This window comes from Escherichia sp. MR (assembly GCF_005280595.1).
Classification (GTDB): Bacteria; Pseudomonadota; Gammaproteobacteria; order Enterobacterales; family Enterobacteriaceae; genus Escherichia; species Escherichia ruysiae.
Genome location: NZ_SZVK01000029.1, coordinates 1 through 51,612 on the forward strand (window position 1 = coordinate 1; position 51,612 = coordinate 51,612).

The following is a 51,612-nucleotide window of genomic DNA, read 5'->3' on the forward strand; positions in this document are numbered from 1 at the left end:
AGCTGATAGAAACAGAAGCCACTGGAGCACCTCAAAAACACCATCATACACTAAATCAGTAAGTTGGCAGCATCACCGGTGAGATTGTGCCTTTTTACCAACCGGTAGTTAATGGTCGGGAAGGGACGTTACGCGGCGTAGAAGTTCTTGCCCGATGGAAACATCCTCATGGAGGATATATTTCACCTGTAGCATTTATTCCACTTGCTGAAAAATCAGGATTGATAGTTCCGCTCACCCAAAGTTTGATGAGTCAGGTCGCCACACAAATGAACGCGATCGCCAGTAAACTGCCGGAAGGATTTCATGTTGGGATCAATTTTAGCGCCTCGCATATTATTTCGCCGACATTTGTTGAAGAATGTCTGAAATATCGCGACAGCTTCACTCGCCATGATTTGAATCTCGTTCTTGAAGTTACTGAGCGTGAAGCGTTACATGTTGATGAAAATTTGGTTCAGCGATTGAACATTCTGCATGAAAATGGTTTTGTTATCGCGCTGGATGATTTTGGTACGGGCTACTCAGGGCTTTCTTATCTCCATGATCTGCACATCGATTATATTAAGATTGATCACAGTTTCGTCGGTCGGGTCAATGCAGATCCTGATTCCACCAGAATTCTGGACTGTGTGCTGGATCTGGCGCGCAAACTTTCTATCAGTATTGTCGCCGAAGGCGTCGAGACGAAGGAGCAGCTCGACTATTTGAACCAGAATAATATTACGTTCCAGCAAGGGTACTATTTCTATAAACCGGTGACGTATATTGAACTCGTCAAAATTATTCTCTCAAAACCGAAGGTGAAAGTGGTTGTTGAGTGAATATTGCACTAATTGATATAGCATGATGATATTTGGCTGAAAATTGATCAGCAAGGCGATGAAATGGTGCAATTGTAGACAGGTAATTAGCTCGTTGCTTCTTGTTACTATTGTTCATTATTTTGTTTGCTATAATTGTCTGAAGATTTTGTCAGGATCACCGTAAGTAGCATGAACAAAAGTAATAGCCTGGATTATTTCACTTTGTATATCATCTTTTCCATTGCGTTTATGCTGATCTCCATCCTGATTATCCTGATCGCCAAACCCAGCATCTGGCTAGGAGAAGTGCTTGTTACCATAAATTTAATCAATGCACTGGTTTGGCTGGTAATCAATTTGCTTAACCGGTTAAGAGAGAAGCTGGTAAGCCAAAGGGATCAGCATTAACCCTTCTTTTAAATACGTTTTGACAATTTGGGCTGACAGGATATTTGATCAGAAATGCTTATAAATCCAATCAGTAGATGATTAATCTTTGAAACTGGAAAAACTGGTCAGGTTTAGTTTTGGGAAAATTACTCTGCGGTGAGGCGGGGGGATACGGATATGATTGCAGTAAAATAGTTTTTGATACAGTGAAAACTGACGGAATAAACCAAAGCCAAATACTAACACTTCATTTTTGTTTATAAGCACATCCATCCGCTAAAAATATACCGCGTCGAATAAATCGACGCGGTACTACATTAACTATTATTTTTTGCCGATGGCACGCATGGTGTCATCAATTGCGGTAATTAACAGCATTTGCGGATCTTTAGCACAAACCTGATTCAGTTTTTCTACCACTTTGGCACTCAGTTCTGGAGATTGCTCAATTTTTAAATCACGGCTAGTAACGCTGGCATTACCCATTACAGCGACGATATCTGCAACCTGTGCGCTGTCAGTTTTTGCCATTTCGTTGGCTTCTGCGCAAGTAATGTAGGTTTCTGCCGGCAGGCCGTTCTTAATATTATAATCCTGCGCCCAGGTCATTGGTGCGAAAACAAACAGTCCAGCCAGTAAAGCAAATTTTTTCATCATCATACCTTATTTCATTTTACCCAGAATGGCACCACCTGTACCACCAATCACAGCACCTTTAATCGCGCCTTCCAGACCATTGCCGGTCAGGACGCCAGTGACTGCGCCAACGGCCGCACCTACTTTTGCGCCTTTACGGGCATTTTTACCATCGCGACCTTTTTCAGTGACTGCGCCAACACCTGCACCTACAGCAGCGCCTTTCAGTACGCCATTTACACCATTGCCAGTCAGTAAGCCTACGCCTGCGCCTAACAATGCGCCTTTAGTGGTGCGATTCATATCCGCCATGGCTGGCGTGGAGCAGAGTAATATTGAGATGAGCCCGAAGGCGAGTGTTTTTTTCTTCAACTTAGATGTCCGGTATTAAGTAAGTTGCACACACAATAATTTCGTCTTCAATTAAGAGCAGCTTAACTAAAGAACGCTCGATATTATTCAGATCATTCAAAATGAGCGCGGTTTGTATAATAAGAGTTATGTTTTTCGCTTGAATGGGAATAATCTTAAATAAGAATTAACTCATTGATTTTGAATATTTTATTCAAGAAATGTCATCAAGTGTTAACATTGCATTGCAAAGGTAAGGCAATCTGAAATATCAATGTTATTGTGTAATTTATATGTGAACAATATTTATCAGAAAACGTAATGTCAGTGATTTTATTCTGGTGGCGATAATGTGAATTAGTTGCGACTTAATTTGACACTGGAGCTTGAAGGGGGAGTGTTACCGTTTATACAAAACAGGAGGTAATTCCCATTTCCTGTACTAACAACGCAGCAACCAAATGAGCGAACTCAACGGAGGGAAGGGGGCTGTGCCTGGACGCCGATGACAACATTACTTAATAGCGAACCGGGGAAGAGAAAAATTTAACCAGGGTGTAATCTGACAGATACCTGTATAAATAACCGGTAACTGTCAGATCGGACCTGAGCTAATACAGCTTATTTCAGCTCTTCTGCTTCCGGCAGGGTCACGTTCAACTCAAGAATGGAAATATCACCATCTTTTTGCTCAAGCTGTACGGTCACCATCTCGGGATCGATTTGTACGTATTTACAAATGACCTCAAGAATATCTTTACGCAACTGGGGCAGATAGTGTGGTTCTGCATCGCTGCGACGGCGTTCAGCAACAATAATTTGCAACCGTTCTTTTGCAATGTTGGCCGTGTTTTTCTTCCGTGAGAGAAAGAAATCGAGTAATGCCATAACTTATCCTCCGAACAAGCGTTTGAGGAAGCCTTTCTTCTCTTCTTCAATGAAGCGGAAAGGACGTTCTTCTCCCAACAGACGTTCTACGGTATCAGCGTAGGCTTTACCCGCATCGGCGTTGATATCGAGAATAACCGGTTCCCCCTGGTTAGAGGCGCGCAATACTGATTGATCCTCTGGGATCACGCCGACGAGCTTGATGCGCAGGATCTCCAGCACGTCTTCCATGCTCAACATGTCTCCTTTATGCACGCGACCAGGGTTATAGCGCGTTAACAGCAGGTGCTCTTTTATGGGTTCTTCGCCGTTTTCTGCGCGACGTGATTTCGACGCCAGAATACCTAAAATACGGTCAGAGTCACGCACTGAGGAGACTTCCGGGTTGGTGGTAATAATGGCCTCATCAGCGAAATAAAGAGCCATTAATGCACCGGTTTCAATACCCGCCGGTGAGTCACAAACGATAAACTCAAAGTCCATCGCTTTCAGGTCATCAAGAACTTTGGCCACCCCTTCGCGGGTGAGGGCATCTTTATCGCGAGTTTGCGAAGCTGGGAGAATATAGAGGTTATCAGTACGCTTATCCTTAATTAACGCCTGATTTAGCGTTGCATCGCCCTGAATGACGTTGACGAAATCGTAAACGACCCGGCGCTCGCAACCCATAATCAGGTCGAGATTACGCAAGCCGATATCAAAATCGATCACGACAGTTTTCTTTCCCTTCTGGGCCAAACCAGTGGCGATGGCCGCGCTGGAGGTTGTCTTTCCAACGCCCCCTTTCCCCGAAGTAACAACAATAATGCGTGCCATAAAAATTCCTTGTTAAAAAGGGATCAATTTAACGATTGAACGGTCAAAGCGTTTTCGACTAATTGCAGTCGTGCTGCTTTGCCATAAAATTCTGCTGGGATTTTATCACTCAGCCAGTATTCACCGGCGATAGAGACCAGTTCTGCCATCAGACTCGTACAAAATATTTGTGCTTCCCGGTCACCACTTGCCCCGGCTAGCGCACGACCGCGCATCATGCCATAGACATGAATGTTACCATCTGCGATCAATTCTGCCCCTGCACTAACATGGCTTGTAACAATCAGATCACATTGTGGCGCATAAATGCGCTGACCGGAACGTACAGGGGTATCTATTAAGCGCGTTTTTGTGTCCGGTGTTGTATTTTTCGCAGGAACCTGGGGAGTCGGTGCTGGACGTGGCGCTTTTTCCTTTCCTTCAGTCAGGATTGGCAACCCCATCTTTTCGATTTCAGCTTTCAGCTTCGCATTTTTGCAGCCACTGACACCAATGATCCGCAAGCCTGTTGCTGAGATAGCTTTGTGCATTGCTGGCCAGTTGACCTGTTCTTCGAGGCCACTGACATTGAGTACGATGGGAGCATGATTTAAAAATGCCGGAGCCTGAGCGATTTTGTCTTCCAGCGCCTGATGAATAACCTTAGGTTCTGCCTCATGCAGATGAACCACAGATAAGGTGAAGCTGCTACCTTTAAGCTCGATTGGCGTGTTTGACATCCTGGCCTTACTCAATTAGCTAATTACCATCATCATCAGCGTGCGATGATATTACGAAGACTATAAGGCATGTTATAGTCTGGATTATATTGAGGCAAGTCACCCCCCCATTTATTCAGAGTAAAATTATGTTTTGTGTGATCTATCGAAGTAGTAAACGTGACCAGACCTATTTATATGTTGAAAAAAAAGACGACTTTTCACGTGTTCCAGAGGAGCTGATGAAAGGTTTTGGTCAACCGCAACTTGCGATGATTCTTCCATTGGACGGGAGAAAAAAACTGGTAAATGCCGATATTGAGAAAGTTAAACAGGCCTTAGCTGAGCATGGCTATTATCTTCAATTGCCACCTCCTCCTGAGGATTTGCTGAAGCAACATCTTTCTGTGATGGCGAAAAATACAGACAGCACTAAAAAATAACCAATATCCGGCGGTGGCATCATATTTGTCGGAGCGGGTTTTAAGATCCACGATGAAGTGAGAGGAACGTTATGTATCAACATCACAACTGGCAAGGTGCACTGCTGGATTATCCGGTGAGTAAAGTAGTTTGTGTTGGCAGTAATTATGCCAGACATATTAAAGAGATGGGGAGTGAAGTACCTGAAGAGCCCGTGTTGTTCATTAAACCTGAAACGGCACTGTGCGATCTGCGCCAGCCATTGGCTATTCCCTCAGATTTCGGCGCGGTTCATCATGAAGTAGAACTGGCTGTGTTGATTGGCGCGACGCTACGTCAGGCTACGGAAGAGCATGTGCGCAAAGCCATTGCAGGTTACGGCGTGGCGCTCGATCTGACATTACGTGATATTCAGGCAAAAATGAAGAAAGCCGGGCAGCCATGGGAAAAGGCCAAAGCGTTTGATAACTCTTGTCCTCTTTCCGGGTTTATTCCTGCCGCAGAGTTCACTGGCGATCCGCAAAATACATCGCTGGGTCTGAGCGTTAACGGCGAACAACGCCAACAAGGTACGACTGCGGACATGATCCATAAAATCGTTCCGCTGATTGCTTATATGAGCAAGTTTTTTACCCTCAAGGCCGGTGACGTTGTGTTAACAGGCACGCCTGATGGTGTCGGCCCGCTATACAGTGGCGATGAACTGACTGTTACTTTCGATGGTCATTCTTTGACAACTCGCGTTTTGTAATACTTTTTTGCCGCCTGAATGAGGCGGCAAAACTTGCATCGCTGTACCAGACTGGTTATAAGGTGCGTTTTAACGTAATGGCGGAACACCTGATGAGCGATATACCTTTCTGGCAAAGTAAAACCCTTGATGAAATGAGCGATGCAGAATGGGAGTCGTTGTGTGATGGTTGTGGTCAGTGCTGCCTGCATAAACTGATGGATGAAGACACCGACGAAATCTACTTCACTAACGTCGCTTGCCGTCAGCTTAATATTAAAACCTGTCAATGTCGGAATTACGAACGCCGCTTCGAGTTTGAACCTGACTGCATCAAATTAACCCGCGAAAACCTGCCAACATTCGAATGGCTACCGATGACCTGTGCATATCGATTGCTGGCGGAAGGGAAGGCATTGCCAGAGTGGCATCCGCTGATGACTGGTTCGAAAGCGGCAATGCACGGTGAGCGAATCTCTGTACGTCATATTGCGGTGAAAGAATCAGAAGTGATCGACTGGCAGGATCATATACTCAATAAACCGGACTGGGCGCAGTGAGCATTTGAAACAGAAGGGATTACTTTCTCGTTTTGAACGGGGCACTGTTGGTGCATCAGAACTGAAATTTACATTCAGAATTGCCAGGGGATTGTCATTATTATCTGCCCCCAATGCGAACAGAAAAATGCCCCTCTGTGCAGTAATGAAGATTGGATTTACTCCTGCACTTAATGCCCTGCGAGCAAATGTGCTGCAATTCATACGCTGTACGAACTTATACTGATACTCCTATTTCTCGGTGCTACATTCCTGTATTTATTGCCAGTTTCCAGAGACTGCTTATCTGCTCACTCACGTTTTTTCGAGAGAACGATAATATTTTTCGTGGGGAAATAACTGCAAAGGAGAATTCTTAATATCGTCGTTTAATTTGTCGAATGCGGACATGGATTTTATGCAGACCATATAAACATTCTCTGGTCGCTTGTTCTTAACAGAATGTTTTTTGCTGATACTCGCAATGTGGTGACCTGGTCGATGAAACTGGCACTGTATAGTGCCAGTCGCAACTTAGTTGGCTTGCTTTTTCATCATACTGATAATAAACAACAGCGCCGCACACAGCACCACCGACGGGCCTGCTGGCGTATCGTAAAACGCGGAAAAGGTTAAACCACCAGTTACGGCAATCATCCCCACCAAAACAGCGACACCAGCCATCTGCTCCGGCGTGCGGGCAAAACGACGTGCAGTAGCCGCAGGAATAATCAGCAGCGAGGTAATAATCAACGCGCCGACAAATTTCATTGCCACGCCAATCGTCAATGCCGTCACCAGCATCAACAATAATTTTACGCGCTGTAATTTCACGCCATCGACAAACGCCAGATCCGGGCTAATCGTCATCGACAGTAAATTGCGCCATTGCCAGAACAGAATTGCCACCACGATGACCACGCCAATCGCAATGGAGATAAGATCTTCCGGCGTCACTGCCAGCAAATCACCAAACAGGTATGCCATCAAGTCAACGCGAATGTTAGACATCAGGCTGACGACGACCAGACCCAGCGACAAAGCACTGTGCGCCATAATTCCCAATAATGTATCGATCGCCAGTTGTGGGCGCTTTTCCAGCCATACCAGACCGCCCGCCAGCAGCAGCGTAACCGCAATCACTGCATAGAAAGGATTCACATCCAGTAGCAGGCCAAACGCGACGCCAAGTAAAGATGCATGTGCCAGCGTGTCGCCGAAATAAGACATACGGCGCCAGACAACAAACGAACCCAGCGGACCTGCGGCACAGGCCAGCATGATCCCAGCTAACCAACCAGGAAATAATAATTCAATCATGAGCGATCATTTCCCCGACGCAGAATAATCCGCCCCTGTAAATCATGGCGGTGATTATGATGATGGCGATAGATACCCAGTTGCTCAGCACCGCGAGGTCCAAACATCGAAATAAATTCTGGATGCAGGGAAACGACTTCCGGTGTGCCGGAACAACAGATGTGGTGATTGAGGCAAAGTACTTCATCGGTTTTTGCCATCACCAGATGCAGATCGTGAGAAACCATTAATACGCCACAATCCAGTTCGCGGCGCAGTTGATCAATCAGGTCGTACAACGCAACCTGACCATTTACATCCACGCCTTGAGTGGGTTCATCCAGCACTAATAATTGTGGTTGATTTAACAACGCGCGCGCCAGCAGTACACGCTGCGTTTCGCCGCCAGAGAGCTTTTGCATTGGCGCGTCAATCAGATGCCCGGCCTGAACGCGTTTCAGTGCGGGCAGAATATCTTCTTTATATGTACCGGGGCGTAAGCGTAAAAAACGGTTTACGGTCAGTGGCAACGTGGTGTCGAGATAGAGCTTTTGCGGCACGTAGCCGATACGCAGTTTTCCGTGGCGCTTGATAACACCTTCATCTGGTGTTACCAGCCCGAGCACAACCCGCACCAGCGTCGACTTACCTGCGCCGTTCGGCCCAAGTAAGGTCAAAATTTTTCCAGGTTTAAGTTCCAGCGACACATCAGAGAGGACGCGGCGTTGGCCAAAAGAAACCGAGACATTTTCCAGGGAAACCAGACTTGTCATGTTAATTTTAGTCTTGCAGTAGTCATGAAATGTTATAATATCACACTTCTTGTATTCATTACGATGATTGGTCGCATTATGTTACATAAAAAAACGCTTCTTTTCGCAGCATTATCCGCCGCTCTCTGGGGTGGTGCAACACAGGCGGCAGATGCCGCCGTTGTTGCTTCGCTTAAACCTGTTGGATTCATCGCTTCCGCCATTGCTGATGGGGTAACAGAGACTGAAGTATTACTGCCTGATGGTGCTTCAGAACACGATTATTCACTGCGTCCATCGGATGTAAAACGCTTACAGAACGCGGACTTAGTCGTCTGGGTTGGCCCGGAGATAGAAGCGTTTATGCAAAAGCCGGTGAGCAAATTACCTGAGGCGAAACAGGTAACGATTGCGCAGCTTGAGAATGTAAAACCGATGCTGATGAAAAGTATTCACGGCGATGATGATGATCATAACCACGCGGAAAAAAGTGACGAAGATCACCATCACGGCGATTTCAACATGCATCTTTGGCTCTCCCCAGAGATAGCGCGGGCTACAGCGGTTGCAATCCATGGAAAATTAGTGGAACTTATGCCGCAAAGTCGAGCCAAACTTGACGCCAACCTGAAGGATTTTGAGGCACAATTAGTTGCAACCGATAAACAGGTTGGTAATGAGCTCGCGCCGCTCAAGGGAAAAGGTTATTTCGTTTTTCATGATGCTTACGGCTACTTCGAAAAACAATTCGGACTGACACCGCTTGGTCATTTTACCGTTAACCCAGAGATTCAACCGGGCGCGCAGCGTTTACATGAAATAAGAACACAGTTGGTTGAGCAAAAAGCAACCTGCGTTTTTGCTGAACCACAGTTCAGGCCAGCGGTCGTTGAAAGCGTCGCACGAGGGACATCCGTTCGTATGGGAACGTTGGATCCCCTTGGGACGAATATCAAACTGGGTAAAACAAGCTATTCAGAATTTCTGAATCAATTAGCCAACCAGTACGCGAGCTGCCTGAAAGGAGATTAATGAGGAAGTGATTACGTGCAACAGATAGCCCGCTCTGTCGCCCTGGCGTTTAATAATTTACCGCGACCACACCGCGTTATGTTGGGGTCGCTCACCGTTCTTACTCTGGCCGTCGCTGTCTGGCGGCCCTATGTTTACCACCGCGACGCCACGCCAATTGTTAAAACCATTGAGCTGGAACAAAACGAAATCCGTTCACTCTTACCTGAAGCCAGTGAACCGATTGATCAAGCCGCACAAGAAGATGAAGCCATTCCGCAAGATGAACTGGACGACAAGATCGCCGGAGAAGCGGGTGTGCATGAATATGTTGTTTCCACAGGCGATACGCTAAGTAGCATCCTCAATCAATATGGTATTGATATGGGTGATATCACCCAACTGGCTGCTGCGGATAAAGATCTGCGTAACCTGAAAATTGGTCAACAACTCACCTGGACATTAACCGCAGAGGGCAATTTACAACGTCTGACCTGGGAGGTTTCTCGTCGGGAAACGCGTACCTATGACCGCACTGCAGCAAACGGTTTTAAAATGACCAGCGAAATGCAGCAAGGGGAGTGGGTTAATAATCTACTGAAAGGCACTGTAGGGTCGAGCTTTGTTGCCAGCGCCAGAAGTGCTGGTTTAACCAGTGCTGAAGTGAGCGCAGTGATTAAAGCGTTACAGTGGCAGATGGACTTTCGGAAGGTTAAAAAAGGCGATGAATTTGCGGTATTAATGTCACGTGAAATGCTTGATGGCAAACGTGAGCAAAGCCAGTTACTGGGCGTACGTTTGCGTTCTGAAGGTAAAGATTACTACGCTATCCGTGCCGAAGATGGCAAGTTCTATGATCGTAACGGTACTGGTCTGGCGAAAGGATTCTTGCGATTCCCGACGGCGAAGCAGTTCCGTATCTCGTCTAACTTTAACCCGCGTCGTCTGAACCCGGTCACAGGTCGCGTTGCGCCGCACAGAGGGGTTGATTTCGCGATGCCACAGGGTACGCCGGTACTTTCGGTGGGTGACGGTGAAGTGGTTGTAGCCAAACGCAGTGGCGCCGCAGGTTATTATGTTGCGATCCGTCATGGCCGCACCTATACCACGCGTTATATGCACCTGCGCAAGATTCTGGTGAAACCGGGGCAGAAGGTAAAACGAGGCGATCGTATCGCGCTTTCCGGTAACACCGGGCGTTCAACCGGGCCGCATTTGCACTATGAAGTATGGATCAACCAGCAGGCCGTAAACCCGCTGACGGCGAAACTGCCGCGTACCGAAGGGCTGACTGGCTCCGATCGCAGTGAGTTCCTGGCGCAGGCCAAAGAGATTGTGCCGCAGCTACAGTTTGATTAATTAACACCCATTCGCAGCCGGTACGCAGTCAGTACCGGCTTTTTTATTTGGTGCGGGGCAAGTTGCGCCGCTACACTATCAGCAGATTGATATTTGCCTTATCCGAAACTGGAAAAGCATGGAAACGAAAAAAAATAATAGTGAATACATTCCTGAGTTTGATAAATCCTTTCGCCATCCGCGTTACTGGGGAGCCTGGTTGGGTGTGGCGGCGATGGCCGGCATTGCCTTAACGCCTCCGAAATTCCGCGATCCCATTCTGGCGCGGCTGGGACGTTTTGCCGGACGATTGGGTAAAAGCTCACGTCGTCGTGCGTTAATCAATCTGTCTCTTTGCTTTCCAGAACGTAGCGAAGCTGAACGCGAAGCGATTGTGGATGAGATGTTTGCCACAGCGCCGCAGGCGATGGCGATGATGGCAGAACTGGCGATACGCGGGCCGGAAAAAATTCAGCCGCGCGTAGACTGGCAGGGACTGGAAATCATCGAAGAGATGCGGCGTAACGACGAGAAAGTGATCTTTCTGGTGCCGCACGGCTGGGCGGTAGATATCCCCGCTATGCTGATGGCCTCGCAAGGGCAGAAAATGGCGGCGATGTTCCATAATCAGGGCAACCCGGTTTTTGATTATGTCTGGAACACCGTGCGTCGTCGTTTTGGTGGTCGTCTACATGCGAGGAATGACGGCATAAAACCGTTCATCCAGTCGGTTCGTCAGGGGTACTGGGGCTATTATTTGCCCGATCAGGATCATGGCCCGGAGCACAGTGAATTTGTTGATTTCTTTGCAACTTATAAAGCGACGCTGCCCGCGATTGGTCGTCTGATGAAAGTGTGTCGTGCGCGTGTCGTACCGTTGTTTCCGATTTATGATGGTAAGACGCACCGCCTGACAATTCAGGTTCGTCCGCCGATGGATGACTTGTCAGAGGCAGATGACCATACCATTGCGCGGCGGATGAATGAAGAAGTCGAGATTTTTGTTGGTCCGCGACCAGAGCAATACACCTGGATTTTAAAATTGCTCAAGACTCGCAAACCGGGCGAAATTCAGCCTTATAAACGCAAAGATCTTTATCCCATCAAATAGAAAAAGCCTCTCACAAAGAGAGGCTTTCGTCTGATGATAAATTCAAGTTTGCTTCAGAAGATTTGAAATCTGTCGAATTATCATTGAATTGCAGGCCGGATAAGGCGTTTTCACCGCATCCGGCAACGTACTTACTCTACGGTTAAAATACGCGTGGTGTTGGTAGAACCCACGGTACTCATCACATCGCCCTGGGTGACAATTACCAGGTCACCAGACATCAGGTAGCCTTTATCGCGCAGCAGATTTACCGCTTCGTTGGCTGCAACCACGCCATCATTCGCGCTGTCAAAATAGACCGGCGTTACACCACGATAAAGCGCAGTCAGGTTCAGGGTACGCTCATGGCGAGACATTGCGAAAATCGGCAGTCCGGAGCTGATACGGGAAGTCATCAGCGCGGTACGACCTGACTCGGTCATGGTGATGATAGCGGTAACACCTTTCAGGTGGTTAGCCGCATACATCGCGGACATGGCGATAGCTTCTTCCACATTGTCGAACTGAACGTCCAGACGATGTTTAGACACGTTGATGCTTGGGATTTTTTCCGCACCCAGGCAAACACGCGCCATGGCTGCAACGGTTTCTGACGGATACTGACCCGCAGCGGTTTCTGCAGACAACATTACTGCGTCAGTACCATCCAGCACGGCGTTTGCCACGTCCATAACTTCTGCACGAGTCGGCATTGGGTTGGTAATCATTGACTCCATCATCTGGGTCGCAGTGATTACCGCACGGTTCAGCTGACGCGCGCGACGAATCAATGCTTTCTGAATGCCGACCAGTTCAGGATCGCCAATTTCTACGCCGAGGTCACCACGTGCAACCATCACCACGTCAGAGGCGAGAATAATGTCGTCCATCGCATCCTGGCTGCAAACGGCTTCTGCGCGTTCAACCTTGGCGACAATTTTCGCATCACAACCAGCGTCGCGCGCCAGACGGCGTGCATAGTTCAGGTCTTCGCCGCAGCGTGGGAAGGAGACCGCTAGGTAATCCACGCCAATCAGCGCCGCAGTCTGGATATCTGCTTTATCTTTCTCGGTCAGGGCTTCAGCCGACAGGCCGCCGCCGAGTTTGTTGATCCCTTTATTGTTGGAGAGCGGGCCGCCGACGGTCACTTCGGTGAACACTTTCATGCCCTGAACTTCCAGCACTTTTAACTGAACGCGACCGTCGTCCAGCAGCAAGATGTCGCCAGGCACGACGTCAGCAGGCAATCCTTTATAGTCGATGCCGACTTTTTCTTTATCGCCTTCACCTTTCCCTAGGTTGGCGTCCAGCAGGAATTTATCCCCAATATTGAGGAATACCTTACCTTCTTTAAAGGTAGATACACGAATCTTTGGCCCCTGAAGGTCACCCAGAATAGCCACATGACGCCCCAGTTTTGCGGCAATTTCACGAACTTTATCCGCGCGCATTTTGTGATCTTCAGGCGAGCCATGAGAAAAGTTCATACGTACAACGTTCGCGCCGGCAGCGATAACTTTTTCAAGGTTATTATCGCGATCAGTAGCAGGGCCTAACGTGGTAACGATTTTGGTTCTGCGAAGCCTTCTGGACATGTAATACTCCGTTGACTGAAACAGCAAGGTGTTGCTTGAACATGAAATCCGAATGAAATAAAGCCATTGTGGCGATAAATTAATCTCATTCGGATGTCGTATAAGATTAGAACAATGGCAATCGTTTTAACGATCGTCACTTAAATTAAGTAACTGCTTATCAAAACGCGATTCCTTAAGAGCTTCCTTGACCCGCTTCAAGTTATCTCTGAATTTTGCGCCGCGTCGCAAAGTAAATCCTGTTGCCAGCACATCTATCACGGTCAACTGGGCAAGTCGAGAGACCATGGGCATATAAATGTCAGTATCTTCCGGTACGTCGAGGGTAATTGCCAGCGTCGCTTCTTGGGCGAGTGGTGTACCAGCAGAGGTGAGGGCAATCACCATTGCGTCGTTTTCCCGCGCCAGTTGCGCCAGTTCAACCAGATTTTTGGTTCTGCCGGTATGGGAAATCAACACAACGACGTCTCCATCGCTACAGTTCATACAACTCATTCGCTGCAGTACGATATCGTCCGAGTAGATCACCGGAACATTGAAGCGAAAAAACTTATTCATTGCATCGTGGGCAACAGCGGCAGAAGAACCTAACCCGAAAAAGGCAATTTTTTTCGCCTGGGTGAGGAGATCAACAGCGCGATTGACGGCGGACTTATCCAGCGAGTGGCGGACGTGATCGAGAGTAGCCATTGCCGACTCAAATATTTTCCCTGTGTATGATTCAACGCTGTCATCTTCACTGACGTTGCGATTAACATAGGGTGTGCCATTAGCCAGACTTTGCGCCAGATGCAGTTTAAAATCAGGAAAACCGCGTGTGTCCATGCTGCGACAGAAACGATTGACCGTCGGTTCGCTAACATTGGCTTCCAGTGCCAGAGCAGCAATACTCGAATGGATCGCGTTGTCGGGCGAGACAAGAATGACCTCGGCAACTTTGCGTTCTGATTTGCTCAGATGTTCCAGTTTAGACTGGATTTTTTCCAGCATATTCATGATGTAAAGAGACTCACGGGTAATGACGATTTCCGCACGGAAAGAAATCGAAATGCAGTTTTGTCAGATATTACGCCTGTGCGCTGTGTTAATGACAAAAGCAGATAAAAAAGTTGTTATTTTTTTTCATAACATGATCAGTGTCAGATTTTTACCCAAAGGAAAACGATGGTTTTTTTATCAGTTTTGCCGCACTTTACGCGCTTTTGCCGTAATCGCACGGGTGGATAAGCGTTTACAGTTTTCGCAAGCTCGTAAAAGCAGTACAGTGCACCGTAAGAAAATTACAAGTATACCCAGGCTTAAGTACCGGGTTAGTTAACTTAAGGAGAATGACATGGCGGTAACGCAAACAGCCCAGGCCTGTGACCTGGTCATTTTCGGCGCGAAAGGCGACCTTGCGCGTCGTAAATTGCTGCCTTCCCTGTATCAACTGGAAAAAGCCGGTCAGCTCAACCCGGACACCCGGATTATCGGCGTAGGGCGTGCTGACTGGGATAAAGCGGCATATACCAAAGTTGTCCGCGAGGCGCTCGAAACTTTCATGAAAGAAACCATTGATGAAGGTTTATGGGACACCCTGAGTGCACGTCTGGATTTTTGTAATCTCGATGTCAATGACACTGCTGCATTCAGCCGTCTCGGCGCGATGCTGGATCAAAAAAATCGTATCACCATTAACTACTTTGCCATGCCGCCCAGCACTTTTGGCGCAATTTGCAAAGGGCTTGGCGAGGCAAAACTGAATGCTAAACCGGCACGCGTAGTCATGGAGAAACCGCTGGGGACGTCGCTGGCGACCTCGCAGGAAATCAACGATCAGGTTGGCGAATACTTCGAGGAGTGCCAGGTTTACCGTATCGACCACTATCTTGGTAAAGAAACGGTGCTGAACCTGTTGGCGCTGCGTTTTGCTAACTCCCTGTTTGTAAACAACTGGGACAATCGCACCATTGATCATGTTGAGATTACGGTGGCAGAAGAAGTGGGGATCGAAGGGCGCTGGGGCTATTTTGATAAAGCCGGTCAGATGCGCGACATGATCCAGAACCACCTGCTACAAATTCTCTGCATGATTGCGATGTCTCCGCCGTCTGACCTGAGCGCAGACAGCATCCGTGATGAAAAAGTCAAAGTACTGAAGTCTCTGCGCCGCATTGATCGCTCTAACGTGCGTGAAAAGACGGTGCGAGGACAGTACACCGCAGGTTTTGCGCAGGGCAAAAAAGTGCCGGGTTATCTGGAAGAAGAGGGCGCGAACAAAAGCAGTAACACGGAAACCTTCGTGGCGATCCGCGTCGACATCGATAACTGGCGCTGGGCTGGCGTACCGTTCTACCTGCGTACCGGTAAACGTCTGCCGACTAAATGCTCTGAAGTGGTGGTCTATTTCAAAACGCCAGAACTGAATCTGTTTAAAGAGTCGTGGCAGGATCTGCCGCAGAATAAACTGACTATCCGTCTGCAACCTGATGAAGGCGTGGATATCCAGGTACTGAATAAAGTTCCTGGCCTTGACCACAAACATAACCTGCAAATCACTAAGCTGGATCTGAGCTATTCAGAAACCTTTAATCAGACGCATCTGGCGGATGCCTATGAACGTCTGCTGCTGGAAACCATGCGTGGTATTCAGGCATTGTTTGTACGTCGCGATGAAGTGGAAGAAGCCTGGAAATGGGTAGACTCCATTACTGAGGCGTGGGCGATGGACAATGATGCGCCGAAACCGTATCAGGCCGGAACCTGGGGACCTGTTGCCTCGGTGGCGATGATTACTCGTGACGGTCGTTCCTGGAATGAGTTTGAGTAATATCTCGACTTATCCTTACGGGTTATTTTACCGGTAACATGATCTTGCACAGATTGTAGAGTAATTTTTACACTTTTGAGCCTCGTGTGGATTCACCCACGAGGCTTTTTTTATTACACTGACTGAAACGTTTCTGCCCTATGAGCTCCGGTTACAGGCGTTTCAGTCATAATTTTCCTGAATGAAACGCGTTGTGAATCATCCTGCTCTGACAACTCAATTTCAGGAGCCTTTATGAATCCACAATTGTTACGCGTAACAAATCGAATCATTGAACGTTCGCGCGAGACTCGCTCTGCATACCTCGCCCGGATCGAACAAGCGAAAACTTCGACCGTTCATCGTTCGCAGTTGGCATGTGGTAACCTGGCACACGGTTTCGCTGCCTGCCAGCCAGAAGACAAAGCCTCTCTGAAAAGCATGTTGCGTAACAATATCGCTATCATCACCTCCTACAACGACATGCTCTCTGCCCACCAGCCTTATGAACACTACCCAGAGATTATTCGTAAAGCACTGCATGAAGCCAACGCGGTCGGTCAGGTTGCAGGTGGTGTTCCGGCTATGTGCGATGGTGTAACCCAGGGGCAGGACGGCATGGAACTGTCGCTGCTAAGCCGCGAAGTGATTGCAATGTCTGCGGCGGTGGGGCTGTCCCATAATATGTTTGATGGCGCGCTGTTCCTCGGCGTGTGCGACAAGATTGTCCCTGGGCTTACGATGGCGGCTTTGTCGTTCGGTCATCTGCCTGCGGTATTTGTGCCATCAGGTCCAATGGCAAGCGGGTTGCCAAATAAAGAAAAAGTGCGTATTCGCCAGCTTTATGCCGAAGGCAAAGTGGATCGTATGGCTCTGCTGGAGTCAGAAGCTGCATCTTATCATGCGCCGGGTACATGTACTTTCTACGGTACTGCCAACACCAACCAGATGGTGGTGGAGTTTATGGGGATGCAGTTGCCGGGCTCTTCTTTTGTTCATCCGGACTCCCCGTTACGTGATGCATTAACTGCAGCCGCAGCGCGCCAGGTTACACGCATGACCGGCAACGGTAATGAATGGATGCCGATCGGTAAGATGATCGACGAAAAAGTGGTGGTGAACGGCATCGTGGCACTGCTGGCGACCGGCGGCTCCACTAACCACACAATGCACCTGGTGGCGATGGCGCGTGCGGCGGGTATTCAGATTAACTGGGATGATTTCTCTGATCTTTCTGATGTCGTACCGCTGATGGCGCGTCTCTACCCGAACGGTCCGGCCGATATTAACCATTTCCAGGCAGCGGGTGGCGTACCAGTGCTGGTGCGTGAACTGCTCAAGGCGGGCCTGCTGCATGAAGATGTCAACACGGTAGCGGGTTTTGGCCTTTCGCGTTATACCCTCGAACCGTGGCTGAATAACGGTGAGCTGGACTGGCGCGAGGGCGCAGAAAAATCGCTCGACAGCAATGTGATTGCTTCCTTCGAGCAGCCTTTCTCTCATCATGGCGGGACAAAAGTGTTAAGCGGTAACCTGGGCCGTGCGGTTATGAAGACCTCTGCCGTACCGGTAGAAAACCAGGTGATTGAAGCGCCTGCGGTTGTTTTTGAAAGCCAACATGACGTTATGCCTGCCTTTGAAGCGGGTTTGCTGGATCGCGATTGTGTGGTTGTTGTCCGTCATCAGGGGCCAAAAGCGAACGGAATGCCAGAATTACATAAACTCATGCCGCCACTTGGTGTATTATTGGACCGGTGTTTCAAAATTGCGTTAGTTACTGATGGACGACTCTCCGGTGCTTCAGGTAAAGTGCCGTCAGCTATCCACGTAACACCAGAAGCCTACGATGGCGGGCTGCTGGCAAAAGTGCGCGACGGGGACATCATTCGTGTGAATGGACAGACAGGCGAACTGACGCTGCTGGTAGACGAAGCGGAACTGGCTGCTCGCGAACCGCACATTCCTGACCTGAGCGCGTCACGCGTGGGAACAGGACGTGAATTATTCAGCGCCTTGCGTGAAAAACTGTCCGGTGCCGAACAGGGCGCAACCTGTATCACTTTTTAAGATGACAAATTTGTAATCAGGCGAGAGAAAACTCTGATGAAAAACTGGAAAACAAGTGCAGAATCAATCCTGACCACCGGCCCGGTTGTACCGGTTATCGTGGTAAAAAAACTGGAACACGCGGTGCCGATGGCAAAAGCGTTGGTTGCTGGTGGGGTGCGCGTTCTGGAAGTGACTCTGCGTACCGAGTGTGCAGTTGATGCTATCCGTGCTATCGCCAAAGAAGTGCCTGAAGCGATTGTGGGTGCCGGTACAGTGCTGAATCCACAGCAACTGGCAGAAGTGACCGAAGCGGGTGCACAGTTCGCAATCAGCCCGGGTCTGACTGAGCCACTGCTGAAAGCGGCGACTGAAGGTACAATCCCTCTGATTCCAGGGATCAGCACTGTTTCCGAACTGATGCTGGGTATGGACTACGGCCTGAAAGAGTTCAAATTCTTCCCGGCTGAAGCTAACGGCGGCGTGAAAGCCCTGCAAGCGATCGCAGGTCCGTTCTCCCAGGTGCGTTTCTGCCCGACTGGTGGCATTTCTCCGGCTAACTACCGTGATTACCTGGCGCTGAAAAGCGTACTGTGCATCGGTGGTTCCTGGCTGGTTCCGGCGGATGCGCTGGAAGCGGGCGATTACGACCGTATTACTAAGCTGGCGCGTGAAGCAGTAGAAGGCGCTAAGCTGTAAGAGTCAAAATGCCTGATCGAGAATCGGGCATTTTTGAGGATGATGACAAACGCAACATTGCCTGATGCGCTATGCTTATCAGGCCTACAAGTGAATTGTAATATATTGAATTCATAAGATTTGTAGGTCAGATAAGGCGTTTACGCCGCATCTGACATAAACAAAGCGCACTTTGTCAGCAATCTGAAATGCCCGATTGTGAATCGGGCATTTTTGTAGCTTGTTTTTAACAGATTTAACCTTGCACTTTCACCTGACCGGCGGCGTGCTTCGCGCGTTCAATGGCCTCATCAATACTCTCTGCAGTCGCCAGTGCCACACCCAGACGACGGCTGCCATCAATTTCCGGCTTACCAAATAATCGAATCTGTAGACCTGCGCCTACGGCATTCTGCACATTATCAAACGTGACATTCTGACTGGTCAGTTGCGGCAGGATAACCGCAGAAGCGGCTGGACCATACTGGCGGATCCCACCAACAGGCAGTCCAAGGAACGCGCGTACATGTAGGGCAAATTCTGAGAGATCCTGAGAAATTAACGTCACCATCCCGGTGTCATGCGGGCGAGGGGAGACTTCACTGAAAATCACCTCATCACCACAGACAAACAACTCGACACCAAACAGCCCATAACCTCCCAGCGCCAGCACCACTTTACGGGCAATCTCCTGCGCACGTTCAAGGGCAAGGGGGCTCATTTGCTGCGGTTGCCAGGATTCACGGTAATCTCCATCTTCCTGACGATGGCCGACTGGCGCACAGAAATGGACACCATCCACGGCGCTGACGGTCAGTAGTGTAATTTCGAAGTCAAACTTAACCACGCCTTCAACAATCACACGACCTGCTCCAGCGCGACCACCTTGCTGGGCGTACTCCCACGCCTGAGCAAGCTGTTCGACAGAGCGAATAAATGTCTGCCCCTTGCCGGAAGAACTTATCACCGGTTTAACAATACAGGGATAGCCAATGGCGGCAACCGCCTCGCGGAAAAGGTTTTCGCTGTCGGCAAAACGATACGTTGAAGTGGGAATTTGAAGCTCTTCTGCCGCCAGACGGCGGATACCCTCGCGATTCATGGTTAATTTTGTCGCGCGCGCGCAGGGGACAACATTCAGTCCTTCCTCTTCAAGCTGGATCAGCATATCGGTGGCAATAGCTTCAATCTCCGGCACGATATAGTGCGGCTTTTCCAGTTCAACCACGCGGCGCAATGCATCACCATCCAGCATATTAATGACATGGGAGCGGTGTGCGACATGCATGGCTGGCGCGTCGGCATAGCGATCAACCGCAATCACCTCTACGCCGAGGCGCTGGCACTCGATTGCCACTTCTTTACCCAGTTCACCGGAACCTAATAACATCACGCGAGTTGCTGCCGGACGCAGCGCAGTGCCTAATAACGTCATAACGAATATCCCCTGATTAATTCCGGGTGAAGTATAAACGAAAACGTTTGCGTGTGTCTTTATTGCTTGATTGCTTGCGTTGATTTCTCGATTGAAAAGAAATATACTGTATAAAATTACAGTTATGATGAGAGGCTGCAAATGGCGGTTGAAATTAAATACGTAGTCATTCGTGAGGGCGAAGAGAAGATGTCGTTTACCAGCAAAAAGGAAGCCGATGCTTATGACAAAATGCTTGATACGGCGGATCTGCTCGACACCTGGCTGGCAAATTCCCCGGTCAAAATGGAAGACGAGCAACGTGAAGCTCTTTCACTGTGGCTGGCAGAACAGAAAGATGTCCTGAGTACCATCCTGAAAACAGGCAAATTACCGTCTCCGCAGGTGGTCGATAATAGCAACGATGCGGAAGATGAGACCCACGCCGCCTGAAGCAACTTGCGCTCCTGACAATTTGTACCATGCTTTCTCCTGAATCATTGTGCTATGGAGAAAAACATGAAAAAAAGAGGAGCGTTGTTGGGGCTGTTACTGCTTTCTGCCTGCGCATCAGTTTTTGCTGCAAATAACGAAACCAGCAAGTCAGTAACTTTCCCAAAGTGTGAAGGTCTGGATGCAGCCGGAATTGCCGCGAGTGTAAAACGCGATTATCAACAAAACCGCGTAGCGCGCTGGGCAGACGATCAAAAAATCGTTGGTCAGGCAGATCCGGTTGCGTGGGTTAGTTTGCAGGATATTCAGGGTAAAGATGATAAATGGTCAGTTCCACTGACCGTGCGCGGTAAAAGTGCCGATATTCATTATCAGGTAAGCGTGGACTGTAAAGCGGGAATGGCGGAGTATCAGCGTCGTTAATGGCTATTAGTCATTGCGCATAATTCCTGGCGGATGTGGTGTAAGCACCTGTCCGCCTTACAATGCATCAGACCCCGTAGGCATGATAAGGCGCGACAGCATCGCAGTAGGCAATCAGCAGTAGATAATCCCCAATCAATCCTTCCTCCAAATTCCCACCATAGCCGAGTTCCTTATCTGACGCGAATTTCCGTCGCTGACTTCCTTTCGGTCCGTTTATTTGCGCATCTTTTGCCGCAATATACACTTTCTGACATCCTCATCCGCTATGCTACAGGCACTAAAAATGGTTATTGAGGAGCAAATATGGCTAACTGGTTAAATCAACTGCAATCCCTTCTTGGGCAAAGCAGTTCTTCTACCTCCTCGTCTACGGAGCAGGGATTGGGCAAACTTTTAGTGCCGGGCGCATTAGGCGGGCTGGCAGGGTTGCTGGTCGCAAATAAATCAGCACGTAAACTTCTCACGAAATATGGCACCAATGCGTTGCTGGTTGGCGGCGGAGCGGTAGCGGGTACGGTGCTGTGGAACAAATACAAAGATAAAATTCGTGCGGCGCATCAGGATGAACCGCAATTCGGCACTCAAAGCACGCCGCTGGATGAGCGTACGGAACGTTTGATCCTTGCGCTGGTCTTTGCCGCTAAAAGTGATGGTCATATTGATGCCAAAGAACGTGCAGCTATCGACCAGCAATTGCGTGAAGCCGGCGTGGAAGAGCAGGGGCGTGTACTCATTGAGCAGGCAATTGAACAACCGCTGGATCCGCAGCGCCTGGCGAACGGGGTTCGTAATGAAGAAGAGGCGCTGGAAATCTATTTCTTGAGCTGTGCAGCTATTGATATTGATCATTTCATGGAGCGTAGCTACCTGAATGCATTGGGCGACGCGCTGAAAATTCCCCAGGATGTTCGCGAAGGGATCGAACGCGATCTCGAACAGCAAAAGCGCACTTTGGCGGAATAATTCCGCTCTCTGGATAGCCTGACAGTGGACTATTTCTGGCTATCCAGAACCGCACAGCCATTTGAACGGACTGATTTTCTCTGTCAGCATATCATTCGATATCCACGCCATTACCTGTCATCATCTGAGCAATGACTACCCTGTTTCGCTTGCATACCGGGTGAGTTTTGCCACCCTTATAAGATGTTTCAACCAGAAAGAACAATAACATGCTACCAAAAGCCGCCCGCATTCCCCACGCCATGACGCTTCACGGCGATACGCGCATCGATAATTACTACTGGCTGCGGGACGACACGCGCTCACAGCCGGAAGTGCTGGACTATTTGCAACAAGAGAATAGCTACGGTCACCAGGTGATGGCTTCGCAACAAGCCTTGCAGGATCGCATATTAAAGGAAATCATCGACCGCATTCCGCAAAGAGAAGTCTCTGCGCCCTACATCAAAAATGGCTACCGCTACCAGCATATTTATGAACCTGGCTGTGAATATGCCATCTACCAGCGTCAATCGGCGTTCAGTGAAGAGTGGGATGAGTGGGAAACATTGCTCGATGCCAACAAGCGCGCGGCGCACAGTGAGTTTTATTCGATGGGCGGAATGGCAATTACCCCCGATAACACCATTATGGCGCTGGCGGAAGATTTCCTTTCCCGACGCCAGTACGGCATCCGTTTTCGCAATCTTGAAACGGGCAACTGGTATCCCGAATTGCTGGATAATGTCGATCCCAGCTTTGTCTGGGCGAATGACTCGTGGACTTTCTATTATGTGCGCAAGCATCCGGTGACGCTGCTGCCTTATCAGGTCTGGCGACACACCATCGGGACTCCGGCATCGCACGATAAACTGATCTACGAAGAAAAAGACGATACCTATTACGTCAGTTTGCATAAAACGACATCGAAGCACTATGTTGTCATTCACCTGGCCAGCGCCACCACCAGTGAAGTTCGCTTGCTGGACGCGGAAATGGCCGATGCCGAGCCGTTTGTTTTTCTGCCGCGCCGCAAAGATCACGAATACAGTCTTGATCACTACCAGCATCGGTTTTATCTGCGTTCCAACCGCAACGGCAAAAACTTTGGTTTATACCGTACCCGTATGCGTGATGAACAACAATGGGAGGAGTTAATTCCGCCACGCGATAACATCATGCTGGAAGGGTTTACGCTGTTTACCGACTGGCTGGTGGTTGAAGAGCGTCAGCGCGGGTTAACCAGTTTGCGCCAAATTAACCGCAAGACACGAGAAGTCATCGGCATTGCCTTTGATGATCCTGCCTACGTGACCTGGATTGCCTACAATCCAGAACCTGAAACCGCTCGATTGCGTTACGGTTATTCCTCCATGACCACGCCAGATACTTTGTTTGAACTGGATATGGATACCGGCGAGCGCCGCGTGCTGAAACAAACTGAAGTACCCGGTTTTGATGCGGCGAATTACCGCAGTGAACACTTGTGGATCACTGCCCGGGATGGCGTCGAAGTTCCGGTTTCGCTGGTCTATCATCGTAAGCACTTCCAGAAAGGCAACAATCCGCTGTTGGTATACGGTTATGGTTCTTACGGAGCAAGCATAGATGCCGATTTCAGTTTCAGCCGCCTGAGTTTGTTGGATCGTGGATTTGTCTACGCCATTGTCCATGTTCGCGGTGGTGGCGAGCTGGGGCATCAATGGTACGAAGACGGTAAATTTCTGAAGAAGAAAAATACGTTTAATGATTATCTTGATGCCTGCGATGCATTGTTAAAACTGGGCTATGGCTCTCCTTCGCTCTGTTATGCGATGGGGGGGAGTGCGGGGGGCATGTTGATGGGCGTTGCTATTAATGAACGCCCGGAATTGTTCCACGGTGTTATCGCCCAGGTGCCGTTTGTTGATGTCGTAACAACGATGCTTGATGAATCAATTCCTCTGACCACTGGCGAATTTGAAGAGTGGGGGAATCCGCAAGATCCGCAATATTACGAGTACATGAAAAGCTACAGCCCGTATGACAACGTCACCGCACAGCCTTATCCGCATTTGCTGGTAACGACCGGTTTACACGATTCACAGGTGCAATACTGGGAACCGGCAAAATGGGTGGCTAAATTGCGTGAGTTGAAAACCGATGACCATCTGTTATTGCTGTGTACCGACATGGACTCAGGGCATGGCGGTAAATCGGGGCGGTTCAAATCTTACGAAGGTGTGGCGATGGAATATGCTTTTCTGGTCGCGCTGGCGCAGGGGACATTACCCGGTCAGCCAGCGGCTTAAGCATTCTCCAGGTAATGCTTCAACGTTAAACGCAATTCCGGGCTCATACTGTCGAGGTTATTAAACAACCAGCGCAGGTAGCCCGGATCGCGCTCTGCAACTTCTGATACTGCTTTACCGCGATACTTGCCAAACGTGAACGTCGTTAACAATGATGGACGTCCAGTGATATCCGCCATTTGTTCCACCGTCCAGCCGGATGTGTTCATAATATCAATAAGCAAGGCAGCGGTGATGTAACAGTCATACAGCGCACGGTGGTGATGCAAGCCTGGCGGCGTTTGTACACTGAGTTTACGCGTTTTATACAACGCCATATTGCTGTACTTGATTCCTGGCCACAAACGACGAGCCAGTTTCATCGTGCAGATCCACTCGCCAGGCATTTCAGGCAATACGCGGCGGTCAAAGCTGGCATTGTGGGCGACATACCATTCACTACCGTAGTAGTGCGGGATCACCTCTTCAATCCACGGCTTGTCGGCGACCATGGCTTCGGTGATGCGATGAATCGCCATAGCTTGCGGAGTAATGGGACGGTCGGGGCGCACCAGGTGGCTCATGGGGTTGACGATTTTCCCATCAACAACATCAACTGAGGCGATCTCGACGACCCCTCCCTGTAAACCGCAGGTTTCTGTATCGATAATACGCAGCATGGCAAAACTCCGGGCCGAAAACGCCTAGCGTAATGGAATGATATCGCCTTGCCAACCCTGCGCTGTGCGTTGACCAACTAACAATAACGAACCGCGATCGGCGCGAACAATAAGGCTGCCACGTTCATCCCACAGTGCGCTGTTGCCCCGGGCATTAGCCATCAGTACGGCGATGGAGAACTGATGTGAGAAAAATTGTAAGTGGCGAGTAGAAGCCAATAGTTCGGGCTCACTGATGCACTGACCGGTGGTAAACAGTGAACAGGTTGGGGGCATATCAATGCCTTCAGGTTGTCCATCCACCACAGTGATGGTTTTAGAATGTCGATCCAGACATGCTCCGTGGCTTTGATGATAAATTCCGGGCGCGTTCATCCCTGGCGCGAATACGGCAATACCACGAATAAAACGTTCATTATGTTCAACGGGGAGGCCGGTAATAATGGTCATTCTCCATGTTGTCGCGGCATAACAAAGCGGGGCTAACAGCGAAAGGTCGGGCGGGGCAGGAAGAGAGCGTCGCTTATAATCACATCCCAGTAGAGAAAGCGAGGGGAAAACTAAAAGTTCGCACTGCTGTCTGGCGGCAGCCCTCACGAACTCCAGATGATGGGCCACCTGCTCAGTGAGTGAGGCATTACGAGGCTCATATTGTGCTGCTGCGACTTTCCTGTATGTCATAATGACTTCCTTTTCACAGTGTCCGCAAATATTGATGCGTATAAGAAAATACTCACAATTTAGCAGGCGCTATGTAAGAAAGTGTAACTTAATATAAGGTTTATTTAAGTTTAGGCTCGTAAGGTAAGCGTGACAGATTTACAGAGGCAAGGCGGTGGGTAATAAGGCGCTCACGAAACCAGCTTCGCAGGTGTTCCGGTTGTTCACGTTCAACCGCCTCAGCAATTACCGGCATATTGTAACGTTCTTTAAATGCCACCCCGGCAGCCGCCAGATCGACATTAACTTTATCCATTTCAGTTTGATCCAGTTTAGCCAGATTCTTCAGCATATTGTGTCTCCTCGTTAATTGCGGGCAAAAGTTACTAAGAGTCAGCCAGGATGGCAAGCCGGAATTGATGATCCTCGACTCTATCATTAGACAAGGTTATGCTCTGTAAAAAAGTTATTACAAAAAGGAATAGATAATATGGTTTCAACTGCACGTTCTCTTCGTTACGCACTCGTATTATTTGCCGCTTCGCTAGCGCCTTCTGTCTGGGCACATGCGCATCTGACGCATCAGTATCCTGCGGCGAATGCGGAGGTTACTGCTGCCCCACAGGCCATTACGTTAAACTTCTCTGAAAGTATTGAACCCGGATTCAGCGGCGCCAAAATCATCGGTTCAAAGAATGAAGATGTTAAAACATTACCAGCGAAGCGTAATGAACAAGACAAAAACCAATTGATTGTTCCGCTTGCCGACGCCCTGAAGCCCGGAAGTTATACCGTCAACTGGCATGTTGTCTCGGTGGACGGGCATAAAACCAAAGGGCATTACACCTTTACAGTGAAATAAAACATGCTGGCGTTTACCTGGGTCGCATTGCGATTTATCCATTTTACCTCCCTGATGCTGGTCTTTGGCTTCGCGATGTATGGCGCATGGCTGGCACCAATAGCAATTCGTCGCTTGCTGACGAAACGTTTTCTGCGTTTACAACAACATGCTGCCGTCTGGAGTTTGAGCAGCGCCGCTGCGATGTTCGCCGTACAGGGCGGGTTGATGGGCGCGGGATGGTCGGATGTGGTTTCGTTGAACATTTGGCAATCAGTGTTACAAACGCAGTTTGGTGGAGTCTGGATTTGGCAAATCGTTCTCGCCCTCGTTACGCTAACCGTCGCTCTGATGCAACCTGGGAACATGCCACGTTTGTTGTTTGTGCTAACTACCGCGCAATTTATCCTGATGGCGGGAGTAGGACATGCGACGTTAAACGAAGGATTAACGGCGAAAATCCATCAGACTAATCACGCTGTACATCTGATTTGCGCGGCGGCATGGTTTGGTGGCTTGCTGCCGGTCGTCTGGTGTATGCGGTTGGTAAAAGGGCGCTGGCGACGTCAGGCCATTCATGCACTGATACGATTCTCCTGGTGTGGACATTTTGCGGTAATTGGCGTGCTGGCAAGCGGCGTGCTTAATGCATTATTCATCACCGGATTTCCCCCAACACTTGCGACTTACTGGGGGCAGCTTTTATTTCTAAAGGTCATATTGGTGATGATTATGGTAGCCATTGCACTGGCAAATCGTTATGTTCTGGTGCCACGGATGGGGCAAGATGAAGACCGTGCGGCTCCGTGGTTTGTTTGGATGACAAAACTCGAATGGGCGATAGGTGCGGTAGTGCTGGTGATTATCAGCCTGCTTGCAACTCTCGAACCTTTTTGATGGATTACGAAAATGATGAAAAAAAGTATTCTGGCATTTGTATTGCTTACCAGTTCGGCAGCGGCGCTGGCAGCGCCACAAGTGATCACCGTTAGTCGTTTTGAAATGGGTAAAGACAAATGGGCATTTAATCGTGAAGAAGTGATGCTGACATGCCGACCGGGCAACGCGCTGTATGTCATTAACCCCAGCACCCTGGTGCAGTACCCTTTGAACGATGTCGCGCAAAAAGAAGTTACCAGCGGAAAGACCAACGCCCAGCCTATTTCAGTGATCCAGATTGATGATCCTAACAAACCAGGTGAAAAAATGAGTCTGGCACCGTTTATTGAAAGAGCTGAGAAACTCTGTTAATCATCTACAGTAAATGTTTGATTTCAAATAAAAAACCTCCTCAGCTCTTTCACCAGAACGGGCGGTTTTTAACATTTAAGACGATGACAAGCACGCTTTTTATTGACCATTTTGCACGCAAACTGGCAAACCTGGTGTCGTCATCTATTCTTAAAGGGCAAGGCAACTAAGCCTGCATTAATGCCAACTTTTAGCGCACGGCTCTCTCCCAAGAGCCATTTCCCTGGACCGAATACAGGAATCGTATTCGGTCTCTTTTTATCTATAAAGCCAGTTTGATGATTACATCACAGCTTTTACTGCACTGACTTTACCATCAACCATAACACACACTCTACTGCTTCAGTCCAGGCTTTTTTAACATTTTTGTTAAGATAATGTGATCTTTCGCGCGGGAGTAAAGAATTGATGAAACAGGCAAGACACATCTATCAGAAGATTGATGGCAGTCCGTGGCGACATATCTGGCTGGTGGGGGATATTCATGGCTGCCTGGCGCAACTGCGTAAGAAATTATGGCACTGCCGGTTTGACCCGTGGCAAGACTTGCTGATCTCGGTTGGTGACGTTATCGATCGTGGCCCGGAGAGTTTGCGCTGCCTGCAATTACTGGAACAACGCTGGATCAGAGCGGTAAGAGGCAATCATGAGCAGATGGCGATGGATGCGCTGGATTCGCAGCAGATGTCTTTGTGGTTTATGAATGGCGGCGACTGGTTCGCAGCACTGACAGAGCGCCAATGCGAGCAGGCGAGAATGGTGCTGGAAAAGTGCTGGTCTTTGCCGTGGATAATTGAATTAAGCTGTAGTAGCGGACTGCATGTCATCGCCCATGCGGATTACCCCAATGATATTTATGAGTGGCATAAGGAAGTCGATCTGCATCAGGTGTTGTGGAGTCGATCGCGATTGCGTGGGGGGCAAAAAGGGCAGGGAATTACAGGTGCCGATCATTTCTGGTTTGGGCATACGCCATTACGCCATCGCGTGGATATCGGTAACTTGCATTATATTGATACCGGCGCCGTCTTCGGAGGTGAGTTGACTCTTGTGCAACTGCAATAATTAAAAGTCACTGTACTCCTGTGCAGGTCGCCAGAAACCATCAATAAAATCCTCAATCGGAAAACAGCCGCCGTGGCGGATCCGTTGATCGTCCATTGAATAGAGGCACTGCTGTTCCGTATTGTAGATATCAACCACAATATCGTCACAGCCAGCGTCCAGATAGCAAACAAAAAGTACCAGCGCGAACATTTCATCCTCGAAGTGCGGTGCCGTACCGTTAAGTTTAGGGGAGATTTTACAACGGGGGAAATAACCAGGATAAATAACCCGTCATGCCGACGGGTTCTTTTTGGATCAGGCAAGACGCATAATCCAGGCATCAGACTTTTGATCGTAGCGGGTACGGTAAAGGACAGAGTGTTCGCCGTTTAGCAGGGCTGGGATGCTGGTTTCGGCGTCCCAGGCATCAAGTTGCATACATAAATCCGGGTCAGATTTACAGGGGATGGTTAACGTTCGGTCACCAGGCGATTCGCCGGTTAACTCGCCGTCGTCGATTTCAAAAGCGCCTATGCGTACACTGGTTTTCATCTTCGTGCTCTCCATTTAAGTGCCGATTGTGGTACGACCAGTTCGGTCGTACCATTTTTCAGCCTAGTCAAGGCAGTCAGATTCGCCAGTCAAAAAGTGCGCTTTTTTGTGTGCGGTCAGGCTTTACCGGTAAAAAGTTTCCCGTCGCGCACCAGCTCCCGTGGGTAACTGTTTTTCAGCCGTGAACCAATACGTTTGGCTAAACCGATTGGCTGATGCTGGAAGGTGACCAGCACATCATCCGTAGTTGGCGCGGTTTGTGGGTAGACGTCGCGCCCGCGATACCACTCTTCCGCTTCCTGTGGTGTCAGTTCAAACGCGTTCTCGTTGTCGGGTGAGGCAAGGGCAATAACCGCTTCATGCTGCCAGCGATAACCTTTGTTATGTGTTTCAGCAAGTTTAATCCCCAGACGGGAAAATCGGACCTTACCGATCAACGCTTCAATGTCCACCGGGAATAACCAGATTTCTTTATCGCGCTGCCAGAGGCGCAGGTTTTCATCCCAGTTTAAGCCGACACTCGCAGCCGCCTGATGAATTTGTCCGGCTTCGCGATCTTTCACTACGGTAAACGGGAAATTGCCCACTTTATATTTCGGCGCAGGCAACGCGGGAATCGCCTGAGTTTTACGCAGACGAGCAACGAAAAAACCTTCGCAATCATAAATTTGTGGGAAGACGTGCAAAAAGCCTTCCTCGGTCAGCGCCTTGTCCGCGCCAGGGAATAGATCGCCCAGCGGTAAAAACTCTACTGCATTAGGGTAAGTCTCTTTCAGCCACAGGCAAACGGCTTCGTTTTCTTCCCGGTTTAAGGTGCAGGTCGAGTAAACCAGCGTACCGCCAGGACGTAATGCATGAAAGGCACTGTCGATCAGTTCCCGCTGGGTGGCTGCGATCTCCTGATTGCTTTCTGGTGACCAATTTTTCAGCGCATCGGGATCTTTACGCACCACGCCTTCGCCGGAGCAGGGGGCATCCAGCAAAATAGCATCGAACATTTCTGGCAATGCCGCACCAAACACGCGGCCATCAAAATGCGTGAGCGCAACATTACTGATGCCACAGCGGCTGATATTGGCATGTAACACTTTAACCCGGCTGGCGGAAAACTCGTTGGCAAGGATCGCCCCTTCGTTATTCATCCGTGCGGCAATTTGCGTAGTTTTTGAACCCGGTGCAGCAGCGACATCCATCACCCGTTTTGGGGCGTTACCATCGGCAAACAATGCAGCAACCGGTAACATTGAACTGGCTTCCTGAATATAAAACAGGCCACTCAAATGTTCAGCGGTACTGCCCAGCGGCAATGCGTCTTCATCGTCACGTTCGATCCAGAAACCGTCTTCACACCACGGGATTGGCGTTAGCGTCCAGCCATAAGGAGCGGTTAATTGCCGGAAATCTGCAACGGAGATTTTCAGCGTATTAACGCGAATGCTGCGGCGCAACGGGCGCTGACAGGCGGCGAGAAAATCATCAAAAGAGAGCGTCGAAGGCATTGCTTCACGCATTTGCGTCAGAAAGGCGTCCGGGAAATAAACGGTGTGTTGGGCCACGAGCATGTACCACTGGCAAAAAAACAGGCGCGCAGTTTAGCATAAACGCTCCGGCGCAGGTACGCCGGAGCAGTGCGCATTATTTGGGTAGCGCGGTTCCCCACTCACGCCACTCTTTCGGTTCGCTTTCCAGCAACAAGAAGTGTTTGCCTTCCTGGGCTTTCGGTGCCAGCGGAGTACCAGGCGGAGTGGCAAAGGCGATCCCGCCACGGATAAACTGGTTAAATGTACCGGTTTTCACTACGCCGCCCGTAAGACCAAAGTCCAGACTGTAGCCCGATGCCAACCAGAAGACGGAATTGTTCCGCACCAGGTGCTGGTAGCGTTTACTGATGCGCATCGCAATCATCACCCGATCCGATAGTGTACCCAGTGTCATTCCAGTGACCGTACCCACTTCCAGACCACGGAACAGTACCGGTGTACCGATGCCTAACGATCCGGCTTCTGGCGCTTCAACAATAATGCTTAAGCCATCCAGGTAACGAGAGTCGGTAATGGTAGCCTCCTGTAATTCAAAGTCGCGGCGAGGATTTCCACGACCGGGTTCGACATTGATATACGGCTGGAGGATGGTATCAAGGTGCTCAACGCCGGCTGCCGAAATCTGCGGTGTGACCACCGAAAAGCGTGTACCACCGCGAGCGAAAGTCTGGACATATTCCGGATAGAGCACCGCTTTTGCCTGTACTTCATTACGTGCGGTTATCAGATCCAGCGTCTGGATTTGCCCGATATCAATACCGAGGTAGCGAATTGGCATACCGACCGCCAGTTTTCCGGCATCAAAAGCGTGGAGCGTAATCTGTCCGCCGACCGCACGAGCCGCCGTTTCTGATGCATAAAGAATACGCTTATCGCCTTTACGCTGGCTGGCGCTGGCGCCGCTGAGGTTATCGAAGCTGATAGCACCCTTTAACGCCCGTGAAAGTGGCGAAGCCTGTACGGTCAGGCCGCTACCATTAAGCTGAACTTTCGCCCCGCCTTCTGCCCAGAACACGCTGTTGTTGGTCAGAAGGTTGCGATATTCCGGCTTAATATGCAGATCGATATCAAAGGCGTTAGCCCATGGGCGCACGGTGATGACTTCGCCAACCTCAAACTTACGGTACAGCACTACCGATCCCGCCTGCACGTCTGGTAATGTTTCTGCACTCAAACTCACGGTCGTGGTGGGCAAATCGCTAAGGCTGTTTTCCAGGGCTTTTTCCAGATTGGCATACAGCGGATAGCTGGCTTTCATCTCGCCTTTATCGCCCGGCAGAATACGTATCCCTCCGTTGATCCATTCAGAGGCGCTGGCACCGAGAAACTCGACGCCGTCCAGTCCCACTTTTACGTCCACACGGCTGTTGACGACGAATTTGCTGTCGCCTTTTACCAGCTCGCGATGCTGTGGTTCAATGGCGATGGTAAAGGTGACGCCTTTGCTGGTGAGTTTACGTTCAATTACCTGACCGACCTGCACACCATGCAGAATGAGTGGCTGACCGGCATCAATACCGTAACTTTCTGGCGCGGTCAGGGTCAGCGTCAGAACATCAGGTTCATGCAGCAGGGCTTTCTCGCCAGGCACAACGACAAACTCCTTGCGTGGCTCACCATCGCCCGGCACCAGTTCGAAGGTTTTGCCCGTGAGCAGGGCGCTGAGATTCGCATCGCTGAGGGATAATTTCGGGTTACGTAATTCGATGCGGGTATTTTCCCGTAACAGCGTTACGACGCTGGGATCAACGGTCATTTCTCCGGTGACTTTGCCGCCTGGGTTTAAATCCAGTTTCGTCAGTTGTCCGACTTCCAGACCCTGATACATTAACGGTGTTGAGTCGGCGGTTAATCCGGCACCGCTCGGCAGTTCCAGTTTTATGATTACCCCACGCTGGCTGTGGGCGAGATCTTCATACAAACCAAAGGTATCTTCCGCTTCGGCGGGTTTCGACTCTTCCGGCGAATCGAAGGCAATCGCACCGTTAACCAGCGCAGCCAGACTTTCCAGTTTCACCTTCGCGCCACTGATACTGACATTGGCATCAACGCCAGAAACGTTCCAGAAGCGACTCCCTTTTTTCACCAGATCGGTAAAACGCCGCTCAATCAGGACATCAATCACCACGCCCTGGTTATTGGGATTGATCGCATAGTCGTAGACACGTCCCACCGGGATCTTGCGAAAATAGACCAGCGAACCACTATTCAGCGAACCAAGGTCGGGAGCCTGTAGGTGGATCATTAGATCACCATTATCCAGCCGATATTTCGGTTGGGTATCGAGGGCGACAAAGTGATCCTGCTCTTTGCCTTTGCCTGGCATCATGCCAATATAGTTACCCCCAACCAGCGCATCCAGTCCGGAGACACCTGCCAGCGAGGCCTTTGGCGTCACCAGCCAGAACTGCGTCTCTTCGCGCAGCGCATCTTTCATATCGGACTTGATGCTGACCCTGACTTCAATCTTACGAAGATCATCGCTAAGGCTGACATCCTGAACTGTTCCGACTTCAACACCCTGATAACGAACAGGTGTGCGGCCAGGGACAATGCCATCCGCCGACATAAAGTCGATGGTGACGGTGTTCCCCCGATCCTGATAACTGTCCCAAATCAGCCAGCCGGCAATCATTAGCGCGATGAACGGCAGCAGCCAGAAAGGTGAGATACGGCGTTTAGTTTTAATCTGCGCTTCAGTCGTCGAAGCGGGCGTTTCCTGACTCATGTGCATCCCAAAGTAAGCGGCTGTCCAGCCATTCCACTGCAAGAATAGTTAAAATAACCGCTGCGCCGAAATAAAACGCAGCCGGTCCCATAGTAAAAGCGAGGATCTGATCGCGATTGATCAGCGACATAGTTAAAGAAATGACAAACAGATCGAGCATCGACCAGCGACCAATCCAGGTCACCATTCGCAGTAACAGTATTCGCGTGCGTAATCCTTGTTGGCATTTAAAATGAACGCTCAATAATAAAGTGAACATAACGATCACTTTGGTAAACGGCACCAGAATACTGGCGATAAACACAATTCCGGCGACCGCAATGTTGCTGTTTGCCAGCGACATGATGCCGGAAAGAATCGTATCTTCTTGTCGTCCACCGTTCAGATAAATGATCGAGATAGGCAACAGGTTAGCTGGTAACAACAAGACGACTGAAGCCAACAGCGCCGCCCAACATTTTTGAAGACTATGATGACGACGCAGGCGAAGCGGGATATGGCAGCGGGGGCAGCGACCGCGCGGATCAGGATAACCGGTAAAGTGACACCCCAGGCAAACACGTAGTTTCGCGTCCCTGCGCGTGGCAGGGCGTTCAGGATAAAATCGCTCCCACAGCTGTTCAACATTAAGATGTGACAACGTCACCGTCGTTAAAATCACCAACGCTACAAAAGAGAATAAGCCGACACCCGCCTGGATATGGGCATAATCCTGTACCTTTATAGAAGCAACACCAATGCCGACCAGGTAGATATCCAGCATCACCCACTCTTTCAGTCGCTCAAGCATCAGCAGTACCGGGCGTAAGTTCATCCCCAGTCGGTTGCCAAACCACAAATAAGCAATAGATGTGACGAGGATAAGTGGGGGGCCGATAACGCAGAAAAAGACCATCGCCCCCGTTATCGCATCGCCCTGTTTGGTCATTTGCCAGATGCCTTGCATGACGTTGGCGTCAATACGAATACCTAACAGCCAGATATGCAACAGTGGTTCGCCCCAGGCAAATGGCATCAGCAATAGCATGGTGAACGCCATTGCCGCCAGGCGCGTTAGCGACCAGTCACGCCCGTCACGAATTTTGGCCTGACAGCGCGGACAATAGGCACTTTGATGAGAATTTATCTCGGGCAGGCTAAACAGCATGTCACATTGCGGGCAACGTTGATAATCACCACGCGGCAGTTCCTTGCCGATTGAGCTCACTGTTATCTTTTTTGTTGGCGTAATTTGCGGGGTGTTAAGTGCCATGACGTGCCAAATGTAATAAGAATTAACATTAATCTTAACCCATGATGGGAATGATCTTGAGCATTAACGCATTTAATGCTTATTTTAATAGGCTGGCAGTTCCAGGTAAGACAACCAAGTGATTATATAATGAACAAAACAGAATTTTACGCGGATTTAAATCGCGACTTTAACGCGCTGATGGCGGGAGAGACCAGTTTTCTGGCAACGCTGGCAAACACCAGCGCGTTGTTATACGAACGTCTGGCAGACGTAAACTGGGCCGGTTTTTATTTGCTTGAGGACGATACGCTGGTGCTCGGACCATTTCAGGGCAAAATAGCCTGTGTACGGATCCCCGTCGGGCGCGGCGTGTGCGGCACTGCGGTTGCCCGCAATCAAGTACAACGAATCGAGGATGTTCACGCTTTTGATGGGCATATTGCCTGTGATGCGGCGAGTAATTCTGAAATTGTCCTGCCGCTGGTGGTGAAAAATCAGATTATTGGTGTTCTCGACATCGACAGTACCGTCTTCGGTCGCTTTACAGACGAGGACGAGCAAGGCTTACGTCAGCTTGTGGCACAGCTTGAAAAGGTGCTTGCAATGACGGATTACAAAAAATTCTTTGCGAGCGTCGCAGGATAATCAACGGATAACGTAGCATTTACTGATGGCGTCATTATAATGACGCCTGTTCATGCCTGCGCTTGTTGGCTACGTCCGTTGTAATCAGGAAATTTCATGGAAAATCAACCTAAGTTGAATAGCAGTAAAGAAGTAATCGCGTTTCTGGCCGAACGTTTTCCCCACTGTTTCAGTGCGGAAGGTGAAGCGCGTCCGCTGAAAATCGGTATTTTTCAGGATTTGGTCGATCGTGTTGCCGGGGAAATGAACCTGAGCAAAACGCAACTGCGATCCGCTTTACGTCTCTACACTTCGAGCTGGCGTTACCTTTACGGTGTTAAACCCGGCGCAACGCGTGTCGATCTTGACGGCAACCCATGCGGTGAGCTGGACGAGCAGCATGTAGAACATGCTCGCAAACAGCTTGAAGAAGCGAAAGCACGCGTTCAGGCTCAGCGCGCTGAACAGCAAGCGAAAAAACGCGAAGCTGCCGCAGCTGCTGGTGAGAAAGAAGATGCACCACGCCGCGAACGTAAACCACGTCCTGCCGCGCAACGCCGTAAAGAAGGCGCCGAGCGCAAACCTCGCGCGCAAAAACCGGCTGAGAAAGCGCCAAAAACAGTAAAAGCACCTCGCGAAGAACAGCATACCCCGGTTTCTGACATTTCAGCTCTGACTGTCGGACAAGCCCTGAAGGTGAAAGCTGGTCAAAACGCGATGGATGCCACCGTATTAGAAATCACCAAAGACGGCGTCCGCGTCCAACTGAATTCGGGTATGTCTTTGATTGTGCGCGCAGAACACCTGGTGTTCTGAAACGGAGGCCGGGCCAGGCATGAACATGTTTTTTAGGCTTACCGCGTTAGCTGGCCTGCTTGCAATAGCAGGCCAGACCTTCGCAGTAGAAGATATTACGCGTGCTGATCAAATTCCGGTATTAAAGGAAGAGACGCAGCATGCGACTGTGAGTGAGCGCGTAACGTCGCGCTTCACCCGTTCCCATTATCGTCAGTTCGATCTCGATCAGGCGTTCTCGGCCAAAATCTTTGACCGCTACCTGAACTTGCTTGATTACAGCCACAATGTGCTGCTGGCAAGCGATGTCGAACAATTTGCGAAAAAGAAAACCGAGTTGGGCGATGAACTTCGCACCGGCAAACTTGACGTTTTCTACGATCTCTACAATCTGGCGCAAAAACGCCGCTTCGAACGTTACCAGTATGCGTTGTCTGTACTGGAAAAGCCGATGGATTTTACCGGCAACGATTCCTATAACCTGGATCGCAGCAAAGCACCCTGGCCGAAAAACGAGGCCGAGTTAAACGCGCTGTGGGACAGTAAAGTTAAATTCGACGAGTTAAGCCTGAAGCTGGCAGGAAAAACGGATAAAGAAATTCGTGAAACCCTGACTCGCCGCTACAAATTTGCTATTCGTCGTCTGGCGCAAACCAACAGCGAAGATGTTTTCTCGCTGGCAATGACGGCGTTTGCACGCGAAATCGACCCACATACCAACTACCTTTCTCCGCGCAATACCGAACAGTTCAATACTGAAATGAGTTTGTCGCTGGAAGGTATTGGCGCAGTACTGCAAATGGATGATGACTACACCGTTATCAATTCAATGGTGGCGGGTGGGCCAGCAGCGAAGAGTAAAGCTATCAGCGTTGGTGACAAAATTGTCGGTGTCGGACAAACCGGTAAACCGATGGTTGACGTGATCGGCTGGCGTCTTGATGATGTCGTTGCCTTAATCAAAGGGCCGAAAGGCAGTAAGGTTCGTCTGGAAATTCTGCCTGCGGGTAAAGGGACCAAGACCCGGACAGTAACGCTGACGCGTGAACGTATTCGTCTGGAAGACCGTGCAGTTAAAATGTCTGTGAAGACTGTCGGTAAAGAAAAAGTCGGTGTGCTGGATATTCCGGGCTTCTATGTTGGCTTGACGGACGATGTCAAAGTTCAACTGCAGAAACTGGAAAAACAAAATGTCAGCAGTGTCATTATCGACCTACGTAGCAACGGCGGGGGGGCGCTGACTGAAGCGGTATCGCTCTCTGGGCTGTTTATTCCATCAGGTCCGATTGTGCAGGTTCGTGATAACAACGGCAAGGTTCGCGAAGATAGCGATAACGACGGTCAGGTTTTCTATAAAGGCCCGTTAGTGGTGCTGGTTGACCGTTTCAGTGCTTCGGCTTCGGAAATCTTTGCTGCTGCCATGCAGGATTACGGTCGTGCGCTGGTTGTGGGTGAACCGACATTTGGTAAAGGCACAGTCCAGCAGTATCGTTCTCTGAACCGTATCTACGATCAGATGTTACGTCCTGAATGGCCGGCGTTGGGTTCAGTACAGTACACAATCCAGAAATTCTATCGCGTTAACGGCGGCAGTACGCAACGTAAAGGCGTAACGCCAGATATCATCATGCCTACGGGCAATGAAGAGACGGAAACCGGTGAGAAATTCGAAGATAACGCGCTACCGTGGGATAGCATTGACGCTGCAACCTATGTGAAATCTGGAGACTTAACGGCGTTTGAACCGGAGTTGCTGAAGGAACATAATGCGCGTATCGCGAAGGATCCTGAGTTCCAGAACATCATGAAGGATATCGCTCGCTTCAACGCCATGAAGGACAAACGCAACATCGTTTCTCTGAATTACGCTGTGCGTGAAAAAGAGAATAACGAAGATGATGCGACGCGTCTGGCGCGGTTGAACGATCGCTTTAAACGCGAAGGAAAACCGGAGTTGAAGAAACTGGACGATCTGCCAAAAGATTACAAGGAGCCAGATCCGTATCTGGATGAAACAGTGAACATCGCGCTTGATTTGGCGCGTCTGGAAAAAGCCAGACCTGCGGAACAGCCCGCCCCCGTCAAGTAACATCAATCAGGCACAAGAAATTGTGCCTGATTTTTTAACAGTGGCAAGATGCCGTAAATCAGATGCTACAAAATGTAAAGTTGTGTCTTTCTGGTGACTTACGCGCTATCCGGACTTGAAAATAGTCACGTAGCCCATACGATGTGGGTATCGCATATTGCGTTTTGTTAAACTGAGGTAAAAAGAAAATTATGATGCGAATCGCGCTCTTCCTGCTAACGAACCTGGCCGTGATGGTCGTTTTCGGGCTGGTACTGAGCCTGACAGGGATACAGTCGAGCAGTGTTCAGGGGCTGATGATTATGGCCTTGCTGTTCGGTTTTGGTGGTTCCTTCGTTTCGCTTCTGATGTCCAAATGGATGGCATTACGATCTGTTGGCGGGGAAGTGATCGAGCAACCGCGTAACGAAAGGGAACGTTGGCTGATCAATACTGTTGCAACCCAGGCGCGTCAGGCTGGAATTGCTATGCCGCAAGTGGCTATCTACCATGCGCCGGATATCAACGCCTTTGCAACCGGTGCGCGCCGTGATGCCTCTCTGGTTGCTGTCAGCACCGGTTTGTTGCAAAACATGAGCCCGGATGAAGCCGAGGCAGTAATCGCTCACGAAATTAGCCACATTGCCAATGGTGATATGGTTACGATGACGCTGATTCAGGGGGTGGTGAACACCTTCGTTATCTTTATTTCTCGTATTCTCGCGCAACTGGCCGCTGGCTTCATGGGCGGTAACCGTGACGAAGGTGAAGAGAGCAACGGTAACCCGCTGATCTACTTTGCAGTCGCGACGGTGCTGGAACTGGTATTTGGTATTCTGGCGAGCATTATTACCATGTGGTTCTCGCGTCATCGTGAATTCCACGCCGATGCGGGTTCAGCGAAACTGGTTGGCCGTGAAAAAATGATTGCCGCGCTGCAGCGTCTTAAAACCAGCTATGAGCCGCAAGAAGCAACGAGCATGATGGCTTTCTGCATTAACGGTAAGTCAAAATCGCTCAGTGAGCTGTTCATGACTCACCCGCCGCTGGATAAACGTATTGAAGCTCTGCGCACCGGTGAATACCTGAAGTAATATGAAGTAAATGCTAAAAAGCGCGTCCTGGTCGACGCGCTTTTTTTATGCCTGGGATCGTGGCTGGGTAATCCGTAACCCACTGACGCAGGCAGCAATCACAGCCAGAATAGCCGCAGTCATCAGCGAGACGTGCGTACCATTATCGCCAAACTGATTTAACATCAGAGCCACCAGAGCCGCGCCGCTACTCTGACCAAGCAGACGAGCTGTACCTAACATGCCACTGGCACCACCGCTACGTTCGCGAGGGGCGGAGGTAATAATGGTGTGGTTATTGGGGGACTGAAATAAGCCAAATCCAGCGCCGCATAAGATCATTGGCCAGATAATGTTGATATCCGCAGGAGAAGCGGGCAGCAGAACCAGTGAAAACAGACCCGCTGCCATAATGAACAAACCTAAAGCACCCAGCAATCCTGCATGTACGCGCTCTATCAGATAGCCTGCCAGCGGTGCCATCACCATGGTAGCTAACGGCCACGGCGTCAGGAGTAAACCCGTTTCTACTTCACTGCGCCCAAGCACGGTTTGCAGGTAAAAGGGCAGAGAAACCATTGCCAACATCTGTGCGCAGAAAGAGCAAATAGACGTGCAAATAGAAAGTGAAAACAGCGGAATGCGCAGTAAATCCACCGGTAGCAGCGGTACGGGAAGAGAAAGCTGGCGGCGAATAAAGAATATACCCACGACAACCATTACCGCCAGTTCTGCTGCAATCAACGTCAGCGATTGCCCCTGAGCGAAACCACTCAACGCAGTAATAAGCAGGCCGAAGGTTAACGCATTCATTACTGCACTGGGCAGGTCAAAACGAGGTTTACTGGAACGCGATCCATTAGGTGGCAGAAAACGTATCGCCAGAAGCAGAGCGATAATACCCAACGGCACGTTGATTAAAAATAACCATTTCCAGGAAGCAAAGGAAAGAATTGCCGCTGCAATTGTCGGACCGGCAGCCGAGGAGACGGCAACAATAAACGAGTTAATTCCCATCCCCCTACCCAGAAAACGCTGCGGGTAGATCAGGCGGATAAGTGCAGTATTGACGCTCATCAGTGCTGCGCCGCCGAAACCTTGTATTACACGCGCCAGGGTGAGCATTTGCAGCGAATCAGAAAGGGCGCAGAACAGCGAAGACAACAGAAAAACGACCAATCCGCATTTATAAATACGTCGATAGCCAAACATATCTCCCAGAAACGAGAATGAGAGCAGAGAGACGACAATGGCAATTTGATAGGCGTTCACTACCCAGATGGAGCTGGCTGGCGTGGCATGAAGGTCTGTGGCGATTGTTGGCAAGGCGACGTTAGCGATAGCGCCGTCGAGGACCGCCATCGAAATACCAATAATAATGGTTAAAATCGCGCCGTATCGCTGAGGCAACGGCAGACCATCGGCCTGAACTTTTGGCATAGGAATTTTATATCTTTTGGTAATAATCAACAGGGGTATGATTCTAGCACTGATATTCACGGCGAATGTCGCAGAATTGTAACTAACCGGCAAAAGATGGATTGCGACCACCCTGGCACGAAATTATAATAAAAAACAGTTCTGATTTTTATAAAACACTCGCAATGAGGTGATAAATGGCTAACGCAGATCTGGATAAACAGCCTGATTCTGTATCTTCTGTACTGAAAGTTTTTGGCATTTTGCAGGCGCTGGGCGAAGAGCGTGAAATAGGGATAACCGAGCTGTCACAGCGCGTCATGATGTCAAAAAGCACCGTTTATCGCTTTTTACAGACCATGAAAACCCTGGGCTACGTGGCGCAGGAAGGGGAGTCAGAGAAATATTCGCTGACCCTGAAATTGTTTGAACTGGGCGCCCGCGCGTTACAAAATGTTGATCTTATTCGTAGCGCAGATATCCAGATGCGTGAGCTTTCCCGCCTGACCAAAGAGACCATCCACCTTGGCGCGCTGGATGAAGACAGCATTGTTTACATCCACAAAATTGACTCTATGTACAATTTGCGCATGTATTCTCGGGTTGGTCGTCGTAATCCGCTTTACAGTACTGCGATTGGTAAAGTATTGCTGGCCTGGCGCGATCGTGATGAAGTGAAGCAAATCCTTGAGGGCGTTGAGTATAAACGCAGTACCGATCGTACCATTACCAGCACAGAAGCGTTATTACCGGTGTTGGATCTGGTGCGTGAGCAAGGTTATGGCGAAGATAACGAAGAGCAGGAGGAGGGGCTGCGCTGTATCGCAGTTCCGGTATTTGACCGCTTTGGCGTGGTTATTGCTGGTTTGAGTATTTCCTTCCCGACCCTGCGTTTTTCTGAGGAGCGTTTGCAGGAGTACGTGACTATGCTGCATACGGCGGCGCGTAAAATTTCCTCTCAAATGGGGTATCACGACTATCCGTTCTGATTAGAGGAAGAACCTGTCTGTATAATATTCAGACAGGTTCTGTATTTCGCGTGGGTTAAATAAAGTTACAAATGGCGTAACATAGTACGCTATGGCGATGAATGTACTTTTTATCTTCGGTTTAAGTAGTTATTTATGCCTTTAGCCATTATCTACAACGTTATTGCTTTTACGTAACAGCGGGCAATCTGTTATTCCGAAAAGCCCACTTTTAGTGTGTAGGTATTGTAACGTGCTGGTGCCTCTGGCGGTCAGATAGGAACATTGCAAACCTAACCCAGCGGCATTTTCCTTGTTTCCAATCAGAACGCCATATCCGCTTAGTAATAATCCTGTCCATACCAGTGCTATCAACATAATTGTGCGAATAATGAATCGCATTATGACCTCATCTCTTTTTTGTTCGCCTAATCGTAGCGGTAATATGGGCTGAAGCAAGCGTATAGTTCCGAAAAAGCACGAATATCGACATAGTTAGGCGCTGTTTAACTAACGCATGATAGTTTAATGACATAAGGTAGTTTAAACGGAGACTGGAGTGAAAAAGTTTCGATGGGGCGTTCTGGTTGTCGCTGTGCTGGCTTGCTTGCTGCTATGGGCGCAGGTGTTCAATATGATGTGCGATCAGGACGTACAATTTTTCAACGGAATTTGTACCATCAATCAATTTATCCCGTGGTGATATCATTTTTTCAACGGTAGATTTCCTTCCTGTGTGGCAGTGGTAGAATGGCGCCTCTACTTAGAGGTGGTGAAATGAACGAAGTTGTAAATTCAGGCGTGATGAACATTGCGTCTTTGGTTGTATCGGTGGTAGTTCTCGCTATTGGGCTCATCTTGTGGTTTTTCATCAACCGTGCCAGTTCACGGACTAACGAACAGATTGAACTTCTTGAGGCATTGCTGGATCAGCAAAAACGGCAAAATGCGCTGTTACGTCGTTTGTGCGAAGCAAGCGAACCTGAAAAAACAGATACCAGTGCTGCAGAGAACCAAAAAGCGGCTGAAGATGACGATATCATCCGCCTGGTAGCTGAACGGTAATCCGTCCTCAAATTTGAGTAACCCTGGTGTTAACGGGTTACTCATCTTATCATTCATATATGCACTATAGTGGTGCAATTGATTTAAATTAATACTCTGGTCTGACTTCAATTATTTATCGTGTTATTTATTTCATAACATCGATATCGGAAAAAGATATTTACCCCGCTAAGTTATTGGGATGTTTACATCGGAATTGTGATCAATCACGGTATTGTTTATTAGCGAAACGTTTCTCTTCTCACTTTTTAGTATTTCATCAATTTTTCTTATTTTAAAATAATAATATGCCTTAAGTATAGTTTCTTTATTGTACTCTAGTTTGTTGTTAACTGACTGTTTTATGGAGTGAATTTATATAATATTTTATTCGTTATATATCATAAAAAGTGATATCGCTCGCATTGCGTAATAAGTTGTAGTGCTGCTCTGGAAGAACTGAACTTATTGAACTATGTTAGAAACTACATCAGATCAAGTATCTGTTTGTAATGGTATGGTTAAGTGCATCGATATATCGACATGTATTCCGTTGCATAAATGTGCAAAAAAGTGGAAGGCGTATCGAGATTTGTGCGGCTGATCGAGACATGTTTAAAAATGGCTTGCCATAATTAACGTTGTATGTGATAACAGTTTCGGGTTAAACGAGGTACAGTTCTGTTTATGTGTGGCATTTTCAGTAAAGAAGTCCTGAGTAAACACGTTGTCGTTGAATACCGCTTCTCTGCCGAGCCTTATATTAGTGCCTCATGCAGTAATGTGTCAGTTTTATCTCTGTAATGCCTGCGGGCGAAGAAAACAATCTAAGGAATTTTTCAAATGGCAAAGATTAAAGGTCAGGTTAAGTGGTTCAACGAGTCTAAAGGTTTTGGCTTCATTACTCCGGCTGATGGCAGCAAAGATGTATTCGTACACTTTTCCGCTATCCAGGGTAATGGCTTCAAAACTCTGGCCGAAGGCCAGAACGTTGAGTTCGAAATTCAGGACGGCCAGAAAGGTCCGGCAGCTGTTAACGTAACAGCAATCTGATCGAAACCACTGATCTGAAGTGTAAACGCGCTTCAATCTCGCTATCAAGCCTCGTCCAAATGCGAGGCTTTTTACTTTGTTTTATTCGCGCTCTTGCCTGCGGATATTTGCCCGTCGCGCAATTCGCGTTACACTTGCGGCCTTTAGTATCCTGCCGGAGTTGTCATGTCGTTTTCCTGTCCACTTTGTCATCAGCCGCTATCGCTTGAAAAAAACAGCTATATCTGTCCCAAACGGCATCAATTTGATATGGCGAAAGAGGGATATGTTAATTTGCTGCCCGTTCAGCATAAACGATCCCGCGATCCGGGTGATAGTGCGGAAATGATGCAAGCGCGGCGCACATTTTTAGATGCCGGGCATTATCAGCCGCTTCGTGATGCGATAGTCGCTCAATTGTGTGATTGTCTTGATGAGCACGCAACGGCAATACTGGATATTGGCTGTGGGGAAGGGTACTACACTCATGCTTTTGCCGATGCATTGCCAGGTGTGACTACTTTTGGTCTGGATGTCTCTAAGGTCGCGATTAAGGCTGCTGCAAAACGCTATCATCAGGTTACCTTTTGTGTCGCGTCCAGCCACCGTCTGCCGTTTTCTGATACCAGTATGGATGCCGTTGTCCGTATCTACGCGCCGTGCAAAGCAGAAGAATTAGCGCGCGTGGTCAAACCGGGAGGATGGGTCATTACCGCTACCCCGGGACCACGACATTTAATGGAGCTGAAGGGGTTGATTTACGACGAAGTACATTTACATGCGCTCCATACGGAACAACTGGAAGGTTTTACATTACAGCAGAGCGATGAATTGTGTTATCCGATGCGCCTGCGCGGAGATGAGGCCGTTGCGTTGTTACAGATGACACCGTTTGCCTGGCGCGCCAAGCCAGAAGTCTGGCAAACGCTGGCGGCAAAAGAAGAATTTGATTGCCAGACGGACTTTAATATTCACGTCTGGCAACGAACAAATTAGCCGTGGTAGTGCGTCCAGAGGATCTGGACGCCAATGCCAATAAGCACCAGCCCGCCAAGAATTTCCGCTTTTTTGCCAATAATTGAACCGATAAAGCGACCCACCATCATACCTAATGTTGACATGATCAAGGTGGCGCAGCCAATCGCCAGTGCAGTAGCAATAATATTAACTTGCAGGAAGGCCAGACCAACACCAACCGCCATGGCATCCAGACTGGTGGCAATTGCGGTAGTTACCAGCAACCAGAAACCGTGACGACGACGCGGTTCTTCATCCTCATCGTCTCCACCACGAAAACCCTCAATAATCATTCGCCCGCCGAGAAATATCAGCAGTACAAACGCAATCCAGTGGTTCCACTCGAGAACAAAGCGGCTGGCTAACATGCCCATACCCCAGCCAATCAGCGGCGTCAGCGTTTCAACGGCACCAAAAATAAGGCCAGTGCGCAGGGCTTCAGAAAATTTCGGTTTATGGAGGGTGGCACCTTTACCGATTGATGCAGCAAAGGCATCCATCGACATACCAAAAGCAAGAAGAACAGTAGCAGTGATATTCATGACAACGTCCTGACCGGGGTATCCATAAAACACATCACCGCCCCCAGCAAACATGCACACATGAACGACAAGAAGCGCCCATGCAGGCATAGCGATTGATGTGCATATGGTCTCGCCTGACTGAAGGTGTTCAGTCCGTACGTGCCACGTTTTGCAACGAGTATGTTGACACGTACATTTCCGGAATCTGGAAATCGGCTACTCCCCAAATGAGGGCGCAACCTTAACATATTTTGAGAATATAAAACAACTGTTGGGATATATTATTGTATTGTATTATTGATAACGATTTTCATTTAGATTTATATATCAATAAAACGTTAAAATAAATAACAAATAAGAGAAGGAATAATATAGCCTAAGCTATGTCTGGTTATTAAAAATACACTAAACATAGCTTCGGCTAAATCTATAACTTATTGATTTGACACGAGAAGTTTATAAATTTTTTCCAGATCGTCGATATTTCGAACGCGGATTAATAAACGGCGCTGTTCTAATTGCATCACCAGTACGCCATCTTCCGATAAGTTCATCGCTTTAATTCGGCGATATTCAATCCAGACATTGGCGAAGAAAAAACCTTGCTGTTTAAAAATGATTTTCGGAACCCGGATCCAGAAAATATAAAAGCCCATTAGCGCCAGTGCACTTAATAACCAGGTGGTTATTTGTGCGCCATGGTTGGTCACATTGTTATAAATAAGAATGACAATCAGCCCGACGAAGATAACGCTATCGATGCGACCGCGCCGGAGCAAAGGAATTGCCAGCAGGGTGGGGCCGTTGCGTCGGGGCATGATGAACTGATCGTATATCGCAAAGGCCAGGAGTGCGGCGATGAACAGAATCAGTACCAGATCCGTGATTGTCATTAATCCTCCAGATAAAAAAACGGGGCCAATAGGCCCCGGTAGTGTACAACAGTATTACAGTCCCAGCAGGCCGCAAGCGTAACCAGCGATACCGATGACGAAGAAGCCAACGATGATCCACAGAGGGTTAACTTTTTTGCGCAGCAGCCACATACAGGCGAAAGTCAGCAACAGCGGCACCAGGCCTGGCATTAACTGGTCAAGAATGGTCTGGACAGTGGTAACGTGCTCTTTACCCGTCTGGTCGGTGATGCGAGAGACTACCAGCGGGATGTTGACATGTGTCCACTTGTTAACCAATGCCCCCATGACAAACAGGCCGAGAATAGACGCCCCTTCCGTCAGTTTTTGCAGGAAGCCGCCACCCATATCTTTAACGATATCGATACCTTTGGAGTAACCATACGCTACGCCGTAGTAACGGGTTGCCAGGCGTACCAGGTTAAACAGAATAAAGAACAGCAGCGGACCTAACAGGCTGCCGCTCATTGCGATCCCGGCACCCAGCGCCGCGAATACCGGACGTACCGTACCCCAGAAGATCGGGTCGCCCACGCCTGCCAGCGGCCCCATCAGACCTACTTTGATACCGTTGATAGCACCGTCGTCGATCTCTGCGCCGTTAGCGCGCTGTTCTTCCAGCGCCAGGGTTACGCCGAGGATTGGCGCCGCCACAAACGGTTGGGTGTTAAAGAATTCGAGGTGACGTTTAATCGCCTGTTTACGGGCATCGTTGTTCTCAGGATAGAGGCGACGAATCGCCGGAACCATAGAGAAGCAGAAACCCAGTGCCTGCATACGTTCGAAGTTCCATGAACCCTGAAAGAGGTTAGAACGCAGGAAGACGCCACGAATATCACTCGGAGTGAGTTTTTTCTCGGTGGTAGTTTGAGTTGTATCAACCATTTCGCTCACCTGTTAGTCCAGTTCGTTATCGAGATCGTTGTTACCAGCAGCCTGAACAGGCGCACCGGCTACGCGGTTATATTTCGGGCTAAGTTGGATGTAGAGCACTGCCATAACAGTACCAATAACACCCAGAGCAACCAGGTTAAAGTTGGTGAATGCTGCGGTTACGAAGCCGAGGTAGAAGAACGGCATCAGGTATCCAGCACGCATCATGTTGATAACCATCGCATAACCAACCACCACGATCATGCCACCGGCGATATTCAGACCATTAGTCACCACTTCCGGAATGGCGTTCAGCATGTTCTGAACTTCACTGGTGCCTACAGACAGCGCAACAATCACGGCCGGGATAGCCACACGCATCGCTTGCAGGAACAGAGAAGAAACGTGGATCCAGGAAATTGCCGTCAGGTTGCCATTATCAGCCGCCTTATCCGCAGCGTGCTGGAAAGCAACGGTGATGGTACGAACGATGATGGTCAGCACCTGACCCGCAGCGGCCAGCGGGATTGCCAGCGCGATACCGGCACCGATGCTCTGATGACCAGCGATAACCAGAATGGTAGAAATGATGGAAGCCAGAGCGGCATCAGGCGCAACTGCGGCACCGATGTTCATCCAGCCAAGTGCGATCATTTCCAGAGTCCCACCGATAATAATACCGGTTTTCATATCGCCAAGAACGATACCCACCAGGGTACAGGCGATTAGCGGACGGTGAAACTGAAATTCATCGAGGATTGATCCCATACCTGCGATACAGGCTACGATAAATACCAGCACAATTTGAAGAGTGGTAATCTCCATTGTACTTCTCCTGTTTACGTAAGACTTAAGTGTGAAAACTGAGTGATAATCAACACAATACGTTACTTATCGATTTTGCTGATCAGATCCATCATTTTCAGTTTCGGATCGGTGGAAACCTTACGGACTTCCAGTTCGATACCACGCGCATTCAGTTTTTTGAACGCTTCGATATCTTTTTCATCAACCGAAACCGCGTTATTCACCTGGGTTTTACCCTGACGGAATGCCATACCGCCAACGTTAACAGAGGTAATTTTCACGCCGCCTTCAACGAGGCGCTCAACATCTGTCGGGTTGGTGAATAACAGCATTACACGTTCGCCAGCATATTTCGGGTTGTTGTAGACACGGATCATCTTGGCAACATCAACCACGTGTGCTGTTACGCCCGGAGGTGCAACCTGGGTGAGCAGTGTCTTACGAACGGTATCCGCAGCCACTTCATCACTAACAACGATAATACGGGAGACATTGGTTTCTTTGGTCCAGCGGGTAGCGACCTGACCGTGAATCAGACGATCGTCGATACGCGCAAGGCCAATAACCATGTAGTCATTTGGTCCCATTGGTTTTGCCGGAGTTGGAGCCGCTTTTGGTGCGGCGGCGGCGGGTGCTGGCGCTGCTTTTTCAACCGGTTTGGCTTTCAGTGCTTTCACGCCTTCACGGCCTGTTTCTACTGCCAGCGCCACCAGTTCATCAAAACCAGGGTCATCATCACGAGCCATTAACGTTTCCACCAGCATTGGAATGTTAACGCCTGCGATCACTTCATAATGCTCTTTGTCGACGACAATACGGCTGGCAGCATTGAACGGGCTGCCGCCCCATGTATCAACGAGAAACAGCACGCCTTTAGTGGTGTCGAGTTTTGCCAACTGAGCGTTGTACTTTTCAATCAGCGTTTCGGCATTTTCACCTGGAACGAAATCGATCCAGCCGACGTTTTCCTGCTCGCCTAACAGCATCTCTGCCGTTTTAAGCAACTGCTCTGCAGCCCAACCATGTGTGCCTATAACAATAGCAATGGTCACTTGCTACCTCCTTTATTATTGTTAACACCTCAACGTGCCAGATGTATTTTTTGAATCGTCGTCCACAATCGAATCGATTCAGATAAGGGTTACAACCAAAAACCCCCTGCGTTTCGCGATTTATTTTAGATAGCGAAAAAAATATTTTATGTGATGAGGATCCGTAATTTAACTTTGGATTAGCAAAATTCCGAAAGGTAAAATACCCTCGTTACATTCGTTTGCAAAGGAAGGTAAATCTTTGCCAAATCAGAGTTCTCTCTGATATGTTTAACTCCCGTTTAACAATCAAGGAGTATGGGGCAGCAGCCCGCAGTATGGATCGTCACCGACGTCATTTCAGCATCAGGCCTTTCAGCGCCTGCCTTTCTGGCATTTTTTGCCGCACCTTTTGTTTGCATTTTGTCGTTACGCCTGCATTATTTCTGGCGCCGAATAGCTATTCCTTAAGCAGGAGCTTGTCATGGAATTCTTAATGGACCCCTCGATTTGGGCGGGGCTACTCACGCTTGTCGTTCTTGAAATCGTGCTGGGTATCGATAACCTGGTTTTTATCGCCATTCTTGCCGATAAACTGCCGCCAAAACAACGTGATAAAGCACGTTTGTTGGGGCTGTCGCTGGCGCTGATCATGCGTCTGGGACTGTTATCGCTGATTTCATGGATGGTCACCCTGACCAAACCGCTATTTACCGTGATGGATTTTTCCTTCTCCGGCCGCGATCTGATTATGTTGCTTGGGGGGATATTCTTGCTGTTTAAAGCGACAACGGAGCTACATGAACGGCTGGAAAACCGCGATCATGATTCTGGTCATGGCAAAGGCTATGCCAGTTTCTGGGTGGTCGTAACACAGATTGTCATCCTTGATGCCGTTTTCTCGCTGGATGCGGTGATTACTGCAGTAGGGATGGTCAACCATCTGCCGGTGATGATGGCAGCGGTGGTGATTGCGATGGCAGTCATGTTGCTGGCATCGAAACCGCTGACGCGATTCGTTAACCAGCATCCAACGGTAGTGGTGCTCTGTCTGAGCTTCCTGTTAATGATTGGTCTGAGTCTGGTAGCAGAAGGCTTTGGTTTCCACATTCCGAAAGGTTACCTGTATGCCGCGATTGGCTTCTCGATCATTATCGAAGTATTTAACCAAATTGCGCGCCGTAACTTTATTCGTCACCAGTCGACTTTACCGCTGCGTGCACGTACTGCTGATGCCATCCTGCGTTTGATGGGCGGTAAACGTCAGGCGAATGTGCAGCATGATGCGGATAACCCGATGCCGATCCCGGTGCCGGAAGGTGCGTTTGCCGAAGAAGAGCGATACATGATTAACGGTGTACTGACTCTGGCGTCGCGCTCTCTGCGCGGGATTATGACGCCGCGCGGCGAAATCAGCTGGGTTGACGCTAACCTTAGTGTCGATGAAATCCGTGAGCAGTTGCTTTCTTCGCCACATAGCCTGTTCCCGGTATGTCGCGGAGAGCTGGATGAAATCATCGGTATCGTGCGTGCGAAAGAACTGCTGGTGGCACTGGAAGAGGGCGTTGATGTAGCGGCGATTGCTTCGGCGTCTCCGGCGATTATCGTTCCGGAAACCCTCGATCCGATCAATCTGCTGGGCGTGCTGCGTCGCGCTCGCGGTAGTTTTGTGATCGTGACCAACGAGTTTGGTGTGGTGCAAGGTCTGGTTACGCCTCTGGATGTGCTGGAAGCCATTGCAGGTGAGTTCCCGGATGCTGATGAAACGCCGGAAATCATTACCGACGGCGACGGCTGGCTGGTAAAAGGTGGTACAGACCTCCACGCTTTACAGCAGGCGCTTGATGTTGAGCACCTTGCTGATGACGATGATATCGCGACGGTCGCAGGTCTGGTGATTTCTGCAAATGGTCACATCCCGCGTGCGGGCGATGTGATTAACGTAGGGCCGTTGCATATTACCATTGTTGAAGCTAACGATTATCGTGTTGACCTGGTTCGTATTGTTAAAGAGCAACTGGCTCACGACGAAGACGAATAATCATTAACGAAATGGCATAACGGGCGTGATATGCCCATTATGCCGGGCGGGCGGCGGTTGGCTGCCCGCCAGCCATTTTGGGAAATCACGCAGCGGCATTGGTTGCGCGTACAAATATCCTTGTAAAATATGCACCCCATGACGGCGTAAATATTTTGCCTGTTCTTGCGTTTCTACGCCCTCCGCCACCAGTTCAATATTCAGTCTTTGCCCCAACGCAATGATGATATCGGTTATCGTCGAGTTAACCGCGTCTGAACCAATTGCAGCGGTGAATGACTTATCAATTTTCAGGACGTCAGGGCGTAACGTTTCCAGCCAGGAAAACGAACTGTTGCCGGTGCCGAAATCATCAATCGCCAGTTTGACGTTTTTACGATGCAGTTCGCGGGCGGTAATGACTCTAACTTATTGATAGTGTTTTATGTTCAGATAATGCCCGATGACTTTGTCATGCAGCTCCACCGAT

The 51,612-nt window shown here is 49.2% G+C and carries 56 protein-coding genes and 2 pseudogenes; 31 read left to right on the forward strand and 27 right to left on the reverse strand.

All coding sequences use genetic code 11. The features are described 5' to 3' along the window. Window positions 1-77: 77 nt before the first annotated feature. A pseudogene (locus FC814_RS13550) lies at window positions 78-824 on the forward strand (cyclic diguanylate phosphodiesterase); the annotation flags it as partial. A gap of 171 nt (window positions 825-995) precedes the next feature. Further along, window positions 996-1,214: a cell division-associated protein YmgF gene (ymgF, locus tag FC814_RS13555; protein ID WP_001043535.1), complete on the forward strand. Its 219-nt coding sequence runs from the start codon at window positions 996-998 to the stop codon at window positions 1,212-1,214. 306 nt (window positions 1,215-1,520) lie between these two features. Here the strand turns inward: ymgF and FC814_RS13560 are convergent, their stop codons facing one another. From FC814_RS13560 to minC, 5 genes are all read right to left on the reverse strand, one after another. After that, window positions 1,521-1,856: a YmgD family protein gene (locus FC814_RS13560; RefSeq protein ID WP_000979974.1), complete on the reverse strand. Its 336-nt coding sequence runs from the start codon at window positions 1,854-1,856 to the stop codon at window positions 1,521-1,523. Between the two features lie 3 nt (window positions 1,857-1,859). After that, window positions 1,860-2,204 (reverse strand): YMGG-like glycine zipper-containing protein, encoded by a 345-nt coding sequence (locus FC814_RS13565; RefSeq protein WP_000730702.1) that lies wholly within the window; start codon window positions 2,202-2,204, stop codon window positions 1,860-1,862. 600 nt (window positions 2,205-2,804) lie between these two features. Continuing rightward, window positions 2,805-3,071, reverse strand: a complete 267-nt coding sequence (gene minE / locus FC814_RS13570; protein WP_001185665.1) for a cell division topological specificity factor MinE — start codon at window positions 3,069-3,071, stop codon at window positions 2,805-2,807. 3 nt (window positions 3,072-3,074) lie between these two features. Further along, the gene (minD, locus tag FC814_RS13575; RefSeq protein WP_000101043.1) at window positions 3,075-3,887 is read right to left on the reverse strand and encodes a septum site-determining protein MinD; all 813 of its coding nucleotides are present in this window, start codon (window positions 3,885-3,887) and stop codon (window positions 3,075-3,077) included. 23 nt (window positions 3,888-3,910) lie between these two features. Further along, entirely contained in the window at window positions 3,911-4,606 is a 696-nt protein-coding gene (gene minC, locus FC814_RS13580; protein ID WP_010357020.1) for a septum site-determining protein MinC, read from the reverse strand. Window positions 4,607-4,734: 128 nt separating this feature from the next. Here minC and FC814_RS13585 point away from each other — a divergent pair, with 128 nt between their 5' ends. From FC814_RS13585 to FC814_RS13595, 3 genes are all read left to right on the forward strand, one after another. Further along, window positions 4,735-5,028, forward strand: a complete 294-nt coding sequence (locus tag FC814_RS13585) for a YcgL domain-containing protein (RefSeq protein ID WP_001516252.1) — start codon at window positions 4,735-4,737, stop codon at window positions 5,026-5,028. A 71-nt stretch (window positions 5,029-5,099) separates the two neighbouring features. Beyond that, window positions 5,100-5,759 carry a fumarylacetoacetate hydrolase family protein gene (locus FC814_RS13590; protein ID WP_000284293.1) on the forward strand — a complete coding sequence of 220 codons (660 nt, stop codon included), beginning with the start codon at window positions 5,100-5,102 and terminating at the stop codon, window positions 5,757-5,759. Window positions 5,760-5,851: 92 nt separating this feature from the next. Further along, on the forward strand, window positions 5,852-6,298 hold the full coding sequence (locus FC814_RS13595) for a YcgN family cysteine cluster protein (protein ID WP_024165127.1): 447 nt from the start codon (window positions 5,852-5,854) through the stop codon (window positions 6,296-6,298). Window positions 6,299-6,811: 513 nt separating this feature from the next. Here FC814_RS13595 and znuB read toward each other — a convergent pair. Both znuB and znuC read right to left on the reverse strand, forming a co-directional pair. Next, on the reverse strand, window positions 6,812-7,597 hold the full coding sequence (gene znuB, locus FC814_RS13600; RefSeq protein ID WP_000571472.1) for a zinc ABC transporter permease subunit ZnuB: 786 nt from the start codon (window positions 7,595-7,597) through the stop codon (window positions 6,812-6,814). Beyond that, window positions 7,594-8,349, reverse strand: a complete 756-nt coding sequence (gene znuC, locus FC814_RS13605) for a zinc ABC transporter ATP-binding protein ZnuC (RefSeq protein ID WP_000202981.1) — start codon at window positions 8,347-8,349, stop codon at window positions 7,594-7,596. The genes znuB and znuC overlap by 4 nt, the downstream gene beginning before the upstream one ends. 78 nt (window positions 8,350-8,427) lie before the next feature. Between znuC and znuA the strand changes: the two genes are divergently transcribed. The 3 genes from znuA to lpxM all read left to right on the forward strand — a co-directional run bounded on the left by znuA (window position 8,428) and on the right by lpxM (window position 11,788). Next, window positions 8,428-9,360 (forward strand): zinc ABC transporter substrate-binding protein ZnuA, encoded by a 933-nt coding sequence (gene znuA / locus FC814_RS13610; RefSeq protein WP_137326059.1) that lies wholly within the window; start codon window positions 8,428-8,430, stop codon window positions 9,358-9,360. Between the two features lie 15 nt (window positions 9,361-9,375). Continuing rightward, the gene (gene mepM / locus FC814_RS13615; RefSeq protein ID WP_001184036.1) at window positions 9,376-10,698 is read left to right on the forward strand and encodes a murein DD-endopeptidase MepM; all 1,323 of its coding nucleotides are present in this window, start codon (window positions 9,376-9,378) and stop codon (window positions 10,696-10,698) included. Window positions 10,699-10,816: 118 nt separating this feature from the next. After that, the gene (gene lpxM, locus FC814_RS13620) at window positions 10,817-11,788 is read left to right on the forward strand and encodes a lauroyl-Kdo(2)-lipid IV(A) myristoyltransferase (RefSeq protein WP_010357026.1); all 972 of its coding nucleotides are present in this window, start codon (window positions 10,817-10,819) and stop codon (window positions 11,786-11,788) included. A 131-nt stretch (window positions 11,789-11,919) separates the two neighbouring features. On the opposite strand, the gene pyk is transcribed toward lpxM, so the two are convergent. Together pyk and hexR are read right to left on the reverse strand one after the other, a co-directional pair. After that, window positions 11,920-13,362, reverse strand: a complete 1,443-nt coding sequence (pyk, locus tag FC814_RS13625; protein ID WP_000091159.1) for a pyruvate kinase — start codon at window positions 13,360-13,362, stop codon at window positions 11,920-11,922. Window positions 13,363-13,488: 126 nt separating this feature from the next. Next, window positions 13,489-14,358 (reverse strand): DNA-binding transcriptional regulator HexR, encoded by an 870-nt coding sequence (hexR, locus tag FC814_RS13630; RefSeq protein WP_001056684.1) that lies wholly within the window; start codon window positions 14,356-14,358, stop codon window positions 13,489-13,491. 337 nt (window positions 14,359-14,695) lie between these two features. On the opposite strand from hexR, the gene zwf reads away from it, so the two are divergent. The 3 genes from zwf (at window position 14,696) to kdgA (ending at window position 18,895) form a co-directional block, all read left to right on the forward strand. Then, entirely contained in the window at window positions 14,696-16,171 is a 1,476-nt protein-coding gene (gene zwf, locus FC814_RS13635; RefSeq protein WP_000301727.1) for a glucose-6-phosphate dehydrogenase, read from the forward strand. A 234-nt stretch (window positions 16,172-16,405) separates the two neighbouring features. Further along, a complete protein-coding gene (gene edd / locus FC814_RS13640) occupies window positions 16,406-18,217 on the forward strand; it encodes a phosphogluconate dehydratase (RefSeq protein ID WP_001069467.1) in 1,812 nt (603 codons plus the stop codon). Between the two features lie 36 nt (window positions 18,218-18,253). Then, a complete protein-coding gene (gene kdgA, locus FC814_RS13645; protein WP_000800512.1) occupies window positions 18,254-18,895 on the forward strand; it encodes a bifunctional 4-hydroxy-2-oxoglutarate aldolase/2-dehydro-3-deoxy-phosphogluconate aldolase in 642 nt (213 codons plus the stop codon). A 235-nt stretch (window positions 18,896-19,130) separates the two neighbouring features. On the opposite strand, the gene purT is transcribed toward kdgA, so the two are convergent. Beyond that, window positions 19,131-20,309 (reverse strand): formate-dependent phosphoribosylglycinamide formyltransferase, encoded by a 1,179-nt coding sequence (purT, locus tag FC814_RS13650; RefSeq protein WP_137326049.1) that lies wholly within the window; start codon window positions 20,307-20,309, stop codon window positions 19,131-19,133. Window positions 20,310-20,450: 141 nt separating this feature from the next. Between purT and yebG the strand changes: the two genes are divergently transcribed. From yebG to ptrB, 4 genes are all read left to right on the forward strand, one after another. Then, on the forward strand, window positions 20,451-20,741 hold the full coding sequence (gene yebG / locus FC814_RS13655; protein WP_000257576.1) for a DNA damage-inducible protein YebG: 291 nt from the start codon (window positions 20,451-20,453) through the stop codon (window positions 20,739-20,741). A gap of 66 nt (window positions 20,742-20,807) precedes the next feature. Then, a complete protein-coding gene (gene yebF, locus FC814_RS13660) occupies window positions 20,808-21,164 on the forward strand; it encodes a protein YebF (RefSeq protein WP_010345796.1) in 357 nt (118 codons plus the stop codon). A gap of 306 nt (window positions 21,165-21,470) precedes the next feature. Beyond that, window positions 21,471-22,130 (forward strand): tellurite resistance TerB family protein, encoded by a 660-nt coding sequence (locus FC814_RS13665; protein ID WP_000024760.1) that lies wholly within the window; start codon window positions 21,471-21,473, stop codon window positions 22,128-22,130. 209 nt (window positions 22,131-22,339) lie between these two features. Continuing rightward, complete coding sequence (ptrB, locus tag FC814_RS13670; RefSeq protein ID WP_137326050.1) at window positions 22,340-24,400, forward strand: oligopeptidase B; 2,061 nt, start codon at window positions 22,340-22,342, stop codon at window positions 24,398-24,400. Here ptrB and exoX read toward each other — a convergent pair. From exoX to holE, 3 genes are all read right to left on the reverse strand, one after another. Then, window positions 24,397-25,059, reverse strand: a complete 663-nt coding sequence (gene exoX / locus FC814_RS13675) for an exodeoxyribonuclease X (RefSeq protein ID WP_000944297.1) — start codon at window positions 25,057-25,059, stop codon at window positions 24,397-24,399. The two genes, ptrB and exoX, sit on opposite strands and share 4 nt — an antisense overlap. 24 nt (window positions 25,060-25,083) lie before the next feature. Further along, window positions 25,084-25,740: a carbon-nitrogen hydrolase family protein YobB gene (gene yobB / locus FC814_RS13680; RefSeq protein WP_137326051.1), complete on the reverse strand. Its 657-nt coding sequence runs from the start codon at window positions 25,738-25,740 to the stop codon at window positions 25,084-25,086. A 100-nt stretch (window positions 25,741-25,840) separates the two neighbouring features. Then, on the reverse strand, window positions 25,841-26,071 hold the full coding sequence (gene holE / locus FC814_RS13685; protein WP_000916765.1) for a DNA polymerase III subunit theta: 231 nt from the start codon (window positions 26,069-26,071) through the stop codon (window positions 25,841-25,843). A 138-nt stretch (window positions 26,072-26,209) separates the two neighbouring features. Between holE and yobA the strand changes: the two genes are divergently transcribed. From yobA to pphA, 4 genes are all read left to right on the forward strand, one after another. Further along, a complete protein-coding gene (yobA, locus tag FC814_RS13690; RefSeq protein ID WP_000255068.1) occupies window positions 26,210-26,581 on the forward strand; it encodes a CopC domain-containing protein YobA in 372 nt (123 codons plus the stop codon). 3 nt (window positions 26,582-26,584) lie between these two features. Continuing rightward, window positions 26,585-27,457 carry a copper homeostasis membrane protein CopD gene (gene copD, locus FC814_RS13695; protein WP_137326052.1) on the forward strand — a complete coding sequence of 291 codons (873 nt, stop codon included), beginning with the start codon at window positions 26,585-26,587 and terminating at the stop codon, window positions 27,455-27,457. A 12-nt stretch (window positions 27,458-27,469) separates the two neighbouring features. Continuing rightward, window positions 27,470-27,811 carry a YebY family protein gene (locus tag FC814_RS13700; RefSeq protein WP_000976489.1) on the forward strand — a complete coding sequence of 114 codons (342 nt, stop codon included), beginning with the start codon at window positions 27,470-27,472 and terminating at the stop codon, window positions 27,809-27,811. A gap of 408 nt (window positions 27,812-28,219) precedes the next feature. Further along, the gene (pphA, locus tag FC814_RS13705; protein ID WP_137326053.1) at window positions 28,220-28,876 is read left to right on the forward strand and encodes a protein-serine/threonine phosphatase; all 657 of its coding nucleotides are present in this window, start codon (window positions 28,220-28,222) and stop codon (window positions 28,874-28,876) included. On the opposite strand, the gene FC814_RS13710 is transcribed toward pphA, so the two are convergent. The 5 genes from FC814_RS13710 to yebS form a co-directional block, all read right to left on the reverse strand. Then, window positions 28,877-29,068, reverse strand: a complete 192-nt coding sequence (locus tag FC814_RS13710; RefSeq protein WP_000457829.1) for a YebW family protein — start codon at window positions 29,066-29,068, stop codon at window positions 28,877-28,879. It abuts the gene before it with no gap. Window positions 29,069-29,173: 105 nt separating this feature from the next. Continuing rightward, window positions 29,174-29,410, reverse strand: coding sequence for a DUF1480 family protein (locus tag FC814_RS13715; RefSeq protein ID WP_010345804.1), 237 nt, complete (start codon window positions 29,408-29,410; stop codon window positions 29,174-29,176). A 116-nt stretch (window positions 29,411-29,526) separates the two neighbouring features. Next, window positions 29,527-30,966, reverse strand: coding sequence for a 16S rRNA (cytosine(1407)-C(5))-methyltransferase RsmF (gene rsmF, locus FC814_RS13720; RefSeq protein WP_137326054.1), 1,440 nt, complete (start codon window positions 30,964-30,966; stop codon window positions 29,527-29,529). Window positions 30,967-31,045: 79 nt separating this feature from the next. Then, window positions 31,046-33,679, reverse strand: coding sequence for a lipid-binding membrane homeostasis protein YebT (gene yebT / locus FC814_RS13725; RefSeq protein WP_137326055.1), 2,634 nt, complete (start codon window positions 33,677-33,679; stop codon window positions 31,046-31,048). Beyond that, a complete protein-coding gene (gene yebS, locus FC814_RS13730) occupies window positions 33,648-34,931 on the reverse strand; it encodes a membrane integrity lipid transport subunit YebS (protein WP_137326056.1) in 1,284 nt (427 codons plus the stop codon). Before yebS ends, yebT begins: the two co-directional genes overlap by 32 nt. Window positions 34,932-35,060: 129 nt before the next feature. On the opposite strand from yebS, the gene msrC reads away from it, so the two are divergent. The 4 genes from msrC to htpX all read left to right on the forward strand — a co-directional run bounded on the left by msrC (window position 35,061) and on the right by htpX (window position 39,494). Next, complete coding sequence (msrC, locus tag FC814_RS13735; RefSeq protein ID WP_001043872.1) at window positions 35,061-35,558, forward strand: L-methionine (R)-S-oxide reductase; 498 nt, start codon at window positions 35,061-35,063, stop codon at window positions 35,556-35,558. A gap of 96 nt (window positions 35,559-35,654) precedes the next feature. Then, entirely contained in the window at window positions 35,655-36,353 is a 699-nt protein-coding gene (gene proQ, locus FC814_RS13740; RefSeq protein WP_000431365.1) for an RNA chaperone ProQ, read from the forward strand. Window positions 36,354-36,372: 19 nt separating this feature from the next. Continuing rightward, a complete protein-coding gene (prc, locus tag FC814_RS13745) occupies window positions 36,373-38,421 on the forward strand; it encodes a carboxy terminal-processing peptidase (RefSeq protein ID WP_032225363.1) in 2,049 nt (682 codons plus the stop codon). Between the two features lie 191 nt (window positions 38,422-38,612). After that, a complete protein-coding gene (gene htpX, locus FC814_RS13750) occupies window positions 38,613-39,494 on the forward strand; it encodes a protease HtpX (RefSeq protein WP_000984500.1) in 882 nt (293 codons plus the stop codon). A gap of 45 nt (window positions 39,495-39,539) precedes the next feature. Here htpX and FC814_RS13755 read toward each other — a convergent pair whose 3' ends face one another. Then, window positions 39,540-40,913, reverse strand: coding sequence for an MFS transporter (locus FC814_RS13755; RefSeq protein ID WP_024212376.1), 1,374 nt, complete (start codon window positions 40,911-40,913; stop codon window positions 39,540-39,542). Window positions 40,914-41,089: 176 nt separating this feature from the next. Here FC814_RS13755 and kdgR point away from each other — a divergent pair, with 176 nt between their 5' ends. Continuing rightward, window positions 41,090-41,881: a DNA-binding transcriptional regulator KdgR gene (gene kdgR, locus FC814_RS13760; protein ID WP_001262205.1), complete on the forward strand. Its 792-nt coding sequence runs from the start codon at window positions 41,090-41,092 to the stop codon at window positions 41,879-41,881. Between the two features lie 141 nt (window positions 41,882-42,022). Here the strand turns inward: kdgR and FC814_RS13765 are convergent, their stop codons facing one another. Next, complete coding sequence (locus tag FC814_RS13765) at window positions 42,023-42,262, reverse strand: YobH family protein (protein WP_137326057.1); 240 nt, start codon at window positions 42,260-42,262, stop codon at window positions 42,023-42,025. 157 nt (window positions 42,263-42,419) lie between these two features. On the opposite strand from FC814_RS13765, the gene mgrB reads away from it, so the two are divergent. The 5 genes from mgrB (at window position 42,420) to rlmA (ending at window position 44,932) form a co-directional block, all read left to right on the forward strand. Next, entirely contained in the window at window positions 42,420-42,563 is a 144-nt protein-coding gene (mgrB, locus tag FC814_RS13770; protein WP_000714530.1) for a PhoP/PhoQ regulator MgrB, read from the forward strand. A gap of 74 nt (window positions 42,564-42,637) precedes the next feature. Beyond that, a complete protein-coding gene (locus tag FC814_RS13775; RefSeq protein ID WP_001006853.1) occupies window positions 42,638-42,925 on the forward strand; it encodes a YebO family protein in 288 nt (95 codons plus the stop codon). Window positions 42,926-43,591: 666 nt separating this feature from the next. Further along, window positions 43,592-43,708 carry a DUF2627 domain-containing protein gene (locus FC814_RS13780; RefSeq protein WP_032141266.1) on the forward strand — a complete coding sequence of 39 codons (117 nt, stop codon included), beginning with the start codon at window positions 43,592-43,594 and terminating at the stop codon, window positions 43,706-43,708. Window positions 43,709-43,747: 39 nt separating this feature from the next. Beyond that, complete coding sequence (gene cspE, locus FC814_RS13785; RefSeq protein ID WP_001062678.1) at window positions 43,748-43,957, forward strand: transcription antiterminator/RNA stability regulator CspE; 210 nt, start codon at window positions 43,748-43,750, stop codon at window positions 43,955-43,957. Between the two features lie 165 nt (window positions 43,958-44,122). Beyond that, the gene (gene rlmA, locus FC814_RS13790) at window positions 44,123-44,932 is read left to right on the forward strand and encodes a 23S rRNA (guanine(745)-N(1))-methyltransferase (RefSeq protein WP_000010098.1); all 810 of its coding nucleotides are present in this window, start codon (window positions 44,123-44,125) and stop codon (window positions 44,930-44,932) included. Here the strand turns inward: rlmA and mntP are convergent. The 5 genes from mntP to manX form a co-directional block, all read right to left on the reverse strand. Then, a complete protein-coding gene (gene mntP, locus FC814_RS13795) occupies window positions 44,929-45,495 on the reverse strand; it encodes a manganese efflux pump MntP (RefSeq protein ID WP_024165129.1) in 567 nt (188 codons plus the stop codon). The two genes, rlmA and mntP, sit on opposite strands and share 4 nt — an antisense overlap. A 416-nt stretch (window positions 45,496-45,911) precedes the next feature. Next, on the reverse strand, window positions 45,912-46,370 hold the full coding sequence (locus FC814_RS13800) for a DUF986 family protein (RefSeq protein ID WP_137326058.1): 459 nt from the start codon (window positions 46,368-46,370) through the stop codon (window positions 45,912-45,914). A gap of 54 nt (window positions 46,371-46,424) precedes the next feature. Further along, entirely contained in the window at window positions 46,425-47,276 is an 852-nt protein-coding gene (gene manZ / locus FC814_RS13805; protein ID WP_024165130.1) for a PTS mannose transporter subunit IID, read from the reverse strand. A gap of 12 nt (window positions 47,277-47,288) precedes the next feature. Beyond that, the gene (gene manY, locus FC814_RS13810) at window positions 47,289-48,089 is read right to left on the reverse strand and encodes a PTS mannose transporter subunit IIC (protein ID WP_000406930.1); all 801 of its coding nucleotides are present in this window, start codon (window positions 48,087-48,089) and stop codon (window positions 47,289-47,291) included. 62 nt (window positions 48,090-48,151) lie between these two features. Continuing rightward, window positions 48,152-49,123, reverse strand: a complete 972-nt coding sequence (manX, locus tag FC814_RS13815; protein ID WP_000150530.1) for a PTS mannose transporter subunit IIAB — start codon at window positions 49,121-49,123, stop codon at window positions 48,152-48,154. Window positions 49,124-49,440: 317 nt separating this feature from the next. On the opposite strand from manX, the gene FC814_RS23180 reads away from it, so the two are divergent. Then, window positions 49,441-49,599, forward strand: a complete 159-nt coding sequence (locus FC814_RS23180; RefSeq protein WP_272941839.1) for a hypothetical protein — start codon at window positions 49,441-49,443, stop codon at window positions 49,597-49,599. Further along, the gene (gene yoaE / locus FC814_RS13820; protein ID WP_000394999.1) at window positions 49,587-51,143 is read left to right on the forward strand and encodes a CNNM family cation transport protein YoaE; all 1,557 of its coding nucleotides are present in this window, start codon (window positions 49,587-49,589) and stop codon (window positions 51,141-51,143) included. Before FC814_RS23180 ends, yoaE begins: the two co-directional genes overlap by 13 nt. Before the next feature lie 3 nt (window positions 51,144-51,146). Here the strand turns inward: yoaE and FC814_RS13825 are convergent. Beyond that, window positions 51,147-51,536, reverse strand: a pseudogene (locus FC814_RS13825) (EAL domain-containing protein); the annotation flags it as partial. A 15-nt stretch (window positions 51,537-51,551) separates the two neighbouring features. Beyond that, window positions 51,552-51,612 (reverse strand): IS1 family transposase (locus FC814_RS23520; protein WP_071528444.1); only part of this gene is annotated, 61 nt, incomplete at its 5' end.

Coding starts and splice junctions, on each gene's coding strand:
- minD (WP_000101043.1), bottom strand. CDS start 3,887: ATGGCACGCATTATTGTTGTTACTTCGGGGAAAGGGGGCGTTGGAAAG.
- yobB (WP_137326051.1), bottom strand. CDS start 25,740: ATGACATACAGGAAAGTCGCAGCAGCACAATATGAGCCTCGTAATGCC.
- FC814_RS13800 (WP_137326058.1), bottom strand. CDS start 46,370: ATGACAATCACGGATCTGGTACTGATTCTGTTCATCGCCGCACTCCTG.
- FC814_RS13560 (WP_000979974.1), bottom strand. CDS start 1,856: ATGATGATGAAAAAATTTGCTTTACTGGCTGGACTGTTTGTTTTCGCA.
- znuC (WP_000202981.1), bottom strand. CDS start 8,349: ATGACAAGTCTGGTTTCCCTGGAAAATGTCTCGGTTTCTTTTGGCCAA.
- yoaE (WP_000394999.1), top strand. CDS start 49,587: ATGGAATTCTTAATGGACCCCTCGATTTGGGCGGGGCTACTCACGCTT.
- FC814_RS13585 (WP_001516252.1), top strand. CDS start 4,735: ATGTTTTGTGTGATCTATCGAAGTAGTAAACGTGACCAGACCTATTTA.
- znuB (WP_000571472.1), bottom strand. CDS start 7,597: ATGATTGAATTATTATTTCCTGGTTGGTTAGCTGGGATCATGCTGGCC.
- minC (WP_010357020.1), bottom strand. CDS start 4,606: ATGTCAAACACGCCAATCGAGCTTAAAGGTAGCAGCTTCACCTTATCT.
- copD (WP_137326052.1), top strand. CDS start 26,585: ATGCTGGCGTTTACCTGGGTCGCATTGCGATTTATCCATTTTACCTCC.
- minE (WP_001185665.1), bottom strand. CDS start 3,071: ATGGCATTACTCGATTTCTTTCTCTCACGGAAGAAAAACACGGCCAAC.
- ymgF (WP_001043535.1), top strand. CDS start 996: ATGAACAAAAGTAATAGCCTGGATTATTTCACTTTGTATATCATCTTT.
- FC814_RS13765 (WP_137326057.1), bottom strand. CDS start 42,262: ATGCGATTCATTATTCGCACAATTATGTTGATAGCACTGGTATGGACA.
- holE (WP_000916765.1), bottom strand. CDS start 26,071: ATGCTGAAGAATCTGGCTAAACTGGATCAAACTGAAATGGATAAAGTT.
- zwf (WP_000301727.1), top strand. CDS start 14,696: ATGGCGGTAACGCAAACAGCCCAGGCCTGTGACCTGGTCATTTTCGGC.
- manY (WP_000406930.1), bottom strand. CDS start 48,089: ATGGAGATTACCACTCTTCAAATTGTGCTGGTATTTATCGTAGCCTGT.
- ptrB (WP_137326050.1), top strand. CDS start 22,340: ATGCTACCAAAAGCCGCCCGCATTCCCCACGCCATGACGCTTCACGGC.
- rlmA (WP_000010098.1), top strand. CDS start 44,123: ATGTCGTTTTCCTGTCCACTTTGTCATCAGCCGCTATCGCTTGAAAAA.
- yobA (WP_000255068.1), top strand. CDS start 26,210: ATGGTTTCAACTGCACGTTCTCTTCGTTACGCACTCGTATTATTTGCC.
- edd (WP_001069467.1), top strand. CDS start 16,406: ATGAATCCACAATTGTTACGCGTAACAAATCGAATCATTGAACGTTCG.
- prc (WP_032225363.1), top strand. CDS start 36,373: ATGAACATGTTTTTTAGGCTTACCGCGTTAGCTGGCCTGCTTGCAATA.
- lpxM (WP_010357026.1), top strand. CDS start 10,817: ATGGAAACGAAAAAAAATAATAGTGAATACATTCCTGAGTTTGATAAA.
- znuA (WP_137326059.1), top strand. CDS start 8,428: ATGTTACATAAAAAAACGCTTCTTTTCGCAGCATTATCCGCCGCTCTC.
- FC814_RS13665 (WP_000024760.1), top strand. CDS start 21,471: ATGGCTAACTGGTTAAATCAACTGCAATCCCTTCTTGGGCAAAGCAGT.
- FC814_RS13715 (WP_010345804.1), bottom strand. CDS start 29,410: ATGAAAACCAGTGTACGCATAGGCGCTTTTGAAATCGACGACGGCGAG.
- FC814_RS13700 (WP_000976489.1), top strand. CDS start 27,470: ATGATGAAAAAAAGTATTCTGGCATTTGTATTGCTTACCAGTTCGGCA.
- yebF (WP_010345796.1), top strand. CDS start 20,808: ATGAAAAAAAGAGGAGCGTTGTTGGGGCTGTTACTGCTTTCTGCCTGC.
- manZ (WP_024165130.1), bottom strand. CDS start 47,276: ATGGTTGATACAACTCAAACTACCACCGAGAAAAAACTCACTCCGAGT.
- FC814_RS13595 (WP_024165127.1), top strand. CDS start 5,852: ATGAGCGATATACCTTTCTGGCAAAGTAAAACCCTTGATGAAATGAGC.
- pyk (WP_000091159.1), bottom strand. CDS start 13,362: ATGTCCAGAAGGCTTCGCAGAACCAAAATCGTTACCACGTTAGGCCCT.
- FC814_RS13710 (WP_000457829.1), bottom strand. CDS start 29,068: ATGTTCGCGCTGGTACTTTTTGTTTGCTATCTGGACGCTGGCTGTGAC.
- yebT (WP_137326055.1), bottom strand. CDS start 33,679: ATGAGTCAGGAAACGCCCGCTTCGACGACTGAAGCGCAGATTAAAACT.
- yebS (WP_137326056.1), bottom strand. CDS start 34,931: ATGGCACTTAACACCCCGCAAATTACGCCAACAAAAAAGATAACAGTG.
- cspE (WP_001062678.1), top strand. CDS start 43,748: ATGGCAAAGATTAAAGGTCAGGTTAAGTGGTTCAACGAGTCTAAAGGT.
- msrC (WP_001043872.1), top strand. CDS start 35,061: ATGAACAAAACAGAATTTTACGCGGATTTAAATCGCGACTTTAACGCG.
- hexR (WP_001056684.1), bottom strand. CDS start 14,358: ATGAATATGCTGGAAAAAATCCAGTCTAAACTGGAACATCTGAGCAAA.
- FC814_RS13590 (WP_000284293.1), top strand. CDS start 5,100: ATGTATCAACATCACAACTGGCAAGGTGCACTGCTGGATTATCCGGTG.
- proQ (WP_000431365.1), top strand. CDS start 35,655: ATGGAAAATCAACCTAAGTTGAATAGCAGTAAAGAAGTAATCGCGTTT.
- FC814_RS13780 (WP_032141266.1), top strand. CDS start 43,592: ATGTGTGGCATTTTCAGTAAAGAAGTCCTGAGTAAACACGTTGTCGTT.
- FC814_RS13775 (WP_001006853.1), top strand. CDS start 42,638: ATGAACGAAGTTGTAAATTCAGGCGTGATGAACATTGCGTCTTTGGTT.
- FC814_RS23180 (WP_272941839.1), top strand. CDS start 49,441: ATGGATCGTCACCGACGTCATTTCAGCATCAGGCCTTTCAGCGCCTGC.
- FC814_RS13755 (WP_024212376.1), bottom strand. CDS start 40,913: ATGCCAAAAGTTCAGGCCGATGGTCTGCCGTTGCCTCAGCGATACGGC.
- exoX (WP_000944297.1), bottom strand. CDS start 25,059: ATGCTGCGTATTATCGATACAGAAACCTGCGGTTTACAGGGAGGGGTC.
- purT (WP_137326049.1), bottom strand. CDS start 20,309: ATGACGTTATTAGGCACTGCGCTGCGTCCGGCAGCAACTCGCGTGATG.
- kdgR (WP_001262205.1), top strand. CDS start 41,090: ATGGCTAACGCAGATCTGGATAAACAGCCTGATTCTGTATCTTCTGTA.
- pphA (WP_137326053.1), top strand. CDS start 28,220: ATGAAACAGGCAAGACACATCTATCAGAAGATTGATGGCAGTCCGTGG.
- htpX (WP_000984500.1), top strand. CDS start 38,613: ATGATGCGAATCGCGCTCTTCCTGCTAACGAACCTGGCCGTGATGGTC.
- yebG (WP_000257576.1), top strand. CDS start 20,451: ATGGCGGTTGAAATTAAATACGTAGTCATTCGTGAGGGCGAAGAGAAG.
- mntP (WP_024165129.1), bottom strand. CDS start 45,495: ATGAATATCACTGCTACTGTTCTTCTTGCTTTTGGTATGTCGATGGAT.
- kdgA (WP_000800512.1), top strand. CDS start 18,254: ATGAAAAACTGGAAAACAAGTGCAGAATCAATCCTGACCACCGGCCCG.